A 50,328-nucleotide genomic window follows, 5' to 3' on the forward strand; every position below is an offset into this window, starting at 1 on the left:
GGCTCGCTCCCACAGGTTTTGTGTCGTACACCTATCGCGCGAACGACGCAGGACCTGTGGGAGCGAGCCTGCTCGCGAAGAGGCCGGGACACAGGCAACAAAAAAGCCCGCAGACGATCACTCGTCTGCGGGCTTCTTCACTTCTGGGGTTTAAGGCTTACGCCCGACGCTCATGCATCCGCGCCAGTTGTCGCTCCAGCATCGACGGATAAGGCTCCATCAACCGCTCCACACAGCACGCACCCTCAGGGCTGGCAATCGGGCGGATCCGCGCACGCTGGCGTATCAGCGCGTCGTCACCGATCTTGCGCTCCACCAGCAGCAGGTTGCGGCTGTGTTGCGACAAGGCCAGGGCATCCTGAGCGGCTTCGGTCAGCAGCAGGTCGATCTGGCTCAGACCGAATAGCTCATCACCCAGCGTCAGGCCCAGCTGCAATTGCAGGGTGATGCCGCTGTCTGCAACTTCAATCTGCAACTGATGACCCAAGGCTCGCAGCAATTCACCGCAGCAGATTGCGTTGGTCAGGTAATCGTCGCCGCTGTCTTCGGTGTGGAAAAGCATCAGCGTGCTGCCATCGTTCAGGGTGTGCAGTTCGCTCTGATAGAGCGAAGCTGCCTGATCGAGGCAGTCGCGATAGCGTTTCAGCAGTTCTTCCAGCCGGGTGCGAGGCAGACGACGCAGTTGATCTTGAGCCCCCAGCTGCACGGCCAGTACGGCGCTGTGCTGCGGCACGTTCGAAATCACCGGTTTGGCGAGCGGTTTAGGCGCAACGTCGGCCGATTCATCGCGCAAGTCAGCAAACGCATCGTCGTCATCGTCGTCTTCAACGGTGCTGACACTGCGCCGTGGCGCTGGCTTGAGGCCGGCCACAGGTTTGCTTTCATCGAAACTCGGATCCCGCAGGTTGCGCACTTCGAAGGACGGCTCGTTATCGTCGGCGTCTTCATAGTCGCTGTCGTCGTATTCCGGCTCCGGCACGGGTTCCGGTTCGGCCGGCTCCGGCGCGAAGTTGGCGTGCAGCTGACGGGCCAGATCGCCGATCTCGTCCTGGCGCTCGGTGGCCGGGGTGTATTCGTCGATATTGCGCAGCCACACGCGCAGTTGCAGCAGCGGCGTGGAGATGTGCCGGCCCAGGCGCAGGCTCAAGGCCAGGGACAGGGCCAGCAGAATCGCACTCAAAATGCCCATGCTTTGCAGGCTGATGGTCATGGGCTGCTGGAACTGATCCATGTCCAGGCTGATGCGCAGTTGCCCGGCGGTGACGTCCTGGAACGTGATCTTGCTCTGGTACATGCCCTCGGCTTCGCCCAGCAGGCTGTGCTTGGGGCGCTGACCGGCTTCGGCGAGGATGCGGTTATCCACGCTGTAAATGGCGGCGTGGGCCACCAGCTTGTTTTTGGTCAGGTTGTTGAGCAGCACGTTGAGGCTGAGGATGTCGTTGGACACCAACAGCTCCGTGGCGGACGTGGCAGTCTGCGTGGTCAGGCTTTCACCCAGCGCATCGGCCTGCTCGTGCATGGCCTGCTTGAACTGCAAACCCATCACGCAGGCGTAGATCACCAGGGCCAGAGCGACCAGGATCACGTTATGGCTGGCGATGCGCAATGCAATCGGTACACGGCGGTGGCGCAGTGCACGGAAGATCAGCAGAAAGAAGTTATCGGTTTTTACTGGCGTGGGCCGGTTCACTTGAGCTCGGCTCTTTTGTCCGTGAAGTTGACGCGCAGTATAGCGACAGGCCCTAGACCGGCAAAGCGCTCACGGTGCCCGATGGTCACTGAAAGTGGGTAGAATGCGGTTTTTTTCCACTTGCGGGGGTGCGCCTTGCGCGAAATCGTCCTGATAAACATCACGGGAGTCGACCGACCGGGTCTGACTGCGGCCATTACCGGTGTTCTGGCCCAGGGTGGTGTGAACATTCTCGACATTGGTCAGGCGGTGATCCACGACACCCTGTCGTTCGGCATCCTGGTTGAAATTCCTGATACCGAGCAAGGCAAGTCGGTGCTCAAGGACATCCTGTTCAAGGGGTACGAGCTCGATCAGCAGGTGCGATTCACCCCGGTGTCCGAAGGGGATTACCAGCAGTGGGTCGGCAATCAGGGCAAAAAGCGCCACATCGTGACGCTGTTGACCCGCAAAGTAACCGCCGGACAGTTGCAGGCCGTGAGCTCGATCACCGCCAAATATGGCCTGAACATCGACCACATCGATCGCTTGTCCGGGCGCATGCCGTTGGACACCCCGGCCGACAAGGGCAAGGGCTGCATCGAGTTTTCCGTGCGCGGCGAAGCGGCTGACCCGCAGGCGCTGCGGGCTGAATTCCTCAGCGTCGCCCAGGAACTGAACGTCGACATCGCCTTTCAGGAAGATTCGCTGTTTCGCCGTAACCGCCGCCTGGCGGTATTTGACATGGACTCGACGCTGATCGAAGCCGAAGTCATCGACGAACTGGCCAAGGCAGCGGGCGTGGGCGATCAGGTGTCGGAAATCACCGAGCGAGCGATGGCCGGTGAACTGGATTTTCGCGCGAGCTTCAAGGAACGCCTGGCCTTGCTCAAGGGGCTGGACGTCAGCGTGCTGGATTCGATCGGTGCTTCGTTGCGCCTGACTGAAGGCGCCGAAACCCTGTTTGCCGAGCTAAAGCGTCTGGGCTACAAGACTGCGATTCTGTCGGGCGGCTTCACCTACTTCGCCAAGCAATTGCAGGCCAAGTTGGGCATCGACTATGTGTTTGCCAACGAGCTGGAAGTGGTCGACGGCAAGGTCACCGGTGTGGCGGTCGAGCCGATTGTCGATGCGCAGCGCAAGGCGGATCTGCTGAAGGAGCTGGCGCACAAGGAAGGTTTGCGCCTGGAGCAGACCATTGCGGTCGGCGACGGTGCCAACGATTTGCCGATGCTGGCAATTGCCGGCCTGGGCGTGGCGTTCCGCGCCAAGCCGCTGGTGAAGCAGTCGGCAAAGCAGGCGATTTCCACCCTTGGATTGGATGGCGTGCTGTATCTGCTGGGCTTTCGGGACCGTGACGGGCAGCTCTGAGTCTCCCCAGGGCTGAAAGGCGCTTGTGGCGAGGGAGCTTGTCGGATCGCCGCACCGTCCCGCTGGGCTGCGAAGCGGCCCCGAAAAAGGACTGCTACGCAGTCCATACGGGAGCAAGATCCCTCGCCACAGGTATTGGATTCATCCTCAGAGCGACTTCCACAACGAATCGAAATCCTCCTCGACGCCGCTCCCCGCGGCGTTGTCGTTTCTGCTCGCCTCCAGCGAACGGTAGGCAAACTGATTGAAGCTGTTGGTGCTCGCTACTCGCCGATCCAGCCCGGCGCGGCGTTCCTGGCCGTTGGTGTTGATCAGCACTTTGCTGCCTTCCTGAAAGGGCAGGCGCGGAGCGAGCAACGTGGCGGGCAGGTCGATGGCGCTGATTTCCGGCAGCAACAGGCCGCGCAGATATTGACTGTGGTCGTCCCGCGTTCGCACCAGTTGCAACCCGCAAGGCTCGGCGTAAGGCGCGACCTGCTCGATCCCCATTTGCGTCCCGCCACCGCGCACCTGACGAATCCAGCGCACCACCGCAATACTCCAGCCCTGATTGGTAGAGTCCTGGATGCCGATCATTTCGCCAGCCTGCAACTCGGCGGGCACCGCGTCGGGCCACGCCAGGCAATAACCGCCGGGGCTGTGGTTGATGACCGGCAGGGCGTAAGTCGGAAAGTGCCGATTGTTATCGGCCGCCTCCTGGCCGTCGTCGCTCTGGAGGTGCGGGTATTCAATTTCTTCGTAGGGCAACAAGGTATCGGCGCTGCCGTGGGGGGCGGCGTCGAACGCGTGGTGCCATTGGTCCTTTCCCTGGTTCGTCGGGGGCGCTGCCGAGAACTGCGCGAGTCGAGTGCCGGAGTTTTTCAGAATATCGCTGAACGAACGTTGCCCGCCCAGGTAGAAGTGCAATGCGCTCATGCCCACACACAAGGTCAAGGTGCCTTGGCCAACCGTGCGCTGAAAACTGCGCTCGGCCGCCTGGCCCCAGGCAGCGTGCAGGTGTTGCAGGGTATCCAGGCTCAGCCCGGTCGGTACCGGCAGCGGCGTTGTGCCGTCATTGCCTTGCAGATGCGCTTCGATGGCGGCGACCAGCGGCTGCGGATCAATCCCCAGCAAACCGGCCTGCTGCTCGGCCCTGAATTTCGAACGATAGCGCGGCCCGGTGTCGAGGTCCGCCGCGACGGCAAACAATCCGTCTGCGGGTTGGCCGGGTTGCAACTTTATCCATTGGCTCCAGGGCTCCAAGACCTCGGCGAGCCGGGCGATCTGGTTCTGGCGCAGTTGATTGCAGCGGGACGCGCCCAGCAGCAGGGCGGTTACATAAGTCTGTTCGACGCTCAGGGTTTTGGTCTGGCTGGCCAACTCATCGCGCAGGCTCAGGTGCTGGAGTTTGAGTGCGCAGGCGATCCGATACAGCTGATGCAGCTCCAGCCACAGGCCTTCCGGTACCGGGCAATACAGTTGAGTCGAGCGAATCAGCGGCCCGTTCAGGCAATGGATCGCCCGCTGCAACGCTTGGGTCAGCAGCGATGCTCGGTCCTTGCTGAAGCGCGGGGTGATGCGCACGACGATCTGTTTGTAACCAATCGCCAAGTGATTTTGCAGGGCCTGGCAGAGGTTGGCGATCTTGCGCGAACGCTCGTCGAGCACTATCGCCTGGTGCAGGAAATGCCGTTCCAGGTGTTTGCAGACGTAATACACCTCGGGTCGCAACAGTTCGAGCAGTTGCAGGCGATTGTCGCTGGGGGTGAGCAGCTGGTTGAGTTCGCTCAAGCCTTGATAGAGCAGGCGAGCGGTTTCACCGATGTTTGCTTTGGGCAGGTTGGCGATCCAGCGCTTGAGGTCGCGTGGCGTCGGTTCACAGAATGTCAGGCGCAATTGAGCCGGGATCGGGGCGCGTAGCAGCAGGTGAGGGCTGGTTTCATTCATGCCGTAGAAAAACTCCAACCGGGAAATGGGCAGTGAATGATCTGACTGTAGCAGTTACGGATGTCGACCGTTTGTCTGTCAGTCGAGTGCTGCCCGGGCGTACTACTAATCTGACACACGTGCGACTGGATACGCACGGTCGTGCGGCCTGCTGCCTACGCAGGGCAGGTCTCTTGTAACTTCAAGGAGATGAGGTTCATGTCTAGATACGTAGTGGCAAATCAATGGGGCGGTAGTTCGGCACCCTGGCATCCGGGCGGAGACTGGACGTTGGGTGCGAGGGACAACCAGAACGTGGTCGCGATCGAGATCAAATCGGGCGATGGCGGGAAGAGCTTCACCGGCACAATGACTTACGCGGGTGAAGGTCCCATTGGCTTCAAGGCTCAGCGCACGGGCCAGAACCAGTACAACGTGGAAAATCAGTGGGGCGGCAATGACGCTCCATGGCATCCGGGTGGTAAGTGGGTCATCGGCGGCCGTGATAATCAGAACGTTGTGGCGTTGAGCGTCACCTCCAGTGATGGAGGGAAAAACCTCAGTGGCACCAATACCTACGCCAACGAAGGGCCGATCGGCTTTCGTGGGCAGATAGAGTAACGGCGCTACCGAAATGTCCGCCCCTTCGAAGACGTTCGACGGGGCGGATTAGCCAATCAGGCTGCTGGCAGGCCCAGCGCCTGGCCCATTTGTACTGGCGACAGGGCGCCGAGCCCTTCAACCCACTTCACCTGATCCGGCCCGAACAGCACCACAGCGGTCGAACCCAGCTTGAAGCGACCCAGTTCCTCACCTTTTTCCAGATGGGTTGGCGCGCGGGCGGCTTCGTCGTAACGGAAGGTTTTCAGCTCGCGTTTCGGCGGCGTCACCAGCCCGGCCCACACGGTTTCAATCGACGCCACGATCATCGCGCCCACCAGCACCACGGCCATCGGCCCGCGCTCGGTGTCGAAAATGCACGCCACACGTTCGTTGCGGGCAAACAGTTCCGGCACGTTTTCGGCGGTGGTCTGGTTGACCGAGAAAATCCGGCCCGGGATGTAGACCATCTCGCGCAGGGTACCGGCCAGCGGCATGTGCACGCGGTGGTAGTCTTTCGGTGACAGGTAAATCGTCGCAAAGTCGCCGCCCATGAACGGCGCAGCATTGGCGGCATCACCGCCCAGCAATTCCAGCACGCTGAAGCTGTGGCCCTTGGCCTGGAACACGCGGCCATGTTCGATCGGGCCGAGTTGGCTGACCGCACCGTCGGCCGGGCTGAGAATGGCGCCCGGGGTTTCATCGAGCGGGCGAGCGCCGTCTTTCAAGGCGCGGGTGAAGAACGCGTTGAAGTGCTCGTAAGCCGTCAGGTCTTCGACCAGCGCCTGGGACATGTCCACCTGATAGCGCTTGGCGAACCAGGCGGTAAAGGCATTCTTGAACCAACGCACGCGGCATTCGGCAATGCAGCCGGCCAGTCGCGAGAGCAAGTGGTGAGGCAGCAGGTATTGGCTGAGGATAAACAAACGCTTATTCATGGACTGTCCTTAAAAACCTTAAATCTCTACGGGCGTATCGGGGTGGTTGCCCCATTCGCCCCAGGAGCCGGCGTAGCCTTTGACCCGCGGATAACCGAGGGATTTGGCCACCAGATAAGTGAAGCCAGAGCGATGGTGAGTCTGGCAGTGGGTAATGACTTCTTTGTCTTTGGTGATACCGAGTTGTTCCAGGATCTGCGGCATGTCCGTGCGGATGCGCAGGTTGCGCGCTTGATCCATGCCGGCCGTCCATTCGAAATTCACCGCGCCGGGAATGTGTCCGGCCTTGGCTGCGAGGACTTTCTCGCCGGAGTATTCCAGAGGGCCACGCGCGTCCCAGATCGCCAGGTCGGCGGCACCGAGGCGGCTTTGCAGGTATTCGCGGGTGGCGGTCGGCTCGTCGTGCAGGGTCAACGCAATCGGGCCGCCAGCGGGGGCCGGGATCTGGATCGACATGGGCATGCCTTCTGCCAGCCAGGCTGTCAGGCCGCCGTCGAGATAGTGGTAGTTGCGATGGCCGATGACATCGAGCAGCCAGATAAAGCGCCCGGCCCAGCCGCCGCCTTCGTCGTCATAGACCACGTAGGTGGCATTGGCGTTATGTCCCAACTCACCGAACAACGTTTCGAGTGCCGCTTGCGGCGGCATCAGCCCAGGCGCAGGCGCCTGGCCGAGTTGTGTGCGTTTGGGATCGACAAAGCGTGCACCGGGAATATGCCCTTCGGTATAGCGGGCACTGCTGGTCAGGTCCACCAGAATCAGTTCGCGGGACTCAAGGCGAGGGAGCAAGTCGCTCGGCTCGATGACCAGCGCCAAGCCAGAGAAGTCAGACATGTGAGGTCTCCAGAGCACAAAAGGGAGGATTGTAGCGCAGCATTCATTGACCGCGCTGGCTAAAGCTATGGAGTGCCTTTTCAATGCACTGCGCGGTTTTACCGAAGGCTTGCACGGTGATTTCCGAGAATGGCCCGCCGCCCTGATCCGCCACAACGACCATGATCACCCGACCATTGTTGACCAGCGAGCGCAGCAGCAGGTGTTCGCCGCGAAACTGCGCACGCAGGCTGGCGGGTAGCAGCGCCGAGAACTGGGCGTTGTTGGCCGGGGTCAATCGCACCTGGGCCTGTTGCGAGAGCAACCGTTGCAGCACAGTGCTCTGACTCACGACCAGGTTTAGCCCCGCCGCTTCCTTCGCCAGCCCGGCCGTTTGATGCGCACGCAAATTGGCGTGGGTGCGGTCAGCCATCAATATCATCACTCGACGCATACCGCATGCGACCAGTGCGTCCCGGGCCGACGTGGTCAAGTGCATCGCATTGGTGAAGCGGCTCGGCTCAACCAGCAGTTCAGCACATTGTTTACGCCATGCCGTCAGGTTTTCGGTGGTCGGCGCCGGTGCCGGCAGCAACCCGGCGTGAATGCGGTTCACGCCCGAGGGCCAGATCAACGCTACGGCGGGGTGCCAGATGTCCGGCATGGCGTGCTGGTGTGCGCTGTTCACGGCTTGTTGATGCAGTTGCTGCTGCACGTCGCTCATCGGCATTTGCAGGTAAAGGCTGGTCAGGTATTGCCAGCGCTCGCTGTGCGGGCTGTCCCAGGCCTGTTGCGCCGACAGTGCCAGCCCATTGGCCAGCAACACGGTATTGGCCGGTTGGTTGAGCCAGCGACGCAAGGTCGGATCGTCATCGAGGCGATTTTGCTGGCGCAAGGGATGCTCGCTGTCCCGGGCAATACGCAGGACTTTGACCAGTTCGCGCTGCTCGTTGAGCAGCAGGCGATAACCTTGCTGCACCCAGATCGGCAGGCGCCAGATGTCCACCAGCGCCTGGCAGATGTCCAGCAGGCGAACGCCGAACAGGTCCTTTTCGACTTTGCGCGCTGACTCGCCTTTATGAATGACCCGCAGTTCCCATTCTTCGAGCAACTGCGGATGAGTCAGCGCCATCGGCCAGAGCGGCGAGAGAAATAGCAGGCTGCCCCAGTGGATGTCCTGCCAGAGCCGCGCCAGGCGAGCGGCAAAAAAACCGTTGGCCTGTTGGGTCGCGTGCTGGCTGATCATCTGCAGCTGACGCAACGCCACCGGGATCTGTGATTGCGGTTCGGCAGGCAACCGGGCGAGCAATTCCTCGGTGCGTTTCAACCCGAGACGATTGATCGCCACCTCAAGGTTTTCCGCCGGGTCGGTCATGCTGCCGTGGGTATGACGATTGGCTTCACGAATCACGCTCAAGGCCAGGGCCGGGCTGTCCTGCAACAATTCGGCGATGTCGCGAATCGAGCTGCGGTTGTCGGCGAGGGCCTTGCAGACACGGTCGTGACTGTCTTGCGGAACCGGCAGACGCACGCCATCGAGAAGCTTGACCCAGCCTTCAAGAGTGGTTGGTTTTGGGATCGGGGTGTTCGTTTCGTTAGCCATGGTTGGACGTGATCATCGTCTGCATTACCTATGCCCAGAGAGGGCTAAATTAGCTTTTCGCTTGAACTGGCTATAGTCTGGCGCAGTTTTGCCGATAAGTAGAAGAAGAGATTTTTTAACTTCCGAATATGACCTTGAACCCGACTCAGTAAGTGCTCTCCTACCTATGGCTAAAATAATCGGCATCATCGTCGTATTCGCGAGCGTGCTCGGCGGATACGTGCTTTCCCACGGCAAGATTGCCGCCCTGATTCAACCTTTCGAGGTGTTGATTATCGGTGGTGCGGCCCTCGGTGCATTCCTGCAGGCCAACCCAGGTCACATGTTCAAACTCGTTCTCAAGAAAGCGCTGGGAATGTTCAGTTCGCGGTTCAACCACACGTTCTATCTGGAAGTGCTGGGCCTGATCTACGAGATCCTCAACAAGAGCCGCCGCGAAGGCATGATGGCGATCGAAGGCGACATCGAAGACGCCGCCGCGAGCCCGATCTTCGCCAAGTACCCTGCGGTTCTGAAAGATGACCGCATGACCGCCTACATCTGCGATTACCTGCGCATCATGTCCTCCGGCAACATGGCGCCCCATGAGCTCGAAGGTCTGTTCGACATGGAACTGACCAGCCTCAAGGAAGACCTCGATCACCCGTCCCACGCCGTGAACGGCATCGCCGACGCCATGCCTGGCTTCGGTATTGTTGCGGCCGTATTGGGTATCGTGGTGACCATGGCCTCCCTGGGTGAAAGCGATCAGAAAATGATCGGCTTACACGTGGGTGCGGCACTGGTAGGTACTTTCTTCGGTATTCTCGCCGCCTACGGCTTCTTCGGCCCGCTGGCCCATGCCCTGGCCCACGAAGCCAAGGAAGAGCTGAACGTCTACGAAGCCATCAAGGCTTCGCTGGTTGCTTCGGCTTCCGGCATGCCGCCATCGCTGGCAGTGGAATTCGGCCGCAAGGTTTTGTACCCGGCCCACCGTCCTAGCTTCGCTGAGCTGGAACAAGCGGTTCGCGGTCGCTAAGTCATGGAAAACAACCAGCCGATAATCATCAAACGCGTAAAAAAATACGCGGCCGGACATCACGGGGGCTCCTGGAAAATCGCCTTCGCTGACTTCGCGACGGCGATGATGGCGTTCTTCCTGGTGCTGTGGTTGTTGTCCACCGCAACGCCGGAACAGAAGATTGCCATCGCCGGTTACTTCAAGGACCCGGTCGGTTTTTCCGAAAGCGGCACGCCATACATCATCGATCTGGGCGGCTCCCCGACCCTGGCGCCGGAGAACACCCTCAATCCTGAGGTGAAGTCTCAGCCGCAGCCGGACCGAGTCACCGTCGACACCGACCAGGTCGAAGGCATGGCCGAACAGGTGGAGAAGGAACGCCTGGAACTGTTGCTGCAAGAATTGCAGAACAAGGTCGATGAAAACCCGCAGCTGCAAAAATTCAAGGACCAGATCCTGTTCGAAATCACACAGGACGGCTTGCGCATCCAGATCATGGACGCGGAAAACCGGCCTATGTTCGACTCAGGCTCAGCGCGTCTGAAACCGTATTTCGAAGACATCCTGCTGGCCATGGCCGACACCATCAAAGCGGTGCCGAACAAGATCAGCATCAGCGGCCATACCGATGCCAAGCCGTACTCGGGCACCGGTGATTTTGGCAACTGGGAACTCTCGGCCAACCGTGCCAACGCCGCCCGCCGTGCCCTGGTCGCCGGCAGCTATCCGGATCAGCAAGTGGCGCGGGTGGTCGGTTATGCCTCGTCGGCGCTGTTCGATCGCGAGAACCCGTTCAACCCGGTCAATCGCCGGATCGACATCGTGGTGCTGACCAAAAAGGCCCAACGCGCCATCGAAGGTTCGCAAGGCGCTGAACCGACACCTGCGCCAACGCAAGGGCAGGGAGGTCCGGGCGAAGTGCCGGCCACGCCGATCGATCCGAACGCATTGCCGGCGGATAAACAACCGCTGCCGGCCCATGAGCTTCGTGAGCGATTGAATATCTTCGAAGACCCGGCACCGAAACCAGTGGAGCCGCCGAAGCAGTGACCCACAACAATCAAGCCGACAGAGATGTCGGCTTTTTTGTGCGGCTTTCACGGGTTTGGACGTCACTGCATTTTTAGCGTGGACATAGTCCCTGTGGGAGCGAGCCTGCTCGCGAAGGCTTTGTGTCAGGCGACGGGGGGGCGGTGTACATATCCATTTCTGCGGTAACGGCCGCCCATGGATCATGTTCGTGGCATCACGAACATGATCACGGCTACTTAATAACTGGTTTCGGGCAGGCTGGCGATGATCGAGCGATAGCTGTTCATCCGTTGCTGCTGCACGCGGCCTTCTTCCAGCGCCTTGAGCAGGGCGCAACCCGGCTCGCGGTCGTGCTTGCAGTCGCGGAAGCGGCAGGTGCCGATCAAGTCGTTGAACTCGATGAAACCGGCTTCGACGTCGGCACGGCTGACGTGGCCCAGACCGAATTCGCGGATACCCGGGGAGTCGATCAACTCACCGCCACCGGGGAAGTGGAACAACCGCGCGGTCGTGGTGGTGTGGGTGCCCTGGCCGGACAGCTCGGACAGCGGGCCGACACGGGCTTCGACTTCCGGCAGCAGGCTGTTGACCAGCGAGGACTTGCCGACGCCGGACTGGCCGACGAATACGCTGATGCGTCCGTCCAGCTGTTTTTGCAGCTGTTCCATGCCGTTGCCGTGGTGCGCCGAGACCTCCAGCACCGGGTAACCCAGCGTGCGGTAAACCGCCAGCAAGGCATTCAGCGCCGGGGCGTTCTGCTCGTCGATCAGGTCGAATTTGTTGAGCAGCAGCAGCGGACGAATCCCGGCGTGCTCGGCAGCGACCAGGTAACGGTCGATCAGGTTCGCGTGTGGCTCGGGCAGCGGGGCGAAGACGATGACGATCATATCGACGTTGGCTGCAACGGGCTTGAGCTGGCCACGGCTGTCCGGACGGCAAAGTTCGGTTTTACGCGGCAGTTGCGCCACGATTACCCCGATGCCTTGGTTGCCGGCACGCCAGACCACCTGATCACCAGTCACCAGCGCCGGCAGGTTGGCGCGCAAATGGCAGCGGAACACTTCGCCGGCCAGTTCGCCCTCAAGGGCTTCGACTTCGACCTGCACACCGAAGTGCGCGATCACCAGGCCCGTCTGTTCCGGACCCAGGTCGCCGCCCTCAAGTGCCTCGACAGCCGAGGACTCGCGTTTGGCGGCGCGGGCAGCGCGTTCACCTTGGATCTTTTCGATGCGCCAGTTTTGACGACGATTGAGTTGGCGTTTGGCCATGGGTGTTCCGTATCAAGAATGCAGCGATTAGGTAAAACGGCCGCGAGTTTAGCACGCCCGGGCGCCGCCCTAGGCTAAACTGCGCAGCATTGCCTAGGAGCCGACATATGCAAAACCCGCAGAATCTGATCTGGATCGACCTGGAAATGACCGGTCTGAACCCTGATACCGACGTCATCATCGAAATGGCGACCATTGTCACCGACAGTGACCTGAATACCTTGGCCGAAGGGCCGGTGATCGCTATTCACCACAGCGACGAGATCCTCGCCGGCATGGACGAGTGGAACACCCGTCAACACGGCGGCTCGGGCCTGACCCAACGGGTGCGCGACAGCCGCATCAGCATGGCCGAAGCCGAAGCCGAGACCATTGCCTTCCTGGAGAAATGGGTGCCAAAGGGCAAGTCGCCGATCTGTGGCAACAGCATCTGCCAGGACCGTCGCTTCCTTTATACCCACATGAAATCCCTGGAAAGCTACTTCCACTACCGCAACCTCGACGTGTCGACCCTGAAAGAGCTGGCCGCACGCTGGGCACCGGACGTGCGCGACAGCTTCAAGAAAGGCAGCACCCACCTGGCCCTGGACGACATCCGCGAATCCATCGCCGAGTTGCAGCACTACCGCAAGCATTTCATCAAGTTCTGAAGGGTGTCGGGCCTTTGTGGCGAGGGAGCTTGCTCCCGCTCGGCTGCGAAGCAGTCGTAAAACCTGCAAATGCGGTGTGACTGGAAGAATGCCGGGGAGCGCTTCGCGCTCCAGCGGGAGCAAGCTCCCTCGCCACAGGTTGCGTGTGATGCTTTCTCTTGCCCTCTTTTGGTGCCGGGACTAAATGGCTAGACTGCGCGCCTTTCTGCAAGGACCGCCACCATGTTGCTGATGCTCTACCTGATCGCCATCACCGCCGAAGCCATGACCGGTGCCCTGTCCGCTGGTCGTCGCGGTATGGACTGGTTTGGTGTGGTGCTGATCGCCTGCATCACGGCGTTGGGCGGCGGTTCGGTGCGCGACGTGCTGCTCGGTCACTACCCGCTGACGTGGGTTAAACACCCGGAATACTTGGTGCTGACATCGATTGCAGCCATGTTCACGGTTTTCGCTGCGCGCTGGATGCGTCACTTGCGTTCGCTGTTTCTGGTGCTCGACGCCGTGGGCCTGGTGGCATTCACCCTGATCGGCTGCATGACCGCCCTGGAAATGGGTCACGGCATGCTGGTGGCCTCGGTCAGCGGCGTGATCACCGGGGTGTTCGGCGGCATCCTGCGCGACATCTTCTGCAACGACATCCCGCTGATCTTCCGCCGCGAACTCTACGCCAGCGTCTCGTTCGCTGCGGCGTGGTGCTACATGCTGTGCATCTACCTGCAATTACCCGGCGAACAGGCGATTTTGATCACGTTGTTTGGCGGTTTCCTGTTGCGGTTGCTGGCGATTCGTTTCCACTGGGAAATGCCGAAATTCGTTTATAACGACGAAGCCTGACGCTCGGCGTGTTGTTTCAGCGCCCACTCGACATGTTCACGCACCAGCTCCGACGGATAGTCGCGCCGCGCTTTCAACGCTTCCAGCACCGGAATGCTCGAGGGTGCGTTCCCTAGCCCCACGGCGAGGTTACGCAACCAACGCTCGTAACCGGCACGGCGCAATGGTGAACCTTCGGTGCTGCTGAGGAACCTGTCCTCATCCCACATGAACAGTTCAGCCAGTTCGGCGTTGTCCAGGTTATGCCGTGGCTTGAAGTCGCTTTCGCCGGACGGGCGAGCGAAGCGGTTCCACGGGCAGACAATCTGGCAGTCATCGCAACCGAACACCCGGTTGCCGATCAACGGGCGCAAGTCTTCGGGGATCGCGCTTTTCAGTTCGATGGTCAGGTAAGAAATGCAGCGCCGGGCGTCCAGCACATAGGGGCCGACGAAGGCGTTGGTCGGGCAAATGTCCAGGCACGCAGTGCAGCGCCCGCAATGTTCGGTGCTGTGCGGTGGATCGACTGGCAGCGGCAGATCGACAAAGAGTTCGCTGAGGAAGAAGTAACTGCCGGCCTTGCGATTCAACACCAGGGTGTTTTTGCCGATCCAGCCCAGGCCGGCCTTTTCTGCAATGGCCTTTTCCAGCACCGGCGCGCTGTCGACGAAGGCGCGGTAGCCGAACGGCCCGATGACCGCCTGAATTTTTTCTGCCAGTTGTTGCACACGTTTACGGATCAATTTGTGGTAATCACGGCCCAAGGCATAACGCGATACGTAGGCTTTTTCCGGTTGGGCCAGTAATTGCGCCATTTGGGTATCGCCGGGCAGGTAGTCCATGCGCAGGGAAACTACGCGCAACGTACCGGGGACAAGCTCTTCGGGATGCGAGCGTTTGCTGCCGTGGGCGCCCATGTAATCCATTTCGCCGTGGTAGCCGGCCGCCAGCCAGCGCTCCAGGTGCTGCTCATGCTCGGCCAGGTCGAGGCCGCTGATGCCGACTTGCTGAAAGCCCAGCTCGCGGCCCCAGTCCTTGATGGATTGGGCGAGGGCGGGCAGGTCTGTAGTAATAGCGGGCATGAGGCGAGAGAAACCGGAGCTGAGGTGCGTATAATTCTGCCAGACATCGGAGCCCGAAGACGCATGCCGCACACTAAAGATGATTTACCCGACGCGCTGTACAGCGCCGCGCACGTGCGAGCCCTCGATGCGAATCTGATCGCGGCCGGCACGCCGGGCTTCGAATTGATGCAGCGGGCAGCGCGAGCGACCTGGCGTGCACTCGTCCGTCAGTGGCCGTCGGCGAATGAATTGACAGTCGTGGCCGGTCGCGGCAATAACGCCGGTGACGGTTATCTGGTGGCGGTGCTGGCGCGGCGTGCCGGTTGGCATGTCCGGGTCTTGGCGGCTGGCGATCCCCAGCGTTTGCAGGGGGACGCGGCGCTGGCCCATGCCGAGGCGGTGTCCGAGGGCATTGCGGTTCAAGCCTTCACTGCGCAGTCGGAATTGCGTGGAATCGTGCTCGACGCCTTGCTCGGTACCGGTTTGACCGGCGAAGTGCGAGAGCCGTTCGCCAGCGCGATCACCGCAATCAACGCCAGTGGACTGCCGGTGGCGGCGGTGGATATCCCTTCGGGTTTGTGCGCCGATACGGGGCGCATATTGGGCACGGCTGTCCGAGCTGATCTGACCGTGACCTACATTGCCTTGAAGGTGGGATTGTTCACGGGGGACGCCGCGGATGTGGTCGGCGAACTGGTGTTCAACGATCTGCAAGCCAGCGCCGAGTCGTTTAACGGGGTCGACATTGATGCACGGCGCCTGACAGCCGGTAATTTGCCGCGTCTGGCAGGTCGCGCGCCAACCGCCCATAAAGGCAAATTCGGTCACGTCTTGCTGATCGGCGGTGATCGTGGCTTCGGCGGTGCCATTCTACTGAGCGCGCAGAGCGCATTGCGCAGTGGTGCGGGCATGGTGTCCGTGGCCACACGCAGTGAACATGTGCCAGCGGCGTTGGCGAGAATTCCTGAAGCGATGGTGTTGGGCACTTCCTCGGCCAATCAACTGATGGAACTGCTGCAAAAGGTTTCCGTGTTGGTGGTCGGCCCGGGCCTGGGTCAGGCTGCCTGGGGGCGCAGTCTTTTGTCGGCGGCGGCCAACGCGCCGTTGCCGCAAGTCTGGGATGCCGATGCGTTAAATTTGCTGGCTTCAAACCATGTGAGCTTGCCCAAGGACTGCGTGATCACGCCGCATCCGGGTGAAGCGGCGCGGTTGCTGGGGATCAGCACCGCCGAAGTCCAGGCTGATCGCCCGGCGGCAGCTCATGCATTGAGCAAAAAATATACAGCTGTTGTGATTCTTAAAGGCGCCGGCAGTCTGATCGCCAGCCCCGACGGGCGCCTGGCGTTGTCTCATCAAGGGCATCCGGCCATGGCCACCGCGGGTTTGGGTGATGTGCTGGCCGGTCTGGTCGGCGCGTTGCTGGCCCAAGGCATGGACGCGTTCAACGCTGCTTGTCTGGCGGTCTGGCTGCACGCCAATGCCGGCGAGCAACAAGGTAAATCGGGCCGCGGGCTGGCGGCCAGTGATCTGATCCCAGCCATTCGTCAGTTGTTGGAGGAGCAAGCACCGTGTCTGAAGTAACCCTGTACCTGGCCGATGAAGAGGCGATGACCGCATTTGGCGCACGCATCGCACAAACCACCCAAGGGCACGGTCTGATTTTTCTGGAAGGCGATCTGGGGGCGGGGAAAACCACGCTGTCACGGGGCATCATCCGTGGCCTGGGGCATGTGGGAGCCGTAAAAAGTCCGACGTTCACCCTGGTCGAGCCTTACGAAATCGGCGACATCCGGGCCTTCCATTTCGACCTCTATCGACTGGTCGATCCGGAAGAACTGGAGTACCTCGGTATCCGCGATTACTTCGAAGACGACGCGCTGTGCCTGATCGAATGGCCCCAGAAGGGTGCAGGCTTTTTGCCAAAGCCCGACCTGACCATTACCATTAGCCCGCAAGACAGCGGGCGTTCGCTGAAAATTTTGTCCCAGGGCTCGCGCGGCGAGTCGTGGTGTGCCGCTTTGGCATTGGAATCCAATTAAATGATGGGGTCAGGTATGCGCTTTCGCGCGATGGTAGCTGCCGTAGGGATGTTGTTTTTGGCGGTGACCGTCGACGCTGTGGCCGAGACTAAGGTCAACAGCGTTCGCCTGTGGCGGGCGCCGGATAACACACGGTTGGTGTTCGACCTGACCGGGCCGGTGCAACACAGCGTTTTCACCCTGACCTCCCCGGATCGGCTGGTGATCGACATCAATGGCGCCTCCCTTGGCTCGCCGCTGAACGTCAACACCTCGAACACCCCGATTACCGCCATGCGCTCGGCCCAACGCACGCCGACCGATTTGCGGGTGGTCATCGACCTGAAAAAAGCTGTTACGCCAAAAAGCTTCACCCTGGCGCCAAATGCCCAATACGGCAATCGATTGGTGGTCGACCTGTTCGATAACGCCGCCGATGCCGCGCCAATACCGGCGCCGACCAATGTCGCGACGGTGGCGCCGGTGCCGGTCACGCCGGTAGAGCCTCCGGTGAAGCTGCCGCCTGCGCCTGCCGGCAAACGCGACATCATCGTGGTGATCGACGCCGGCCACGGCGGCGAAGACCCGGGTGCCTCGGGGTCTCGCGGTCAGCGTGAAAAAGACGTGGTGCTGGCCATCGCCCGCGAATTGCAACGCCAGGTCAACGGCATGAAAGGCTTCCGCGCCGAACTGACCCGTACCGGCGACTACTTCATTCCATTGCGCGGCCGTACCGAAATCGCCCGCAAGAAAGGCGCCGACCTGTTCGTCTCGATCCACGCCGATGCCGCCCCTTCGGCTGCGGCGTTCGGTGCGTCGGTGTTTGCCCTGTCTGATCGCGGCGCCACCTCGGAGACGGCCCGTTGGCTGGCCGATAGCGAAAACCGTTCCGACTTGATCGGCGGTGCCGGCAACGTCAGCCTCGACGACAAGGACCGCATGCTCGCGGGCGTGCTCCTCGATCTGTCGATGACGGCTTCCCTGACGTCCAGCCTGAACGTTGGTCAAAAAGTCTTGAGCAACATCGGTCGCGTCACGCCGCTGCACAAACAGCGCGTGGAGCAGGCCGGGTTCATGGTGTTGAAGTCGCCGGACATCCCGTCGATCCTGGTGGAAACCGGGTTCATCTCCAACGCCAACGAAGCGTCCAAACTGGCTGCCGCGAACCACCAGCAGGCGCTGGCGCGTTCGATCAGCAGTGGCGTGCGCCAGTTCTTCCAGCAAAACCCGCCGCCGGGCACCTACATCGCCTGGCTGCGTGATTCCGGCAAGATCGCTCAAGGCCCACGTGACCACCGGGTAAACCCGGGCGAGACGCTGGCGATGATTGCCGTGCGTTACCAAGTGTCTCCGGCCACATTACGCAGCGCCAATAACCTGAAAAGCGACGAGCTGAAAATCGGTCAGACCCTGACCATTCCCGGCACAGAACTGGCGTCCAAAGAATGAATCAGGTGTTGACCCATGCGGCTCGCATCGAGCTGCTCAGCCCGCGACTGGCGAACCAGATTGCCGCCGGTGAGGTGGTTGAACGCCCGGCCTCGGTGATCAAGGAGTTGCTGGAGAACAGCCTCGACTCCGGCGCCAAACGCATCGACGTCGATGTGGAGCAGGGTGGCGTCAAGCTGTTGCGGGTGCGCGATGACGGCAGCGGCATTTCGGCCGATGACCTGCCGCTGGCCCTGGCGCGACATGCCACCAGCAAGATTCGCAACCTGGAAGACCTCGAGCAGGTCATGAGTCTCGGGTTTCGCGGTGAAGCCCTCGCCTCGATCAGCTCCGTGGCGCGTCTGACCCTGACGTCCCGGACCAAGGATGCCGACCAGGCCTGGCAGGTCGAGACCGAAGGCCGGGACATGGCCCCCCGGGTTCAACCCGCGGCTCATCCGGTGGGCACCTCGGTTGAAGTGCGCGACCTGTTCTTCAACACCCCGGCGCGGCGCAAATTCCTCAAGACTGAAAAAACCGAATTCGATCACCTGCAAGAAGTGATCAAGCGTCTGGCGCTGGCGCGTTTCGACGTGGCGTTTCATTTGCGTCACAACGGCAAAACCATCCTCAGCCTCCACGAAGCCCATGACGACGCGGCCCGTGCGCGGCGAGTGGCAGCGATTTGCGGTTCAGGTTTCCTGGAACAGGCGCTGCCGATCGAAATCGAACGCAATGGCCTGCATTTGTGGGGTTGGGTCGGGTTGCCGACGTTCAACCGCAGCCAGGCGGACTTGCAGTATTTTTTTGTGAACGGCCGTGCCGTGCGCGACAAACTGGTGGCCCACGCGGTGCGCCAGGCGTATCGCGACGTGCTGTTCAATGGTCGGCACCCGACGTTCGTGCTGTTTTTCGAGGTCGATCCGGCCGGTGTCGACGTCAACGTGCACCCGACCAAACACGAAGTGCGCTTCCGTGACGGGCGTATGGTCCACGACTTTCTCTACGGCACCTTGCACCGCGCCTTGGGCGATGTGCGACCGGATGATCATCTGGCTGCGCCGGTGGCGACGGCGATCGTTCGGCCGACCGGCATAGACGCCGGTGAATTCGGTCCCCAGGGCGAAATGCGCCTGGCGGCCAATGCCCTGCTGGAGCAGCCTCAGGCGCAGCCGTCGTTCAATACGACGGCAGGCTCGGGCGCTGGCGCCGGTTATCAGTATCAATACACGCCGCGTCCTCAGTCCGGCGTGCCAGCGGCTGAAGCCCAGGCGGCGTACCGGGAGTTTTTTGCACCTTTGCCAGAGGCAAATGCCGTCGCGCTCCCGGCCGGTCAGGATGATATTCCTCCATTGGGCTATGCATTGGCGCAGCTCAAAGGTATCTACATTCTCTCGGAAAACGCCCAAGGCCTAGTGCTGGTGGACATGCACGCCGCCCACGAACGGATCATGTACGAGCGCCTGAAAATCGCGATGGCCAGCGAAGGCCTGAGCGGCCAGCCGCTGTTGGTGCCGGAATCATTGGCGGTTAGCGAGCGCGAAGGCGATTGCGCCGAAGAAAACGTCGCGTGGTTCCAGCGTCTGGGCTTTGAACTGCAGCGCCTCGGCCCGGAAACACTGGCGATCCGGCAGATTCCAGCCTTGCTCAAGCAAGCTGAAGCGAATCGATTGGTGAGTGATGTGTTGGCCGATCTGATGGAATACGGCACCAGTGACCGTATCCAGGCGCACCTCAACGAACTGCTTGGCACCATGGCCTGCCACGGCGCGATTCGGGCAAACCGGCGTCTGGCGCTGCCGGAAATGAACGGTCTGCTGCGGGACATGGAAAACACCGAGCGCAGCGGTCAATGCAACCATGGCCGACCGACCTGGACCCAATTGGGCCTGGACGATCTGGACAAACTGTTCTTGCGCGGTCGTTGATGAGCCAGCTCCCACCTGCGATTTTCCTGATGGGCCCGACCGCAGCGGGCAAGACTGATCTGGCCATCGAACTGACCAAAGTGCTGCCTTGCGAGCTGATCAGTGTCGATTCGGCGCTGGTCTACCGCGGCATGGACATCGGCACCGCCAAGCCTTCGAAAGAGATTCTGGCCGAGTTTCCGCACCGTTTGATCGATATTCTTGACCCGGCCGAGAGCTATTCGGCGGCGGATTTTCGCCGTGATGCGCTGGAGGCGATGGCCAAGATCACTTCGCGAGGCAAAATTCCGCTGCTTGTAGGCGGCACGATGCTCTACTACAAGGCTTTGGTCGAAGGACTGGCAGAAATGCCGGCGGCGGATCCCGAGGTTCGTGCGCAGATCGAAGAAGAGGCTGCACGCCTTGGCTGGCAAGCCCTGCACGAACAATTGGCGCTCGTAGATCCGGTTTCGGCGGCGCGAATTCATCCGAACGATCCGCAGCGACTCAGTCGAGCGCTGGAAGTTTATCGCGTCAGCGGTCAGAGCATGACCGAGCTGCGGCTGAGACAAAGTGCGCAAAGTACTGAAGCAGCCGCTTCGGGACTGCAACAATTGCCCTATACTGTCGCGAACTTGGCCATTGCTCCGGCAAATCGCCAGGTACTGCACGAGCGAATTAAACAAAGATTCACAGTTATGTTGGAACAGGGATTCATTGACGAGGTCGTAGCCCTGCGTAAGCGAAGTGACCTGCATTCCGGGTTGCCGTCTATACGTGCGGTAGGCTACCGACAAGTCTGGGACTACCTGGATGGCAAGCTGACCCAAGCCGAGATGCAGGAGCGTGGAATCATTGCCACGCGCCAATTGGCAAAGCGTCAGTTCACCTGGCTGCGCAGCTGGGCTGATTTACACTGGTTGGACAGCCTGGATTGCGACAATCTGCCGCGCGCCTTGAAATACCTGGGGACCATCTCCATATTGAGCTGAGTCCTTGCAATTGCCGTCTATCCTTGGGGGTGTGACGGCCACAAGCCATCTGTTTACCTATTTTTTATATTGAATCCTTAAAGGAGTGCGGCACATGTCAAAAGGGCATTCGCTACAAGACCCTTACTTGAATACTTTACGTAAAGAGAAAGTTGGGGTGTCCATCTACCTGGTGAACGGGATCAAACTGCAAGGCACGATCGAGTCTTTCGACCAGTTCGTTATCCTGCTGAAAAACACCGTCAGCCAGATGGTTTACAAACACGCTATCTCTACAGTGGTGCCGGTTCGTCCAATTCGTCTGCCTAGCGCAACCGAATCCGAAGCAGGTGACGCTGAGCCAGGTAACGCCTGATAGGAGTCTCCTTTGTTCTTTGAGCGCCACGGTGGTGGTGAGCGAGTGATCCTCGTTCACTTGGATGGACAGGACCCTGAGGCGCGCGAAGATCCGCAGGAGTTTCAGGAGTTGGCTAATTCGGCTGGCGCCGAGACCGTTGCGTTTTTTAACGTGCCGCGTCATCGGCCAACCGCCAAATTCCTGATTGGCAGCGGCAAGGTCGAGGAACTTCGCGACCTGGTCCATGCCGAGAAGGCAGATCTGGTGATCTTCAATCACATCCTCACGCCCAGTCAGGAACGTAACCTCGAACGTGTTTTCGAGTGTCGCGTGATCGACCGCACGGGTCTGATTCTCGATATTTTCGCCCAGCGCGCCCGTACCCATGAAGGCAAGCTCCAGGTAGAACTGGCCCAGCTTGACCACATGAGCACCCGGCTGGTTCGTGGCTGGACTCACCTTGAGCGTCAAGGTGGCGGTATCGGCATGCGTGGCCCGGGTGAAACCCAGCTGGAAACCGACCGCCGTTTGCTGCGGGTACGCCTGCGACAGATCAAGGGCCGACTGGAAAAAGTGCGCAGTCAGCGCGAGCAGTCGCGACGCGGCCGTTCGCGTGCGGATATTCCTACCGTGTCCCTTGTGGGCTATACCAACGCCGGCAAATCCACGCTCTTCAATAACGTGACGAAATCCGACGTGTACGCGGCTGACCAGTTGTTTGCCACGCTGGACCCGACCTTGCGCCGTCTGGAGCTCGACGACCTGGGGCCGATTGTCCTGGCCGATACGGTGGGTTTCATACGCCACTTGCCTCACAAACTGGTTGAGGCATTTCGGTCTACGCTCGAAGAGTCGAGCAACTCAGACCTGCTGTTGCACGTGATCGATGCGGCCGAACCGGATCGCATGTTGCAGATCGAGCAGGTGATGGTGGTGCTGGGCGAGATCGGTGCCCAGGACTTGCCGATCCTCGAGGTCTATAACAAACTCGATTTGCTTGAAGGCGTTGAGCCACAAATCCAGCGCGACGAAAACGGCAAGCCCCAACGGGTCTGGCTGTCGGCGCGTGATGGCAGTGGTCTGGAATTGCTTGAGCAAGCCATTGCCGAGTTGCTGGGCGGTGATTTGTTTGTTGGCACCTTGCGCTTGCCGCAACGTTTTGCTCGACTGCGTGCGCAGTTTTTCGAACTCGGTGCGGTGCAGAAAGAAGAACACGACGAAGAAGGCATCAGCCTGCTGGCCGTTCGCTTGCCACGGGTTGAGTTGAATCGACTGGTGAGTCGCGAAGGTCTGCAACCGATGGAATTCATCGAACAACACACTTTGCAATAAAAGCCTGAAAAAGCGGTTGTGCCGCGGTGACAGGCATTCTGTAGCATTGGTCGGCGCGCCGTGGGTGCGTCTTTGCTTTATCAGATGGAGAGCGCTATGGCTTGGAATGAGCCGGGTGGCAACTCGAATAATCAGGATCCTTGGGGTGGCAAGCGCCGCAATAACGGCGACCGCAAGGGACCACCGGATCTCGACGAGGCCTTCCGAAAGCTGCAGGAAAGCCTGAACGGGTTGTTCGGTGGTGGTAAGAAACGCGGTGATGACGGCGGTGGTTCGGGCAAGAGTGGCGGCTTCGGCGGCCTGCTCGGCATCGGCCTGGTCGTGTTGGCGGCCGTATGGCTGTACAGCGCGGTCTACGTAGTCGACGAGCAGGAGCAAGCCGTGGTGCTGCGCTTCGGCAAGTACTACGAAACCGTCGGCCCGGGCCTGAACATCTACTTCCCGCCGATCGATCGCAAGTACCTGGAAAACGTCACGCGTGAGCGTGCCTATACCAAGCAGGGTCAAATGCTCACTGAAGACGAGAACATCGTCGAAGTGCCGCTGACCGTGCAGTACAAGATCAGCAACCTGCAGGACTTCGTGCTGAACGTCGATGCGCCGGAAATCAGCCTGCAGCACGCGACCGAAAGTGCCTTGCGCCATGTGGTGGGTTCCACCGCGATGGACCAGGTGCTGACCGAAGGTCGTGAGTTGATGGCCAGCGAAATCAAGGAGCGTCTGCAACGCTTCATGGATACCTATCGCACCGGTATCACCATCACTCAGGTGAACGTACAGAGCGCAGCGGCACCGCGCGAAGTACAGGAAGCCTTCGATGACGTGATCCGTGCCCGTGAAGACGAGCAGCGTTCGCGCAACCAGGCTGAAACCTACGCCAACGGCGTCGTGCCGGAAGCCCGTGGTCAGGCCCAGCGTATCCTCGAAGATGCCAACGGCTACCGTGACGAAACCGTCTCGCGCGCCAAGGGTGAGGCTGATCGCTTCACCAAACTGGTGAGCGAGTACCGCAAGGCCCCTGAAGTCACCCGCGAGCGTCTGTACCTGGACACCATGCAGGAAGTCTTCACCAACACCAGCAAGGTCCTCGTGACCGGCAACAAGAATGGCCAGAGCAATCTGCTGTACTTGCCGCTGGACAAGATGGTCGAAAGTGGTCGCAACACCAGCACTCCGGTGACCGGTGCGGCAGCCACCAGCAATGAAGCGAATGCGCGTGCGGCAGCTGATCTGCAGCAACAGCAAGCACGTACCAGGGAGAGTCGCTGATGAGCAATAAATCGCTGATCGCCCTTATTGTCGGCGTCGTCGTGGCCATCGCTGCCTGGAACTGCTTCTACATCGTGGCTCAAACCGAGCGTGCGGTGCTGCTGCAGTTCGGTCGGGTGGTCCAGGCCGATGTTCAGCCGGGCCTGCATGTGAAAGTGCCTTACGTTAACCAGGTGCGCAAATTCGACGCACGCCTGATGACGCTGGATGCACCGACGCAACGCTTCCTGACGCTGGAAAAGAAAGCCGTGATGGTCGATGCCTACGCCAAGTGGCGCGTGAAAGATGCCGAGCGCTTCTACACCGCGACTTCCGGCCTCAAGCAGATTGCCGACGAGCGTCTTTCCCGTCGTCTGGAATCGGGCCTGCGTGACCAGTTCGGTAAGCGCACGCTGCACGAAGTGGTGTCCGGTGAGCGTGATGCGCTGATGTCCGACATCACTGCCTCACTGAACAAGATGGCGGAAAAAGAGCTGGGCATCGAAGTTGTCGATGTTCGGGTCAAGGCCATCGATCTGCCGAAAGAAGTGAACCGCAGTGTGTTCGAGCGTATGAGCTCCGAGCGTGAGCGTGAAGCTCGCGAGCACCGCGCCAAGGGTAACGAGCTGGCAGAAGGCATCCGTGCCGACGCCGATCGTCAACGCCGCGTGCTGCTGGCTGAAGCCTATCGTGAATCCGAAGAGGTTCGCGGTGATGGTGATGCCCAGGCCGCTGCGATCTACTCCAAGGCCTACGGCCAGGATCAGGAGTTCTACGGTTTCTACCGTAGCCTGCGCGCCTACCGTGAAAGCTTCGCGAACAAATCCGACGTCATGGTCCTGGACCCAAGCAGCGACTTCTTCCGTTACCTGGAAAAAGCCAAGCCTTGATACGATGTTGACCTGAATCATCCCCCGCCTGGCGGCTAAAGCCTCGGGCGGGGTGATCCTTTGGGAAAACGTGTGTATGATGCGGCAGCCGGGAAATTCCCGGCTTTTTTGCGTCTGCACGTTTGATTGCTGTTTTTAGCGGGCGCCCGAGTTGAATGACTCGACAGGTTTTTCGAGGAAAGTGGTTGGCGAAGCCGGTTTCAGGCTTTTCGCCACGTTGTTTATGCGCGTGGTTTGCACATGAGCCGACCATTTTCTGCTTCACTCAAGGCTCGCCCAACGGCTGGCCGCCCGGATCATAGGGGAATGGCGTAATGGCAACGGTAGACCGCTGGCTGCTGCCAGATGGCATCGAAGAAGTACTGCCACCAGAGGCGGCGCGCATTGAAGTCGCGCGTCGTCAGGTGTTGGATCTGTTCCAGAGCTGGGGTTACGAGTTTGTCGTGACTCCCCATATCGAGTACCTGGAATCCCTGCTGACCGGCGCGGGCTCGGACCTCGATCTGCGGACCTTCAAGGTCATCGACCCGCAATCGGGCCGGCAGATGGGGTTCCGTGCCGACATCACGCCGCAAGTGGCGCGCATCGATGCGCACACCCTGCGCCGTGAAGGCCCGAGCCGCCTGTGCTATGCCGGCAGCGTGCTGCATGCCCAGCCGCGCGCCCTGTCGTCCTCACGCAGCCCGATCCAGCTGGGCGCCGAGTTGTATGGCGATGCCAGCCCGAGCAGCGACGTGGAAGTCATCAGCCTGATGCTGGCCATGCTGCAACTGGCCGACGTGCCGGATGTGCACATGGACCTCGGTCATGTCGGCATCTACCGCGGCCTGGCCCGTGCGGCCGGTCTGTCTGGCGAAGTTGAACAGCAGTTGTTCGATGCGTTGCAACGCAAGGCCATCGACGAGGTCATTACCTTGACCGAAGGCTTGCCTGCCGATCTGTCGGGCATGTTGCGCGCGTTGGTCGATCTGTGTGGCGGCCGTGAAGTATTGAGCGCTGCTCGCGAGCGTCTGGCGCATGCGCCAGCGCCGGTTCTGGCGGCGCTGGACGATTTGCTGGCGATTGCCGAGCGTCTGTCCACGCGTTTCCCGGAGTTACCGCTTTATTTCGACCTGGGTGAGTTGCGCGGCTACCACTACCACACCGGTGTGGTGTTCGCGGTGTTCGTACCGGGTGTTGGCCAGTCCATTGCCCAAGGCGGTCGTTACGACGACATCGGCGCCGACTTCGGTCGCGCTCGTCCGGCAACCGGCTTCTCCACCGATTTGAAAACCCTGGTGACCCTGGGGCGTGCTGAGATCAAGCTACCGTCTGGCGGTATCTGGATGCCTGACAGTACGGATGCGGCACTCTGGCAGCAGGTTTGTCAGTTGCGCAGTGAGGGTCAGCGTGTCGTTCAGGCGTTGCCTGGACAACCTTTGGCCGCCGCCCGTGAAGCGGACTGCGACCGGCAATTGATTCAGCAGAACGGGCTTTGGCAAGTATCGCCACTGGCTTCTTGAGTTTTCCTGTCGGCTGCGGCCGGCACCAAGTTTGCGCGAATGAGGACAAGTGTTATGGGTAAGAATGTCGTAGTCCTGGGCACCCAATGGGGTGATGAGGGCAAAGGCAAGATCGTTGATCTGCTGACCGAACATGCTGCCGCCGTAGTGCGCTACCAGGGTGGCCACAACGCGGGTCACACCCTGGTGATCGACGGCGAAAAAACCGTCTTGCACCTGATTCCGTCGGGCGTGTTGCGCGAAGGCGTGCAGTGCCTGATCGGCAACGGCGTGGTGGTTGCACCCGACGCTCTGCTGCGGGAAATCATCAAGCTGGAAGAGAAAGGCGTACCGGTGCGTGAGCGCCTGCGTATCAGCCCGTCCTGCCCGCTGATCCTGTCCTACCACGTCGCGCTGGACCAGGCCCGTGAAAAGGCCCGTGGCGAGCTGAAGATCGGTACCACCGGTCGCGGCATCGGCCCGGCTTATGAAGACAAGGTTGCACGTCGTGGTCTGCGCATCGGTGACCTGTTCCACCGTGAGCGTTTCGCCGCCAAGCTGGGTGAGTTGCTGGATTACCACAACTTCGTCCTGGTCAATTACTACAAAGAGCCTGCGATCGACTTCCAGAAAACACTCGACGAGTGCATGGAATACGCCGAGCTGCTGAAGCCGATGATGCTCGACGTCACCGCCGAGCTGCACGAGTTGCGTCGCGCTGGCAAAGACATCATGTTCGAAGGCGCCCAAGGCTCCCTGCTGGACATCGACCACGGTACCTACCCGTACGTCACCAGCTCCAACACCACCGCGGGCGGCATCGCTACCGGTTCGGGTTTTGGTCCGATGTACCTGGATTACATCCTGGGCATCACCAAGGCGTACACCACTCGCGTGGGTTCGGGTCCGTTTCCGACTGAGCTGTTCGACGACGTGGGTGCATTCCTGGCCAAGCGTGGCCACGAGTTCGGCGCTACCACCGGCCGTGCCCGTCGTTGCGGCTGGTTCGATGCCGTCATCCTGCGTCGCGCTATCGACGTCAACAGCATCTCGGGCCTGTGCCTGACCAAGCTGGACGTGCTGGACGGTCTGGAAACCATCAACATCTGTGTTGGCTACAAGAACCAGGATGGTGCAGTGATCGACGCGCCGACTGACGCCGACAGCTACATCGGCCTGGAGCCGGTGTACGAAGAGATGCCAGGCTGGACCGAATCCACCGTCGGTGCCAAGACGCTGGAAGAGCTGCCGCAAGCTGCTCGCAACTACATCAAGCGCGTCGAAGAGTTGGTCGGTGCGCCGATTGACATTATTTCGACGGGCCCGGACCGCAACGAAACCATCGTTTTGCGTCACCCGTTCGCTTAATAAGTTGTTGATGTAGAAAGCAAAGGGCCCTTGATTGGGCCCTTTGTCGTTTATACCTGCCGGACGGCATGACCTTTGCTGTGATGTTGAATAAAAGCATCGCTTCCAGTGCGCCATCAATTTAATGGCGCCAAAGCAGAGGGATTCCAAGTGTCGGCCGTTCTCTCATTGTTACAAAGCCGTTTGTTGCGGCCTGTGTTCGTTACCCTTGGTATCGCCCTTTTGGTGCAGGTGCTGGTGGCTGTTGCTCTGACTCGGAGCACGGTGACTGCGCTTGAGGCTGATCTTGGTGTGCGTCTGGGTGTCGACAGCCAAAAACTGTCTGGAGAGCTTGAGCAGGCGGGGCGTGAAGTCACGTCGAGCCTGGACAACCTCTCTACCAGCACCCGTCAGCGACTCACCGCCGGCTTGTCTACGCGATTGAAAGACGAGCAGGTGCAATTGCGTGCAACGTTGGAAAAGGATCTCAAGGATTCGGCCAACGACATGGCGCAACTGCTGGCCTCGGTCGCTCCGCGTGCCATGTGGGACAGCGACGTTCCAACCCTGTCCGAATTTGCCCGTCGAGCCCAGCGCAATCCCAACGTGTTGTTCGTGGTGTATGACGACGCGACGGGTCAACACCTGACGCGCTACCTCAACCGCGAAAACCCGATCAACAAGGCGCTGCTGGAGAAAGGCCAGGGCGAGCGTGCGCTGGACAAAGTGCTGGACGCGGCGAAGAACGATCCGTCGGTCTACTACCTCGAAGCATCGATCAACCCCAATGGTGTGGAAATCGGCAAGGTCTTGATGGGTGTCTCGACCGCCTCGGTGGAAACTGATCTGGCGGCCCTGGATAAACGTTTTGCGGCGCTGATCGCTAGCGGAGATCAACTGGTTGGCGACAGCCTCAAAGGCGCGGCCGCCGACAGCGCCACGGCGATGCGTGCGCGTCTGACGTCTGCGCAGGCTACGGCCTCTGAAATGAAAGCCAACACCACCAGCACCGTGCAGGAAGCGGCGTCGACATTGCGCTGGCGCATCGGGATGTTCCTGGCGCTGGTCGGTTGCGGTGTGCTGCTGTTGCTCGCGGTGGTGCTGGGCCGTCGTGTGGTCAATCGCTTGAAAATGCTCATCGCCGCCATGGATGACCTGGCGGCGGGTGAGGGCGACCTGACCAAGCGCGTGCAGATCAATAGCAAAGATGAAATCGGCGATATGGCCGCGGCGGTTAACCGCTTTGTGGATAAGTTGCAGCCGATCGTGCGCGAAGCGGGCGATGTGGCCCAGCGTACCGGTGTGGAAATCGGCGCCATGACCCTGCGCAATGCCGGAGCTGATGCGGCGGCGGGCATGCAGCGTGATGAAGTGGCTGAGAGCCTGCGCGCGTTGTCGCAGATGGCCGATGAAGCCCAATCGGAAAGCAACGCCATGCAGGCTGCGTTGCAGCAAGTGGTGGATATTCGTTCGGCCACCGATGAGAACACTCGAACTTCGGCGAAGGTCGGTAGCCTGATCGAGGCGTTGGCCGGGCAGGTCGATACCGGCGCGAAAGTCATCGAGCGTCTGGCGCAGCAGAGCGAGCAGATTGAAGTGGTGCTGACGGTGATTCACGGGATCGCCGAGCAAACCAACCTGCTGGCACTGAACGCCGCCATCGAAGCGGCGCGTGCCGGCGAAACCGGTCGCGGCTTTGCGGTGGTGGCGGACGAAGTCCGGGCGTTGGCGAGCAAGACCCAAAGCTCCACCGGCGACATCCAGGCGCACATCGTGGCCTTGCAGCAAGGTGCGCGTGAAGCGGTGGCAGCGATCGGCCAGGCCGGGCGTCAGGCCAATGAAGGTTTGCTGGTATTGCGTGACAGCGCACGGTTGCAGCAATCGGTGCAGGCATCGGTCGAGCAGGTGCATGCGGCGATTGGTCTGGCGACCCAGGCAGCGGCGCATCAGGCGCAAGGTGCACAAGCGGTGCGGGGTCGGGTTGAGACGATTCATGCACAGGCTGAGAAAGCGGCTCAGGCGGTGGTGGAAACCACGGCCAGCGGCAAGGTGCTGGATGGGTTGGCGGCGCAGCTGAAGGCAAGCCTGGGGCAGTTCAGGGCGTAAGATTTGTATTGGTTGAGCTGACGTCATCGCGAGCAGGCTCGCTCCCACGGGATTGTGGGTGGGCACAGAATTTGTGACCACCTCAGATCAAATGTGGGGGTGAGCCTGCTCGCGATGGCGGTCTTATCGGCTCAAATACATCCGTGTTGTCAGTAAATAAACCGGCAGCCCCGACACCAGAATCAACAACGCCGCATAAGGCGCCGCTGCCGCGAACTCCACGTTCGCGGTATGCGCCCAAACCTCCGTCGCCAGCGTATTGAGCCCGGTCGGACTCAACAGCAGCGTCGCCGTCAGCTCCTTCATCGCATCCAGAAACACCAGCGCAAACGCTGCACCCAGTGCTGGAAAGATGATCGGCAGCGTCACCCGGCAAAACGCACTGAAAGACGATGCCCCCAGCGTGCGTGCCGCCTCTTCCAGTTGCGGCGCGGCCTTGTTCAGCGCCGTGCGAATCGGTGCCTGCGCCAATGGCAAAAACAGTAGCGCATAAGCGATCAGCAGCAGTGCCGAAGTCTGGTACAGCACCGGCACGTAATGCAGGGCGAAATACACCAGCGTCAGCGCAATCACCAAGCCTGGCAGCGCGTGCAGCAGATAGGGCAAGCGCTCGGCCCAGATCGCCAGCCGGCCTTTGTGCCGCACCACCAGCAATCCCACCGGCACCGCCAGCACCAGGCACAGTGCAGCGCCACCCAGCGACAACGCCAGGGACGACAGTAGCGCTTCGCTGATTGCTGCCACCGGGAATGCTGCCGACGAACCTACCGCCAGCCAGTACGCCAGCATCCCCAGCGGAATGCCGCTGCCGATGATTGCCAATGCCAGGCAGTAAACCTGTCCGGCAACCGTCCACGGCCCCAGTCGAACCTGTTCCGCCTGCCGCGCTGCGCCCTGGCCGGTGCGCACGTGCCGGCCTTTGCCGCGTACTCGCAACTCAAGCCACAACAGCACCAGGCACAGCGCCAGAAGCACCGCCGACAGCATCGCCGCGTTGGCGTTGCTGAATTCCAGTTCGAACTGCTGATAAATCGCGGTGGTAAAGGTTTGCAGGCCGATGATCGACAGGGCGCCGAACTCCACCAGCATGTGCAGGGCAATCAACAGCGAACCTGCAAGCAGGGACGGCCAAAGCAGGGGGAGGGTAATCCTGAAAAACACGCCCCACCGATTCTGTCCCAGCGTGCGGGCTGACTCTTCCAGGGACGGATCGAGGTTGCGCAGGGTTGCTGCAACGGGCAGAAAGATCAGTGGGTACTTGGACAGGGTCATCACCAGGATCGCCCCGCCCAGGCCTTCGAAATGCGCGCTCAGGGATACCCAGGTAAAACTGCTGACGAACGCCGGCACGGCGAACGGCAAGCACAGGATAACGCCCCACACTCGCCGTCCCGGCAGATTGCTGCGTTCCAGCAGCCAGGCAAGGGACAAACCGATCACGCCGCAGGCGACGGTCACGCCGATCATCAGCGCCAACGTATTGCGCAGCAGCCCGAACACATAAGGCCGCCACAGCAAATGCAGCGCCTCGGCCCAGCCGGCCTGCCAGGTCTTGAGCCCGACATACACCAGCGGCAAAAGGCTGAGCACCACCAGCAGCAAAACCGGCAGCAGCAGCCAGATCGACGGCCGCTTGCGCCGTGGCACGTAACCCCCGCGCGAGGCGGGGGCGGATAACGATGCGCTCATCAGTTCAAGCCAACGTCACGTTCCAGGTCCAGGGCTTCTTCGGCGTTGCCGAGGTCGGCCGGGGTGACCTTCGGCGCCTCCAGTTCGCTGAACGGCTTGAGACCGCGATCCGATTCCATGCCTTTGTGCAGCGGGTATTCGGCGGTGGTCTGGGTGATCACGCGCTGACCTTCTTCGCTGGCCATGTAGGCGAGAAATTGCTGGGCTTCTTTTGGATGCTTGGTGGATTTCAGCACGGCGGCGCTGGAAACAGTGATCAGGCCGCCGACGTCGCCGCCGGTGAAGTAATGCAGTTTCGAGTCGAGCTGGCCTTTTTCCCGTTGCAAGGCGAACCAGTAGTAGTTGTTCACCAGCACGGTGGCGACTTCGCCGTTTTCCACCGCTTTCAGCGCAACCATGTTGTTGCTGTAAGTCTTGCCGAACGCGCGCAGGCCGGTCAGCCATTCTTCGGCCGCGTCCATGCCATGCACTTTGATGATTGCCACGGCCTGTTCCTGGAACGCGCCGCTGGTAGGCACGAAACCGACCTTGCCTTGCCATTTCGGATCGGAGAATTCCATCACCGACTTGGGCAGGTCTTTTTCATCGATCAGTTTCGGGTTGAACGCGACCACGCGGACCCGGGCGGTGATGCCGATCCAGGTGCCATTACCGGCGACGTAGTCTTTCGGCAGAACGGCGAGGGTGGCGGCGTCGGTCTGGGCCAGAAGGCCCTGTTCGCCGAGTTTGTTCAGCGGAGGCGATTCTTCTGTGTAGATCACATCGGCGGGAGAGCGGTCGCCTTCTTCGACGACCTGGCTGGCGAGCTGATTGCTGCTGCCTTTGCGCACGTTGACGTGAATGCCGGTCTTGGCCTCGAAGGCTTTGGCGATGGCGTCGCCGACTTCCTTGTGTTGGCCGTTGTAGAGGGTCAGGGAAACTGGATCAGCAGCCTGGGTGAGGGGAGTGGCGAGTGCCAGGCCGAGCAGGGTGAAGGTCAGGCCGCGGCGCAGGGTATTTCGAAACATCATTCGCAGGGTTCCTCACTGTCGCATTGCAAAAACTTGAAACAATGATAAACGATATTGTTTCTCAAGTGCGCCTTGCGGGGCGCAGAGGGTTTTGCTAGAGGGGGTGCGATCTCTTTGGCGAGGGAGGAGTAATGGCTTGAAGTTTTTGAATGCCAGAAACGCAAAAACCCGCTTTCGCGGGTTTCTGTGAAATCCAAGATCGAAACCTTGAATTTGAATTGGTGCCCAGAAGAAGACTCGAACTTCCACGACCTTGCGGTCACCAGCACCTGAAGCTGGCGTGTCTACCAATTTCACCATCTGGGCATAATCTTCAGCGTCGCCGCTGTTGATGTGGCGCACTATACGGAGAGCGTTTTGATCTGTAAACCCCTGATTTAGATTTAATAAATCAGATGTTTAGAATGCAAAAAACCCGCTTTCGCGGGTTTTTGTGTGAGCCTTGAAATTGATCTAATCTCAAGCTCGTAATTGGTGCCCAGAAGAAGACTCGAACTTCCACGACCTTGCGGTCACCAGCACCTGAAGCTGGCGTGTCTACCAATTTCACCATCTGGGCAGTATCGGCAACGCTAGTGCGTCGTCGATGGCGCGCACTATACGGAGCGTCTTTTTAACTGTAAACCCCTGGCATCAAAAAAACCTGGAAAATTTTACCAGCGGCATTTAAATCAGCTTTGTGCTGTCGATATAAGGCTTTAGATGGGCTGTCGCAGCCTGAAATTTCCCGTTTCATTACGCCTATGCCAAACTAACCCGCATATAGACAAGGTGAAAACTCTCTAATGGCCGATTGGCAGTCCCTCGATCCCGAGGCCGCTCGTGAAGCGGAAAAATATGAAAACCCTATTCCTAGCCGCGAACTGATCCTTCAGCACCTTGCTGATCGGGGTTCGCCTGCTAACCGCGAGCAGTTGGTGGAAGAGTTTGGTCTGACCACGGAAGACCAGATCGAAGCCCTGCGTCGCCGCCTGCGCGCCATGGAGCGCGACGCTCAACTGATCTATACCCGTCGCGGCACCTATGCGCCTGTGGATAAGCTCGACCTGATCCTGGGCCGCATCAGCGGTCACCGTGACGGCTTCGGCTTCCTGGTCCCGGACGACGGCAGCGATGACCTGTTCATGAGCCCGGCGCAAATGCGCCTGGTGTTCGATGGTGACCGAGCCCTGGCCCGTGTGTCTGGCCTCGACCGTCGCGGTCGTCGCGAAGGCATGATCGTCGAAGTGGTGTCCCGTGCCCACGAGACCATCGTCGGTCGCTACTTCGAGGAAGGCGGTATCGGCTTCGTGGTGGCGGACAATCCGAAGATCCAGCAAGAAGTGCTGGTCACTCCGGGTCGTAACGCCAACGCGCAGATCGGTCAATTCGTCGAAGTGAAGATCACGCACTGGCCGACCCCACGCTTCCAGCCGCAAGGCGACGTGGTCGAGGTCGTGGGCAACTACATGGCGCCGGGCATGGAAATCGACGTTGCCCTGCGCACCTACGATATTCCTCACGTCTGGCCCGAGGCGGTGCTCAAAGAAGCCGCCAAGCTCAAGCCTGAAGTTGAAGAGAAAGACAAAGAGAAGCGCATCGACCTGCGTCATCTGCCGTTCGTGACCATCGACGGTGAAGATGCGCGCGACTTCGATGACGCGGTTTACTGCGAAGCCAAGCCTGGCAAGCTGCGCCTGTTCTCCGGCGGCTGGAAGTTGTACGTGGCGATTGCCGACGTTTCCAGCTACGTGAAGATCGGTTCGGCACTGGATAACGAATCCCAGGTTCGCGGCAACTCGGTGTACTTCCCCGAGCGCGTCGTGCCGATGCTGCCGGAGCAGCTGTCCAACGGCCTGTGCTCGCTGAACCCGCACGTCGATCGCCTGGCCATGGTTTGCGAGATGACCATCTCTAAAACCGGCGAGATGACCGACTACTGCTTCTATGAAGCGGTGATTCACTCCCACGCCCGCCTGACCTACAACAAGGTCAGCGCGATGCTGGAAACGCCGAAACTCACAGAAGCGCGTCAGCTGCGTGGCGAGTACACCGATGTCCTGCCACACCTCAAGCAGCTTTACGCACTGTACAAAGTGCTGCTGGCTGCTCGTCACGTGCGTGGCGCGATCGATTTCGAAACGCAGGAAACCCGGATCATTTTCGGTACCGAGCGCAAGATTGCCGAAATCCGTCCGACCGTGCGTAACGATGCGCACAAGCTGATCGAGGAATGCATGCTGGCGGCCAACGTGGCCACCGCCGAATTCCTGAAAAAGCACGAAATCCCTGCGCTGTATCGCGTCCACGACGGTCCGCCACCGGAGCGTCTGGAAAAACTGCGCGCCTTCCTCGGCGAGCTCGGCCTGTCCTTGCACAAAGGCAAGGACGGCCCGTCGCCGAAGGATTACCAGGCCTTGCTGGCCAGCATCAAGGACCGTCCGGATTTCCACTTGATCCAGACCGTCATGCTGCGCTCGTTGAGCCAGGCGGTGTACAGCGCCGATAACCAGGGCCACTTCGGCCTGAATTACGAAGCCTATACCCACTTCACCTCGCCGATCCGCCGCTACCCGGACTTGCTCACGCACCGGGCGATCCGCAGCGTCATCCATTCCAAGCAGAACACCCCGCACGTTCGCCGTGCCGGCGCGATGACTATTCCGAAAGCGCGCATCTATCCATACGACGAAGCGGCGCTGGAACAGCTCGGCGAGCAATGCTCGATGAGCGAACGCCGTGCCGACGAAGCCACCCGCGACGTGGTGAACTGGCTCAAGTGCGAGTTCATGAAAGACCGTGTGGGCGAATCGTTCCCGGGTGTGATCACCGCAGTGACCGGTTTTGGTCTGTTTGTCGAGCTGACCGACATCTACGTCGAAGGCCTGGTGCACGTCACCGCGCTGCCGGGCGATTACTACCACTTCGACCCTGTGCACCACCGCCTCGCCGGTGAGCGTACCGGTCGCAGCTTCCGCCTTGGCGACACCGTTGAAGTGCGCGTGATGCGCGTTGACCTCGACGAGCGCAAGATCGACTTCGAGATGGCGGAAAAAACCATCAGCGCGCCGATCGGCCGCAAAAAGCGCGGAACTGAAAAGACCGAGCCAGCCGCCAAGACATCGGCCAAAACCGCAGCAGAACCGGCACCGGCAAAAACCGGTCGTCGTCCTGCCAAGGAAAAGGCTGTCGAAGCCTATCGCCCAAGTGATGCCGCGGCGAAAAATGCCGAGTTGCGTAAAAGCCGTGAATTGAAACAGGCGTTACTGTCTGAAGCAAAAAGCGGCGGTAAAGCGGCGTCTGGGGGAAAGACCGGACGGTCGGCGCCTGACAAGGCCCCCGGCAGCAAGCCAAGCAAACACCGTAAAGGCCCGCCAAAAGCGGGTTCGGCCCCAGCCAAAAGCGGCGGTGCGCGAAAACCTAAGGCCAAGTCATGAGTAATCTGGAAAAGATCTACGGCGTGCACGCTGTAGAAGCATTGCTGCGTCACCACCCGAAACGCGTCAAGCAAATCTGGCTGGCTGAAGGCCGCAGCGATCCGCGGGTTCAGACACTGATCGCCCTGGCTGCGGAAAATCGCGTGGCCGTCGGCCAGGCCGAGCGCCGTGAGCTGGATGCCTGGGTTGAGGGCGTGCACCAGGGCGTCGTGGCGGATGTGAGCCCGAGCCAGGTCTGGGGCGAAGCGATGCTCGACGAGTTGCTCGATCGCACCGAAGGCGCGCCGCTGCTGCTGGTGCTCGACGGCGTGACCGATCCGCACAATCTGGGCGCTTGCCTGCGTTCGGCCGATGCGGCCGGTGCGCTGGCGGTGATCGTGCCGAAGGACAAGTCAGCCACCCTGACCCCGACGGTACGGAAGGTGGCTTGTGGTGCGGCGGAAGTGATTCCGTTGGTCGCCGTGACCAACCTGGCGCGAACCCTGGAAAAACTCAAGCAGCGTGGCTTGTGGGTTGTCGGTACGGCGGGCGAGGCTGAGCAGAGTCTGTATCAGCAAGACATGACCGGCCCGACCATCCTGATCATGGGCGCGGAAGGCAGTGGCATGCGTCGCCTGACTCGCGATCTTTGCGACTACCTGGTGCATCTGCCGATGACGGGCAGCGTCAGCAGTCTCAACGTGTCTGTGGCGACTGGCGTTTGCCTGTTCGAGGCCCAGCGCCAGCGCAGCGTCAAAGCTGCGGCGGGTGGCAAGAAGTCTTAAGCCGGTTGTAATCCCTGTGGGAGCGAACCTGCTCGCGAAAGCGGAGTAACATTCAGCATCAATGTTGAATGTCATGCCCCCTTCGCGAGCAGGCTCGCTCCCACAGTGGTTTGTGTCAGGGCGAAAAGTTGCGGTGCGAACGAACTGTTCAAATAATCACCAATTGCCTTGCACCTCTTCTATCCCTTCTCTACAATTGCGCCCCTTGCTGTGACGGCAGGCACTCACGTGTCTATCGCAAGCAAGTCCATAAGTGTCATTCACTCCTTGTCTGACCGTTTTTGAACGGCAGGCTACAACCCGTAAGGAGCATTCATGCGTCATTACGAAATCATCTTTTTGGTCCACCCGGATCAAAGCGAGCAAGTCGGCGGCATGGTTGAGCGTTACACCAAGCTGATCGAAGAAGACGGCGGCAAAATCCACCGTCTGGAAGATTGGGGCCGTCGTCAACTGGCCTACGCAATCAACAATGTTCACAAGGCTCACTACGTGATGCTGAACGTTGAGTGCACTGGCAAGGCCCTGGCCGAGCTGGAAGACAACTTCCGCTACAACGATGCAGTGATCCGTAACCTGGTCATCCGTCGCGAAGAAGCCGTTACCGGCCAATCCGAGATGCTCAAGGCTGAAGAAAACCGCAGTGAGCGCCGTGAGCGTCGCGACCGTCCTGAGCACGAAGGCGCTGAAAGCGCTGATAGTGATGACAGCGACAACAGCGATAACGCTGACGAGTAATCCACGGACCTTTTAAGGAGCCTATCAAATGGCACGTTTCTTCCGTCGTCGTAAATTCTGCCGCTTCACCGCTGAAGACGTGAAAGAGATCGATTACAAAGATCTCAACACTCTGAAAGCCTACGTATCCGAGACCGGCAAAATCGTTCCAAGCCGCATCACCGGTACCAAAGCTCGTTATCAGCGTCAGCTGGCCACCGCTATCAAGCGCGCCCGCTTCCTGGCCCTGCTGGCCTACACCGACAGCCACGGCCGCTGAGACCGGGCAGTCGACACGTAGCAAAGGATTGAATGCATGCGCGCCTTAGCTGAGTTCATCATGCGCGGCCGTATGCAGGCCACTCTGGTAGTGGCTGGATGCGCAATACTGCCGTTGTTGTATTGGTTGGGTGCTGCCGCCGGATGCCTTGTGCTCCTGCGGCGCGGATTGAAGGACGCCATTGGCGTACTTGCTCTGGGGCTGCTGCCGGCGTTGATCTGGTGGCTTTACTCCGATGACCCACGGGCACTTCTGGTGCTGCTGGGGTCTTCGAGCCTTGCGTTGGTTTTGCGCGCAAGCGAGTCCTGGAACCGCGTGCTGCTGGTCAGCATAGCGATGGGAGTGGTGTTTGCAGTGGTGCTGGGGACAGTTTTTGCTCCCCAAATCGAGATGCTGGCGCAGGCTTTGATAAAAGTCATGCCGTCGCTACTCGGTGATGTCTACCAGAAGTTGTCGGTAGACGAGCAAGCGCATTTTGCGTCCCTGATTGCACCGGTCCTGACCGGCCTGATTGCGGCCTTGTTGCAAATCGTCAGTGTGCTGAGCCTGATTGTCGGGCGCTACTGGCAGGCGTTGTTGTACAACCCGGGTGGTTTTGGTCGCGAGTTTCGCGCCATCCGATTCCCGCTTTTACCAGCGATGTTGCTGCTGGCGTTCATGCTTCTGGGACCGAATATCGGTCCACAGATGGCCATGTTGACGCCGTTGTGCAGCGTACCGCTGGTGTTCGCCGGGCTGGCCCTGATTCACGGGCTGGTGGCGCAAAAGCGACTGGCCAGGTTCTGGCTGGTGGGGTTGTACGTCACGCTGTTGCTGTTCATGCAGCTGATCTATCCGTTGCTGGTGGTCTTGGCCATCGTCGACAGCCTGATTGATTTTCGCGGTCGTTCGACGCCGAAAGACGTCGATAGCGCGAACGGTGAAGGTTAAAAGTTAAGAGGATTTTCACATGCAACTGATCCTTCTGGAAAAAGTCACCAACCTGGGCAACCTGGGTGACAAAGTAAACGTTAAGGCTGGTTACGGTCGTAACTACCTGCTGCCTTACGGCAAAGCTACCGCTGCGACCGCTGCCAACCTGGCTGCGTTCGAAGAGCGTCGCGCTGAGCTGGAAAAAGCCGCAGCAGACCGTAAAACTTCGGCTGAAAGCCGTGCCGCCCAACTGGCTGAGCTGGAAGTGACTATCACTGCCACCGCTGGTGACGAAGGCAAGCTGTTCGGTTCGATCGGTACTCACGACATCGCTGATGCACTGACCGCCTCTGGCGTTGAAGTGGCAAAAAGCGAAGTTCGTCTGCCGAACGGCACCATCCGCAACGTAGGCGAATTCGACGTAGCCGTGCACCTGCACGCCGAAGTTGAAGCCACCGTACGCGTTGTCGTGGTAGCAGCTTAAGCAGCACTTGTCGGCTGGCACCCTCGGGTGCTTGCCGGTAACATCGGGCACGATCCTGTTTACAGGTCGTGCCCTTTGTCTTTCTGAAACCCCCAATTTCTAGTGGCCATGAACGATATCTCCGCTCCCGAGCAATACGATCTGCAAACCGCTGCCCTGAAGGTGCCGCCGCATTCCATCGAGGCCGAACAGGCCGTGCTCGGTGGTTTGATGCTGGACAACAACGCCTGGGAACGCGTGTTGGATCAAGTGTCGGACGGCGATTTCTATCGGCATGACCACCGTTTGATCTTCCGCGCGATCGCCAAGCTCGCCGACCAGAACTCCCCCATCGACGTCGTGACCCTTGCCGAGCAATTGGACAAGGAAGGTCAGACCTCGCAGGTCGGTGGTCTCGGTTACCTGGGTGAGCTGGCGAAAAACACGCCGTCCGTCGCCAACATCAAGGCTTATGCCCAAATTGTTCGTGCGCGGGCAACCTTGCGCCAACTGATCGGCATTGCCTCCGAAATTGCCGACAGTGCCTTCAACCCGGAAGGCCGTACCGCTGAAGAGATTCTCGACGAAGCCGAGCGCCAGATCTTCCAGATCGCTGAGGCCCGGCCAAAGACCGGCGGCCCGGTGAGTGTGAATGACCTGTTGACCAAGGCTATCGACCGCATCGACACCTTGTTCAACACCGACAACGCCATTACTGGTCTGTCCACCGGTTACACCGACCTCGACGGAATGACCAGTGGCTTGCAACCGTCTGACCTGATCATCGTCGCCGGCCGTCCATCCATGGGTAAAACCACCTTTGCGATGAACCTGGTGGAAAACGCCGTGTTGCGCAGTGACAAGTGCGTACTGGTCTACTCGCTCGAGATGCCAGGCGAATCGCTGATCATGCGTATGCTGTCGTCCCTCGGCCGTATCGACCAGACCAAGGTCCGTGCCGGTCGCCTGGACGACGACGATTGGCCGCGCCTGACCTCGGCGGTCAACCTGCTCAACGATCGCAAACTGTTCATCGACGATACGGCCGGCATCAGCCCGTCGGAAATGCGTGCGCGGACCCGACGCCTGGTGCGTGAGCACGGCGACATCGCCCTGATCATGATCGACTACCTGCAATTGATGCAGATCCCGGGTTCGGGCGGTGACAACCGGACCAACGAGATTTCCGAGATCTCCCGTTCCTTGAAGGCCCTGGCCAAGGAATTCAACTGCCCGGTGGTGGCGTTGTCCCAGCTCAACCGCTCCCTGGAGCAGCGACCGAACAAACGGCCGATCAACTCCGACCTCCGGGAATCCGGAGCGATCGAGCAGGATGCTGACGTGATCATGTTCGTTTACCGGGACGAGGTGTACCACCCGGAAACCGAGCACAAAGGCATCGCCGAGATCATCATCGGCAAGCAGCGGAACGGCCCGATCGGCACGTCGCGGCTGGCGTTCATCGGCAAGTACACCCGCTTCGAAAACCTCGCACCGGGCAGCTACAACTTCGACGACGAGTAACGCCCAGGCAGGACGCTTGCCTGTGGCGAGGGAGCTTGCTCCCGCTCGGCTGCGCAGCAGTCGCAAAGCTGAGGAATGCGGTCCGTCTGGAAAAATTCGGTCGAAGGTTTTGGGGCCGCTTCGCTGCCCAGCCGGAGCAAGCTCTCTCGCCACAAGGGTTGCGCCTGGCCTCTGGATCTTTGCGCGAAACGGGCGCCGCAATTTCCGACCATAGCCGTCGGAATTGGTTGTTTTTTGTGCTATATTCCGCGCCCGCGATTTTTCATCTCAACACCGGTCATCGTCATGCAAACAGCCAAGCCGTTATTTGACTATCCCAAGTACTGGGCCGAATGTTTCGGCCCGGCGCCATTCCTGCCGATGAGCAGGGAGGAGATGGATCAGCTTGGCTGGGATTCCTGCGACATCATCATCGTCACCGGTGATGCGTACGTTGACCATCCGTCGTTCGGCATGGCAATCATCGGCCGGCTGCTGGAGTCGCAAGGCTTCCGCGTCGGGATCATTGCCCAGCCAAACTGGCAGTCCAAAGACGACTTCATGAAGCTCGGCGAGCCGAACCTGTTCTTCGGTGTCGCGGCCGGCAACATGGATTCGATGATCAACCGCTACACCGCCGACAAGAAAATCCGTTCCGATGACGCCTACACCCCGGGTGGCCTGGCGGGCAAACGTCCGGACCGCGCGAGCCTGGTTTACAGCCAGCGCTGCAAGGAAGCCTACAAGAATGTACCGATCGTGCTCGGCGGCATCGAAGCTTCCCTGCGTCGCATCGCCCACTACGATTACTGGCAGGACCGGGTGCGCAACTCGATCCTGATCGACGCCTGCGCCGACATCCTGCTCTACGGCAACGCCGAGCGTGCGATCGTCGAAGTCGCCCAGCGTCTGTCCTTCGGTCACAAGATCGAAGACATCACCGACGTGCGCGGCACCGCGTTCATCCGTCGTGACACGCCGAAAGACTGGTACGAAGTCGATTCCACGCGCATCGACCGTCCGGGCAAGGTCGACAAGATCATCAACCCGTACGTGAACACCCAGGACACCCAGGCCTGCGCGATCGAGCAGGAAAAAGGTCCGGTTGAAGACCCGAGCGAAGCCAAGGTCGTGCAGATCCTGGCCAGCCCGAAAATGACCCGCGACAAAACCGTGATTCGTCTGCCTTCGGTCGAGAAAGTCCGTGGCGATGCGGTTCTGTACGCTCACGCCAACCGCGTGCTTCACCTGGAAACCAACCCGGGCAACGCCCGCGCCCTGGTGCAGAAGCATGGCGAAGTCGACGTCTGGTTCAACCCGCCGCCGATTCCGATGACCACTGAAGAAATGGACTACGTGTTCGGCATGCCTTACGCACGGGTTCCGCACCCGGCGTATGGCAAGGAAAAAATTCCTGCCTACGACATGATTCGCTTCTCGGTGAACATCATGCGTGGCTGCTTCGGTGGCTGCACCTTCTGCTCCATCACCGAGCACGAAGGCCGGATCATCCAGAACCGTTCCGAAGAATCGATCATTCGCGAAATCGAAGAGATCCGCGACAAGGTTCCAGGCTTCACCGGCGTGATTTCCGACCTCGGTGGCCCGACTGCGAACATGTACCGCATCGCCTGCAAGAGCCCGGAAATCGAATCCGCGTGCCGCAAGCCGTCGTGCGTGTTCCCGGGCATCTGCCCCAACCTGAACACCGATCACTCATCGCTGATTCAGCTGTACCGCAGCGCCCGTGCCTTGCCGGGTGTGAAGAAGATCCTGATCGCGTCCGGTCTGCGCTACGACCTCGCGGTCGAGTCGCCGGAATACGTCAAAGAGCTGGTGACCCACCACGTCGGCGGTTACCTGAAGATCGCCCCGGAACACACCGAGGAAGGTCCGCTCAACCAGATGATGAAACCGGGCATCGGCAGCTATGACAAGTTCAAGCGCATGTTCGAGAAGTACTCCAAGGAAGCCGGGAAAGAGCAGTACCTGATTCCGTACTTCATCGCCGCCCACCCGGGCACCACCGACGAAGACATGATGAACCTGGCCCTGTGGCTCAAGGGCAACGGCTTCCGCGCCGACCAGGTGCAGGCGTTCTACCCGTCGCCGATGGCCACCGCCACCGCGATGTACCATTCGGGCAAGAACCCGCTGCGCAAGGTCACTTACAAGAGCGACGCGGTGACCATCGTCAAGAGTGAAGAGCAGCGTCGCCTGCACAAGGCGTTCTTGCGTTATCACGACCCGAAAGGCTGGCCGATGCTGCGTGAAGCGTTGACCCGCATGGGCCGCGCCGACCTGATCGGGCCGGGCAAGAACCAGTTGATCCCGCTGCATCAGCCGGCGACCGACAGCTACCAGAGCGCCCGTCGCAAGAACTCGACGCCGGCCGGCAGTCACAAGGTTGCAGGGGAAAAAACCACCAAGATCCTGACCCAGCACACCGGCCTGCCACCGCGTGCCAGCGATGGCGGCAATCCGTGGGACAAGCGTGAACAGGCCAAGGCGGCGGCATTCGCCCGCAACCAACAGGCGGCCAAAGATCGCAAGGACGCGGCCAAAGGCAAGGGACCGAAGCCTGCGCGCAAGCCGGTAGTGCCGCGCTAAACGCTGACCGCTGATAACAGAACGCCAACCTTCGGGTTGGCGTTTTTTATTGTCTGCTGATCGTTCCCGCGCGCTGCGTGGTAATGCCTCAAGGGACGCTCCGCGTCCAGTGACGCAGAGCGTCACGGGCTGCATTCCCACGCAGAGCGTGGGAACGTTCGTAGGTATCTCGCCACATTTGCGTGCAATCCTCTCAAACCAATTTCCCGCATCGCCCGATTTTGGTGCTGTACTGCCTCAAGCAATCGAAGAAAGCGCCAGCGCTGCTGGATGGCATAAGTCTTGCGCGCTTTCCCAATACGCTTAAGGCTCGCAGGAGGCACGCCGTGTCGATTCATGTCGCATTGCACCACGTCACGCATTACCGCTACGACCGCGCCGTCGAGCTCGGTCCGCAGATCGTTCGCCTGCGCCCGGCCGCCCACAGTCGCACGCGGATTCTGTCCTATGCGCTGAAAGTCTCCCCCGAGCAGCATTTCATCAACTGGCAGCAGGACCCCCAGGGCAATTACCTGGCGCGGTTGGTGTTCCCGGAGAAAACCGCTGAGCTGCGCATCGAGGTCGATCTGCTGGCGGAGATGGCGGTGTTCAATCCGTTCGACTTCTTCCTTGAGCCCTACGCGGAAAAGATCCCGTTCACCTACGCCTCGGATGAGCGCAAGGAACTGGCGCCGTACCTGGAAACCTTGCCCCTGACGCCGAAGTTCAAGGCCTATCTGGACGGCATCGACCGCACGCCGCTGCCGAGCGTCGACTTCCTCGTGGCGCTCAATCAGCGCCTGAGCGAAGACATCGGCTACCTGATCCGCATGGAGCCAGGGGTGCAAACCCCTGAGCACACCCTTGAACATGCGTCCGGTTCCTGCCGTGACTCGGCGTGGTTGCTGGTGCAGTTGCTGCGTAACCTCGGGCTGGCGGCGCGTTTCGTCTCTGGTTATCTGATCCAGCTGACCGCCGACGTCAAAAGCCTCGACGGTCCCTCGGGCACGGAAGTGGATTTCACCGACTTGCACGCCTGGTGCGAGGTCTATTTGCCCGGCGCCGGCTGGATCGGCCTGGACGCGACGTCAGGGCTGTTTGCCGGTGAAGGACACATTCCGTTGGCGTGCAGCCCCGATCCGGGCTCTGCGGCACCGATCAGTGGCCTGGTGGAACCGTGCGAGTGCGAGTTCACCCACGAAATGTCCGTGGAGCGGATCTGGGAAGCGCCGCGAGTAACAAAGCCCTATACCGAAGATCAGTGGTTGGCGATCCAGGCGCTGGGGCGGCAGATCGATGCCGACCTGCTGGAGGGCGACGTGCGCCTGACCATGGGCGGCGAGCCGACGTTTGTTTCCATTGACGATCCGGACGGCGCCGAGTGGAACACCGCTGCACTTGGCCCGGACAAGCGTCGGCTGTCCGCCGAGCTGTTCCAGCGCATGCGCAAACACTACGCGCCCAAAGGCCTGGTGCATTTCGGTCAGGGCAAGTGGTATCCCGGCGAACAACTGCCACGCTGGTCGCTGAACTGCTACTGGCGGCGCGATGGCGTGCCGATCTGGCACAACAGCGCACTGATTGCCGATGAGCAGGAAGACTACGGCGCCGATGGCGAACTGGCCGGGCGTTTTCTGTCGAGTGTCGCCGAACGCCTGAAAATTCCGACACGCTTTGTTTTCCCCGCCTACGAAGACAATTTCTATTACCTCTGGCGCGAAGGCACGTTGCCGCTGAACGTCAGCGCCGAAGACTCGCGTCTTGAAGAACCGCTGGAGCGGGCCCGCCTGCGTAAAGTCTTCAGCCAGGGCCTGGACAAGGTGATCGGTCAGGTCCTGCCGCTGGCGCGCACCGCCAAGGGTGATCAATGGCAGAGCGGTCGCTGGTACCTGCGTGACGAGCACTGCCGACTGGTGCCCGGTGATTCACCGCTGGGCTATCGGCTTCCGTTGGGCTCGCAGCCATGGGTAAAAGCGGCGGAGTATCCGTTCATCCATCCTAACGATCCGAATCAGGCATTCCCCTCGCTACCAGACACTCAGCAGTTGAACAGTCCGGGAGCACCGGCCGAAGCGGTCGAGCGGGAACTGAAAGTCGATGAATCCGCCGACTGGCTGACCCGCACCGCATTCTGCGCCGAGGCACGGGAAGGTCGGTTGTACCTGTTCATGCCGCCGCTGGAACGGGTCGAGGATTATCTGGAACTGGTCACCGCGATCGAGGCCACGGCGCAGGAACTGCATTGCCCGGTGCTGCTGGAAGGCTACGAGCCGCCGAGCGATCCGCGCTTGAGCAACTTCCGTATCACCCCTGACCCGGGCGTGATTGAGGTCAATGTGCAGCCGTCCGCCACGTGGGATGAGCTGGTCGAGCGCACCGAGTTCCTCTACGAAGAAGCGCGCCAGACCCGACTGACCACCGAGAAGTTCATGATCGACGGCCGGCACACCGGCACCGGCGGCGGCAACCATTTCGTCCTGGGTGGTGCGACGCCGGCTGACTCACCGTTTCTGCGCCGTCCCGACCTGCTGCGCAGCCTGATCAGTTACTGGCATAACCACCCTTCCTTGTCCTACCTGTTTTCCGGCTTGTTCATCGGCCCGACGTCCCAGGCGCCGCGTGTCGATGAAGCACGCAACGATGCCTTGTACGAACTGGAAATCGCCTTCGCCCAGATGCCGGAGCCGGGCGAGGAGTGTGCGCCGTGGCTGGTCGACCGGTTGCTGCGCAACTTGCTGATCGACGTGACCGGCAATACGCACCGCGCCGAGTTCTGCATCGACAAGCTCTATTCGCCGGATGGCGCGACGGGTCGGCTTGGATTGCTTGAATTGCGCGCCTTTGAAATGCCACCGCATGCGCGCATGAGCCTGGCGCAACAGTTGCTGCTGCGGGCGCTGGTGGCTTGGTTCTGGCGCGAGCCGTATGCGCCGCCGAAACTGGCGCGCTGGGGCACTGAGCTGCATGACCGGTTCCTGCTGCCGCACTTTATCGAGCAGGATTTCGCCGATGTGATCGTCGATCTCAATGCCGCCGGTTATCCGGTGCGCGCAGAGTGGTTCGCCGCGCATCTGGAATTTCGTTTTCCCAAGGTTGGCGATTACGCGGTCAGTGGCATCGAACTGGAAGTGCGTCAGGCGCTGGAGCCTTGGCATGTGCTGGGTGAGGAGGGCGCGGTCGGCGGCACGGTGCGCTACGTGGATTCGTCGCTGGAACGCTTGCAGGTGAAGCTCACCGGTCTGGCACCGCAGCGTTATTTGCTGACGTGCAATGGCGTTCCCGTACCGTTGCAGCCGACCGGCCGCGTCGGCGAGTTCGTTGCCGGCGTGCGTTTCCGCGCCTGGCAACCGGCCAACTGCCTGCAACCGACCATCCCGGTCCACGCGCCGTTGGTGTTCGACCTGCTCGACACCTGGATGCAGCGTTCGCTGGGGGGCTGTCAATACCACGTCGCCCATCCGGGCGGGCGTAATTACGACAGCTTGCCGGTGAATGCCAATGAGGCCGAGAGCCGACGGATGGCGCGTTTCTTCCGCATCGGACACAGCCCGGGGAAACTTCCGATACCGATTCTGGAAATTAATGACGAGCTGCCGATGACGCTCGATTTACGACGTTTCTAAACCGTACACGACGCTCGGATTTTTCGTCTATCCGGGCGTCATGAGCCTGCGTTAGTCTGACCGTTCTTTGCTGTCTGCCGAGCTTTCCATGCCTGACCTGCTTGACCGCTACCCGCTGACGGCGGGCACTTATCACGAACTGCTCGACGACAGCGGCGCCGTGCGCCCCCACTGGCGCCGGTTGTTCGACCAATTGCAACGCAGCACACCAGCGCAATTGGTGCAGCGTCAGGCTTTGTTGACCCGGCAGATCCAGGAAAACGGCGTGACCTACAACGTCTACGCCGACCCCAAGGGCGCGGATCGGCCGTGGGAGCTTGACCTGCTGCCGCATGTGATTGCGGCAGATGAGTGGCAGCAGTTATCGGCCGGGATTGCCCAGCGAGCTCGGTTGTTGAACGCCGTGCTGGCAGACCTTTACGGCCCGCAGCGATTGATTGCCGAAGGGCTGCTGCCGGCGGAACTGGTATTTGGCCACAACAATTTCCTCTGGCCCTGTCAGGGCATTACGCCGCCGGACGGGGCTTTTCTGCATTTGTACGCCGTGGATCTGGCGCGCACGCCGGATGGCCGCTGGTGGGTGACGGCGGACCGGACTCAAGCGCCTTCCGGTGCCGGTTATGCGCTGGAAAACCGCACCATCGTGTCCCGAGCCTTTCCCGAGTTGTATCGCGACCTGAAGGTGCAGCATCTGGCCGGGTTCTTCCGCACGCTCCAGGAAACCCTCGTCCGCCAGGCGCCAAACGATGAAGACGCGCCACTGATCGTGCTGCTGACGCCGGGACGTTTCAACGAAAGCTATTTCGAACATCTCTATCTGGCGCGCCAGCTCGGTTATCCACTGGTGGAAGGCGGCGACCTCACGGTGCGCGATGCCACGGTCTACCTGAAAACCCTCAGTGGCCTGCGTCGGGTTCACGCGATCATGCGTCGGCTCGACGATGATTTCTGCGATCCGCTGGAACTGCGTACCGACTCGGCACTCGGTGTGCCGGGCTTGCTCGAAGCCGTGCGGCAGGGGCGCGTGCTGGTGGCCAATGCCCTCGGCAGCGGAGTACTCGAGTCGCCGGGGTTGCTCGGCTTTTTGCCGAAGATCAATCAATTCCTGTTCGGCGAAGAACTGATCCTTCCGTCCATTGCGACGTGGTGGTGTGGCGAAGCGCCGGTGCTGGCCCAGGCGCTGGAGAAACTGCCGGAATTGCTGATCAAACCCGCCTTCCCGTCGCAAAGCTTCGCCCCTGTATTTGGCCGCGATTTGAGTGAAAAACAGCGTCAGGCCTTGGCTGAGCGCATGCAGGCGCGGCCTTATGCATATGTTGCGCAAGAGTTGGCGCAATTGTCCCAGGCACCGATCTGGCAGGCCGAGGACGGTCAGCTGCAACCGCGAGCCATTGGGATGCGTATGTATGCGGTGGCCAGTCAAGACGGTTATCGGGTGTTGCCGGGCGGATTGACCCGGGTGGCCGCCGAAGCGGATGCGGAAGTGGTGTCGATGCAGCGCGGCGGTGCGAGTAAGGACACCTGGGTATTGGGGGATCGTCCGCCGAGCGGCGAGCAATGGAAAACCCAGCGCACGATCGGTGTGCATGATCTGGTTCGGCGCGATCCGTACCTGCCGTCGCGGGTGGTCGAGAACCTGTTCTGGTTTGGCCGCTATTGCGAACGCTGTGATGACAGCGCGCGATTGCTGCGGATCATGCTGGCGCGCTACGTCGATGGCGATGACCCGCAGGCCCTGGAAGCGGCGGTCGACCTCGGCGAGCGCCTCAATCTGTTGCCAGACGAAGGTGAGTTGCCCGAGCGGTTGTTGGCGGCGTTACTCGGCGATGATTGGCCCTTCAGCCTGCGCTCCAATTTGCAGCGCTTGCAGTGGGCCGCCTCGCAAGTGCGCGGCAAGCTCTCGCGGGAAAACTGGCAGGCGCTGGTGGAATTGCAGCGCGAAGCCATGGAGCTGGAAACCGAAGAGCCGGATTTCGGCGAGTTACTGGATTTCCTCAACCGGCTGGTGATGTCCCTGGCGGCACTGTCCGGTTTTGCCCTGGACGACATGACCCGGGATGAAGGCTGGCGTTTTCTGATGATCGGTCGGCGGATCGAGCGTCTGCAATTTCTCAGCGCCAGCCTGGCGGCGTTTCTGCGCGGTGCCGGTGCCTTCGATCAGGCTGGGCTGGAATGGCTGCTGGAACTGGGCAACAGCAGCATCACATACCGCTCGCGGTACCTGGCGGTGGCGCAGTTGATTCCGGTGCTCGATCTGTTGCTACTCGACGAGCAGAACCCTCATGCGGTGCTGTTCCAGTTAAAACTGGTGACCCGCACCCTGAAACGCTTGAACGATGATTTTGGCGTGCCTCGCGAAGCCGGTCTGCCGCAACTGGTGGAGCGCCTGGTGCGGTTCCATCTGGGTTGCCTGGAGAATTCGTTGTTCGGCGAAGCCAGCGTTCGCGCCGCCATCAACGGTCTGGCCGATCTGCTGCAAGAGATCGCCGATGCCAGCGGGCAAGTGTCGGATCGTCTGGCCTTGCGCCATTTCGCCCATGTCGATGATGTCAGCCAGCGCACGGTGTCCGTCTGATGAGCGCCCGTTACCAGATTCTCCACGACACCCATTATCACTACGACAGCCCGGTGTCCCTGGCCCAGCAACTCGCGCACCTGTGGCCACGGGCCTGTGCCTGGCAGCGCTGCACCGAACAACACTTGCAGATCAGTCCCGACCCGACCTCACGCCGGGATGAATTGGATGTGTTTGGCAATCCGCTCACCCGGTTGGCGTTTGAGCGGCCGCATGATGAATTGCTGGTCAACGCCCGGCTTACGGTCGAGGTGCTGGCCCGGCCAACGCTGGATTTCAATCAATCCCCCGCGTGGGAAGAAACCCGCAATGCGCTGACCTACAGCAGTCAGCCGCTTTCTACAGATTTACTGGAAGCGTGCCGTTACCGGTTTGAATCGCCCTATGTGCATCTGAAGCGCAACTTTGTCGAATTCTCGGAAAGCTGTTTTCCACCGGGACAGCCTTTGTTGCTGGGCGTCCAGGCGTTGATGGAGAAGATTTTCAGCGAATTCACCTTCGACGCCGAGGCGACTCAAGTGGCAACGCCGCTGGTGGAGGTGCTGGAACGTCGGCGCGGGGTCTGTCAGGACTTCGCGCACCTGATGCTCGCTTGCGTGCGTTCCCGTGGACTGGCGGCGCGTTACATCAGCGGCTACCTGCTGACCCAGCCACCGCCCGGCCAGCCACGACTGATCGGCGCCGATGCCTCGCATGCCTGGGTTTCGGTGTTTTGCCCGGTGCTGGGCTGGGTGGATTTTGATCCGACCAACAATGTGCAACCGGCGCTGGAGCACATCACCCTGGCCTGGGGACGGGATTTTTCCGATGTGTCGCCGTTGCGTGGGGTGATTCTGGGGGGCGGCAATCACGACCCCGAGGTCCGCGTCACCGTGATGCCCCTGGACTAACAAAATCCCCTGAAGGAGCGAGCCTGCTCGCGATTGCGGTGTGTCAGTCGATATGAATGTTGAATGACACACCGCAATCGCTGTC

38 protein-coding genes and 2 tRNA genes are annotated in these 50,328 nt (G+C 60.5%); 29 read left to right on the forward strand and 11 right to left on the reverse strand.

The window, feature by feature from the left end; all coding sequences use genetic code 11:
- Nucleotides 1-157: 157 nt before the first annotated feature.
- A complete protein-coding gene (locus QMX98_RS10435) occupies nucleotides 158-1,690 on the reverse strand; it encodes an AhpA/YtjB family protein (protein WP_010464226.1) in 1,533 nt (510 codons plus the stop codon).
- Between the two features lie 135 nt (nucleotides 1,691-1,825).
- Between QMX98_RS10435 and serB the strand changes: the two genes are divergently transcribed.
- A complete protein-coding gene (gene serB, locus QMX98_RS10440) occupies nucleotides 1,826-3,040 on the forward strand; it encodes a phosphoserine phosphatase SerB (RefSeq protein WP_010464223.1) in 1,215 nt (404 codons plus the stop codon).
- A 147-nt stretch (nucleotides 3,041-3,187) separates the two neighbouring features.
- On the opposite strand, the gene QMX98_RS10445 is transcribed toward serB, so the two are convergent.
- Nucleotides 3,188-4,966, reverse strand: coding sequence for a molecular chaperone (locus tag QMX98_RS10445; protein WP_282410734.1), 1,779 nt, complete (start codon nucleotides 4,964-4,966; stop codon nucleotides 3,188-3,190).
- Between the two features lie 198 nt (nucleotides 4,967-5,164).
- Between QMX98_RS10445 and QMX98_RS10450 the strand changes: the two genes are divergently transcribed.
- Nucleotides 5,165-5,566 carry a hypothetical protein gene (locus QMX98_RS10450; protein ID WP_042932429.1) on the forward strand — a complete coding sequence of 134 codons (402 nt, stop codon included), beginning with the start codon at nucleotides 5,165-5,167 and terminating at the stop codon, nucleotides 5,564-5,566.
- A 56-nt stretch (nucleotides 5,567-5,622) separates the two neighbouring features.
- Here QMX98_RS10450 and asd read toward each other — a convergent pair whose 3' ends face one another.
- From asd to QMX98_RS10465, 3 genes are read right to left on the reverse strand one after another with little or no spacing between them, the layout of a single operon-like run.
- Nucleotides 5,623-6,483 (reverse strand): archaetidylserine decarboxylase, encoded by an 861-nt coding sequence (gene asd, locus QMX98_RS10455; RefSeq protein ID WP_282410735.1) that lies wholly within the window; start codon nucleotides 6,481-6,483, stop codon nucleotides 5,623-5,625.
- A gap of 18 nt (nucleotides 6,484-6,501) precedes the next feature.
- Nucleotides 6,502-7,317 (reverse strand): rhodanese-like domain-containing protein, encoded by an 816-nt coding sequence (locus QMX98_RS10460; RefSeq protein ID WP_010464217.1) that lies wholly within the window; start codon nucleotides 7,315-7,317, stop codon nucleotides 6,502-6,504.
- 43 nt (nucleotides 7,318-7,360) lie between these two features.
- Entirely contained in the window at nucleotides 7,361-8,899 is a 1,539-nt protein-coding gene (locus QMX98_RS10465; RefSeq protein ID WP_083375179.1) for an HDOD domain-containing protein, read from the reverse strand.
- Nucleotides 8,900-9,065: 166 nt separating this feature from the next.
- Here QMX98_RS10465 and motA point away from each other — a divergent pair, with 166 nt between their 5' ends.
- Together motA and motB are read left to right on the forward strand one after the other, a co-directional pair.
- Nucleotides 9,066-9,917, forward strand: a complete 852-nt coding sequence (gene motA / locus QMX98_RS10470; protein WP_077750234.1) for a flagellar motor stator protein MotA — start codon at nucleotides 9,066-9,068, stop codon at nucleotides 9,915-9,917.
- A gap of 3 nt (nucleotides 9,918-9,920) precedes the next feature.
- Nucleotides 9,921-10,949, forward strand: coding sequence for a flagellar motor protein MotB (gene motB, locus QMX98_RS10475; protein WP_282410736.1), 1,029 nt, complete (start codon nucleotides 9,921-9,923; stop codon nucleotides 10,947-10,949).
- A gap of 218 nt (nucleotides 10,950-11,167) precedes the next feature.
- On the opposite strand, the gene rsgA is transcribed toward motB, so the two are convergent.
- A complete protein-coding gene (gene rsgA, locus QMX98_RS10480) occupies nucleotides 11,168-12,199 on the reverse strand; it encodes a small ribosomal subunit biogenesis GTPase RsgA (protein ID WP_010464204.1) in 1,032 nt (343 codons plus the stop codon).
- A gap of 107 nt (nucleotides 12,200-12,306) precedes the next feature.
- Between rsgA and orn the strand changes: the two genes are divergently transcribed.
- Together orn and QMX98_RS10490 are read left to right on the forward strand one after the other, a co-directional pair.
- On the forward strand, nucleotides 12,307-12,849 hold the full coding sequence (gene orn / locus QMX98_RS10485) for an oligoribonuclease (RefSeq protein ID WP_007995036.1): 543 nt from the start codon (nucleotides 12,307-12,309) through the stop codon (nucleotides 12,847-12,849).
- A gap of 222 nt (nucleotides 12,850-13,071) precedes the next feature.
- Entirely contained in the window at nucleotides 13,072-13,683 is a 612-nt protein-coding gene (locus QMX98_RS10490) for a trimeric intracellular cation channel family protein (protein ID WP_007945604.1), read from the forward strand.
- Here the strand turns inward: QMX98_RS10490 and queG are convergent.
- Nucleotides 13,665-14,744 (reverse strand): tRNA epoxyqueuosine(34) reductase QueG, encoded by a 1,080-nt coding sequence (gene queG, locus QMX98_RS10495; RefSeq protein WP_083375176.1) that lies wholly within the window; start codon nucleotides 14,742-14,744, stop codon nucleotides 13,665-13,667. The genes QMX98_RS10490 and queG overlap by 19 nt on opposite strands.
- 63 nt (nucleotides 14,745-14,807) lie before the next feature.
- On the opposite strand from queG, the gene QMX98_RS10500 reads away from it, so the two are divergent.
- The 12 genes from QMX98_RS10500 to QMX98_RS10555 all read left to right on the forward strand — a co-directional run bounded on the left by QMX98_RS10500 (nucleotide 14,808) and on the right by QMX98_RS10555 (nucleotide 29,812).
- Nucleotides 14,808-16,307 (forward strand): NAD(P)H-hydrate dehydratase, encoded by a 1,500-nt coding sequence (locus QMX98_RS10500; RefSeq protein ID WP_282410737.1) that lies wholly within the window; start codon nucleotides 14,808-14,810, stop codon nucleotides 16,305-16,307.
- Nucleotides 16,295-16,765, forward strand: a complete 471-nt coding sequence (tsaE, locus tag QMX98_RS10505) for a tRNA (adenosine(37)-N6)-threonylcarbamoyltransferase complex ATPase subunit type 1 TsaE (protein ID WP_077750238.1) — start codon at nucleotides 16,295-16,297, stop codon at nucleotides 16,763-16,765. The genes QMX98_RS10500 and tsaE overlap by 13 nt, the downstream gene beginning before the upstream one ends.
- Nucleotides 16,766-18,193 carry an N-acetylmuramoyl-L-alanine amidase gene (locus QMX98_RS10510; protein WP_042932425.1) on the forward strand — a complete coding sequence of 476 codons (1,428 nt, stop codon included), beginning with the start codon at nucleotides 16,766-16,768 and terminating at the stop codon, nucleotides 18,191-18,193.
- Between the two features lie 8 nt (nucleotides 18,194-18,201).
- Nucleotides 18,202-20,100 (forward strand): DNA mismatch repair endonuclease MutL, encoded by a 1,899-nt coding sequence (gene mutL, locus QMX98_RS10515; protein WP_010464199.1) that lies wholly within the window; start codon nucleotides 18,202-18,204, stop codon nucleotides 20,098-20,100.
- Nucleotides 20,100-21,071 carry a tRNA (adenosine(37)-N6)-dimethylallyltransferase MiaA gene (miaA, locus tag QMX98_RS10520; RefSeq protein WP_282410740.1) on the forward strand — a complete coding sequence of 324 codons (972 nt, stop codon included), beginning with the start codon at nucleotides 20,100-20,102 and terminating at the stop codon, nucleotides 21,069-21,071. Before mutL ends, miaA begins: the two co-directional genes overlap by 1 nt.
- Nucleotides 21,072-21,165: 94 nt before the next feature.
- Entirely contained in the window at nucleotides 21,166-21,426 is a 261-nt protein-coding gene (hfq, locus tag QMX98_RS10525) for an RNA chaperone Hfq (RefSeq protein WP_007902656.1), read from the forward strand.
- A gap of 12 nt (nucleotides 21,427-21,438) precedes the next feature.
- On the forward strand, nucleotides 21,439-22,740 hold the full coding sequence (gene hflX / locus QMX98_RS10530) for a ribosome rescue GTPase HflX (RefSeq protein ID WP_010464197.1): 1,302 nt from the start codon (nucleotides 21,439-21,441) through the stop codon (nucleotides 22,738-22,740).
- A gap of 96 nt (nucleotides 22,741-22,836) precedes the next feature.
- Nucleotides 22,837-24,009 (forward strand): FtsH protease activity modulator HflK, encoded by a 1,173-nt coding sequence (gene hflK / locus QMX98_RS10535; RefSeq protein WP_010464196.1) that lies wholly within the window; start codon nucleotides 22,837-22,839, stop codon nucleotides 24,007-24,009.
- Nucleotides 24,009-24,878 (forward strand): protease modulator HflC, encoded by an 870-nt coding sequence (hflC, locus tag QMX98_RS10540; protein ID WP_010464195.1) that lies wholly within the window; start codon nucleotides 24,009-24,011, stop codon nucleotides 24,876-24,878. Before hflK ends, hflC begins: the two co-directional genes overlap by 1 nt.
- Before the next feature lie 314 nt (nucleotides 24,879-25,192).
- Nucleotides 25,193-26,380, forward strand: coding sequence for an ATP phosphoribosyltransferase regulatory subunit (locus QMX98_RS10545; RefSeq protein WP_010464194.1), 1,188 nt, complete (start codon nucleotides 25,193-25,195; stop codon nucleotides 26,378-26,380).
- A 54-nt stretch (nucleotides 26,381-26,434) separates the two neighbouring features.
- On the forward strand, nucleotides 26,435-27,727 hold the full coding sequence (locus tag QMX98_RS10550; RefSeq protein WP_010464193.1) for an adenylosuccinate synthase: 1,293 nt from the start codon (nucleotides 26,435-26,437) through the stop codon (nucleotides 27,725-27,727).
- 150 nt (nucleotides 27,728-27,877) lie between these two features.
- Entirely contained in the window at nucleotides 27,878-29,812 is a 1,935-nt protein-coding gene (locus QMX98_RS10555) for a methyl-accepting chemotaxis protein (RefSeq protein ID WP_010464192.1), read from the forward strand.
- Nucleotides 29,813-29,935: 123 nt separating this feature from the next.
- On the opposite strand, the gene QMX98_RS10560 is transcribed toward QMX98_RS10555, so the two are convergent.
- The 4 genes from QMX98_RS10560 to QMX98_RS10575 all read right to left on the reverse strand — a co-directional run bounded on the left by QMX98_RS10560 (nucleotide 29,936) and on the right by QMX98_RS10575 (nucleotide 33,070).
- Complete coding sequence (locus QMX98_RS10560) at nucleotides 29,936-31,501, reverse strand: iron ABC transporter permease (protein WP_077750242.1); 1,566 nt, start codon at nucleotides 31,499-31,501, stop codon at nucleotides 29,936-29,938.
- A complete protein-coding gene (locus QMX98_RS10565) occupies nucleotides 31,501-32,511 on the reverse strand; it encodes an extracellular solute-binding protein (RefSeq protein ID WP_169857569.1) in 1,011 nt (336 codons plus the stop codon). Before QMX98_RS10565 ends, QMX98_RS10560 begins: the two co-directional genes overlap by 1 nt.
- Nucleotides 32,512-32,730: 219 nt before the next feature.
- Nucleotides 32,731-32,817: transfer RNA gene (locus QMX98_RS10570), tRNA-Leu, on the reverse strand.
- Nucleotides 32,818-32,983: 166 nt separating this feature from the next.
- Nucleotides 32,984-33,070 (reverse strand) — tRNA-Leu (locus tag QMX98_RS10575).
- 226 nt (nucleotides 33,071-33,296) lie between these two features.
- Between QMX98_RS10575 and rnr the strand changes: the two genes are divergently transcribed.
- The 11 genes from rnr to QMX98_RS10630 all read left to right on the forward strand — a co-directional run bounded on the left by rnr (nucleotide 33,297) and on the right by QMX98_RS10630 (nucleotide 50,243).
- Nucleotides 33,297-35,927, forward strand: a complete 2,631-nt coding sequence (gene rnr, locus QMX98_RS10580) for a ribonuclease R (protein WP_010464189.1) — start codon at nucleotides 33,297-33,299, stop codon at nucleotides 35,925-35,927.
- Nucleotides 35,924-36,691: a 23S rRNA (guanosine(2251)-2'-O)-methyltransferase RlmB gene (rlmB, locus tag QMX98_RS10585; protein ID WP_010464188.1), complete on the forward strand. Its 768-nt coding sequence runs from the start codon at nucleotides 35,924-35,926 to the stop codon at nucleotides 36,689-36,691. Before rnr ends, rlmB begins: the two co-directional genes overlap by 4 nt.
- A 315-nt stretch (nucleotides 36,692-37,006) precedes the next feature.
- Nucleotides 37,007-37,429: a 30S ribosomal protein S6 gene (rpsF, locus tag QMX98_RS10590; protein WP_003217491.1), complete on the forward strand. Its 423-nt coding sequence runs from the start codon at nucleotides 37,007-37,009 to the stop codon at nucleotides 37,427-37,429.
- A 28-nt stretch (nucleotides 37,430-37,457) separates the two neighbouring features.
- Nucleotides 37,458-37,688: a 30S ribosomal protein S18 gene (gene rpsR, locus QMX98_RS10595; protein ID WP_002551829.1), complete on the forward strand. Its 231-nt coding sequence runs from the start codon at nucleotides 37,458-37,460 to the stop codon at nucleotides 37,686-37,688.
- Nucleotides 37,689-37,724: 36 nt separating this feature from the next.
- On the forward strand, nucleotides 37,725-38,618 hold the full coding sequence (locus QMX98_RS10600) for a hypothetical protein (RefSeq protein ID WP_010464187.1): 894 nt from the start codon (nucleotides 37,725-37,727) through the stop codon (nucleotides 38,616-38,618).
- 19 nt (nucleotides 38,619-38,637) lie between these two features.
- Complete coding sequence (gene rplI, locus QMX98_RS10605) at nucleotides 38,638-39,084, forward strand: 50S ribosomal protein L9 (RefSeq protein WP_003197251.1); 447 nt, start codon at nucleotides 38,638-38,640, stop codon at nucleotides 39,082-39,084.
- A 108-nt stretch (nucleotides 39,085-39,192) separates the two neighbouring features.
- Complete coding sequence (gene dnaB, locus QMX98_RS10610) at nucleotides 39,193-40,587, forward strand: replicative DNA helicase (protein WP_010464182.1); 1,395 nt, start codon at nucleotides 39,193-39,195, stop codon at nucleotides 40,585-40,587.
- 285 nt (nucleotides 40,588-40,872) lie between these two features.
- Complete coding sequence (locus QMX98_RS10615; RefSeq protein WP_077748929.1) at nucleotides 40,873-43,176, forward strand: YgiQ family radical SAM protein; 2,304 nt, start codon at nucleotides 40,873-40,875, stop codon at nucleotides 43,174-43,176.
- A gap of 326 nt (nucleotides 43,177-43,502) precedes the next feature.
- Complete coding sequence (locus QMX98_RS10620) at nucleotides 43,503-46,778, forward strand: transglutaminase family protein (RefSeq protein ID WP_282410738.1); 3,276 nt, start codon at nucleotides 43,503-43,505, stop codon at nucleotides 46,776-46,778.
- An 88-nt stretch (nucleotides 46,779-46,866) separates the two neighbouring features.
- Nucleotides 46,867-49,353: a circularly permuted type 2 ATP-grasp protein gene (locus QMX98_RS10625; RefSeq protein ID WP_282410739.1), complete on the forward strand. Its 2,487-nt coding sequence runs from the start codon at nucleotides 46,867-46,869 to the stop codon at nucleotides 49,351-49,353.
- Nucleotides 49,353-50,243 carry a transglutaminase family protein gene (locus QMX98_RS10630; RefSeq protein WP_010464171.1) on the forward strand — a complete coding sequence of 297 codons (891 nt, stop codon included), beginning with the start codon at nucleotides 49,353-49,355 and terminating at the stop codon, nucleotides 50,241-50,243. Before QMX98_RS10625 ends, QMX98_RS10630 begins: the two co-directional genes overlap by 1 nt.
- The last annotated feature ends 85 nt before the right edge of the window (nucleotides 50,244-50,328 follow it).

Source organism: Pseudomonas sp. PS02303, from assembly GCF_029959925.1.
Classification (GTDB): domain Bacteria; phylum Pseudomonadota; class Gammaproteobacteria; order Pseudomonadales; family Pseudomonadaceae; genus Aquipseudomonas; species Aquipseudomonas mandelii.

Excerpts from the sequence above, each read along its gene's own strand:
- rpsR (WP_002551829.1), top strand. The coding sequence starts at position 37,458 with ATGGCACGTTTCTTCCGTCGTCGTAAATTCTGCCGCTTCACCGCTGAA.
- orn (WP_007995036.1), top strand. The coding sequence starts at position 12,307 with ATGCAAAACCCGCAGAATCTGATCTGGATCGACCTGGAAATGACCGGT.
- QMX98_RS10450 (WP_042932429.1), top strand. The coding sequence starts at position 5,165 with ATGTCTAGATACGTAGTGGCAAATCAATGGGGCGGTAGTTCGGCACCC.
- QMX98_RS10625 (WP_282410739.1), top strand. The coding sequence starts at position 46,867 with ATGCCTGACCTGCTTGACCGCTACCCGCTGACGGCGGGCACTTATCAC.
- queG (WP_083375176.1), bottom strand. The coding sequence starts at position 14,744 with ATGCCCGCTATTACTACAGACCTGCCCGCCCTCGCCCAATCCATCAAG.
- QMX98_RS10615 (WP_077748929.1), top strand. The coding sequence starts at position 40,873 with ATGCAAACAGCCAAGCCGTTATTTGACTATCCCAAGTACTGGGCCGAA.
- QMX98_RS10550 (WP_010464193.1), top strand. The coding sequence starts at position 26,435 with ATGGGTAAGAATGTCGTAGTCCTGGGCACCCAATGGGGTGATGAGGGC.
- hflC (WP_010464195.1), top strand. The coding sequence starts at position 24,009 with ATGAGCAATAAATCGCTGATCGCCCTTATTGTCGGCGTCGTCGTGGCC.
- QMX98_RS10545 (WP_010464194.1), top strand. The coding sequence starts at position 25,193 with ATGGCAACGGTAGACCGCTGGCTGCTGCCAGATGGCATCGAAGAAGTA.
- hflK (WP_010464196.1), top strand. The coding sequence starts at position 22,837 with ATGGCTTGGAATGAGCCGGGTGGCAACTCGAATAATCAGGATCCTTGG.
- QMX98_RS10465 (WP_083375179.1), bottom strand. The coding sequence starts at position 8,899 with ATGGCTAACGAAACGAACACCCCGATCCCAAAACCAACCACTCTTGAA.
- QMX98_RS10630 (WP_010464171.1), top strand. The coding sequence starts at position 49,353 with ATGAGCGCCCGTTACCAGATTCTCCACGACACCCATTATCACTACGAC.
- QMX98_RS10490 (WP_007945604.1), top strand. The coding sequence starts at position 13,072 with ATGTTGCTGATGCTCTACCTGATCGCCATCACCGCCGAAGCCATGACC.
- QMX98_RS10565 (WP_169857569.1), bottom strand. The coding sequence starts at position 32,511 with ATGATGTTTCGAAATACCCTGCGCCGCGGCCTGACCTTCACCCTGCTC.
- dnaB (WP_010464182.1), top strand. The coding sequence starts at position 39,193 with ATGAACGATATCTCCGCTCCCGAGCAATACGATCTGCAAACCGCTGCC.
- rplI (WP_003197251.1), top strand. The coding sequence starts at position 38,638 with ATGCAACTGATCCTTCTGGAAAAAGTCACCAACCTGGGCAACCTGGGT.
- QMX98_RS10560 (WP_077750242.1), bottom strand. The coding sequence starts at position 31,501 with ATGAGCGCATCGTTATCCGCCCCCGCCTCGCGCGGGGGTTACGTGCCA.
- rsgA (WP_010464204.1), bottom strand. The coding sequence starts at position 12,199 with ATGGCCAAACGCCAACTCAATCGTCGTCAAAACTGGCGCATCGAAAAG.
- rnr (WP_010464189.1), top strand. The coding sequence starts at position 33,297 with ATGGCCGATTGGCAGTCCCTCGATCCCGAGGCCGCTCGTGAAGCGGAA.
- motB (WP_282410736.1), top strand. The coding sequence starts at position 9,921 with ATGGAAAACAACCAGCCGATAATCATCAAACGCGTAAAAAAATACGCG.
- QMX98_RS10510 (WP_042932425.1), top strand. The coding sequence starts at position 16,766 with ATGATGGGGTCAGGTATGCGCTTTCGCGCGATGGTAGCTGCCGTAGGG.
- rpsF (WP_003217491.1), top strand. The coding sequence starts at position 37,007 with ATGCGTCATTACGAAATCATCTTTTTGGTCCACCCGGATCAAAGCGAG.
- motA (WP_077750234.1), top strand. The coding sequence starts at position 9,066 with ATGGCTAAAATAATCGGCATCATCGTCGTATTCGCGAGCGTGCTCGGC.
- QMX98_RS10600 (WP_010464187.1), top strand. The coding sequence starts at position 37,725 with ATGCGCGCCTTAGCTGAGTTCATCATGCGCGGCCGTATGCAGGCCACT.
- asd (WP_282410735.1), bottom strand. The coding sequence starts at position 6,483 with ATGAATAAGCGTTTGTTTATCCTCAGCCAATACCTGCTGCCTCACCAC.
- hfq (WP_007902656.1), top strand. The coding sequence starts at position 21,166 with ATGTCAAAAGGGCATTCGCTACAAGACCCTTACTTGAATACTTTACGT.
- QMX98_RS10445 (WP_282410734.1), bottom strand. The coding sequence starts at position 4,966 with ATGAATGAAACCAGCCCTCACCTGCTGCTACGCGCCCCGATCCCGGCT.
- miaA (WP_282410740.1), top strand. The coding sequence starts at position 20,100 with ATGAGCCAGCTCCCACCTGCGATTTTCCTGATGGGCCCGACCGCAGCG.
- QMX98_RS10500 (WP_282410737.1), top strand. The coding sequence starts at position 14,808 with ATGCCGCACACTAAAGATGATTTACCCGACGCGCTGTACAGCGCCGCG.
- QMX98_RS10460 (WP_010464217.1), bottom strand. The coding sequence starts at position 7,317 with ATGTCTGACTTCTCTGGCTTGGCGCTGGTCATCGAGCCGAGCGACTTG.
- rlmB (WP_010464188.1), top strand. The coding sequence starts at position 35,924 with ATGAGTAATCTGGAAAAGATCTACGGCGTGCACGCTGTAGAAGCATTG.